General features: G+C 66.2%; 39 protein-coding genes and 1 pseudogene (2 of these 40 running past the window's edge). 20 read left to right on the plus strand and 20 right to left on the minus strand.

Translation table 11 applies throughout. The features are described from left to right. The 3 genes in view from ACZ5BO_RS24355 to ACZ5BO_RS24365 are tightly spaced (at most 12 nt apart) and all read right to left on the minus strand, a layout consistent with a single transcriptional unit that may run on beyond the window. Positions 1-2,039, minus strand: partial view of a non-ribosomal peptide synthase/polyketide synthase gene (locus ACZ5BO_RS24355; RefSeq protein ID WP_464696763.1) — the beginning only. 11,200 nt of this gene lie to the left of the window's left edge; the window shows 2,039 of its 13,239 coding nt (coding positions 1-2,039); it begins with the start codon at positions 2,037-2,039; its stop codon lies beyond the left edge, outside the window. A gap of 12 nt (positions 2,040-2,051) precedes the next feature. Continuing rightward, the gene (locus ACZ5BO_RS24360; protein ID WP_464696764.1) at positions 2,052-8,633 is read right to left on the minus strand and encodes an amino acid adenylation domain-containing protein; all 6,582 of its coding nucleotides are present in this window, start codon (positions 8,631-8,633) and stop codon (positions 2,052-2,054) included. Then, positions 8,633-19,780 carry an amino acid adenylation domain-containing protein gene (locus ACZ5BO_RS24365; protein ID WP_464696765.1) on the minus strand — a complete coding sequence of 3,716 codons (11,148 nt, stop codon included), beginning with the start codon at positions 19,778-19,780 and terminating at the stop codon, positions 8,633-8,635. The genes ACZ5BO_RS24360 and ACZ5BO_RS24365 overlap by 1 nt, the downstream gene beginning before the upstream one ends. A gap of 199 nt (positions 19,781-19,979) precedes the next feature. On the opposite strand from ACZ5BO_RS24365, the gene ACZ5BO_RS24370 reads away from it, so the two are divergent. Beyond that, positions 19,980-20,948, plus strand: coding sequence for a siderophore-interacting protein (locus ACZ5BO_RS24370; protein WP_025126324.1), 969 nt, complete (start codon positions 19,980-19,982; stop codon positions 20,946-20,948). Positions 20,949-21,027: 79 nt separating this feature from the next. Here ACZ5BO_RS24370 and ACZ5BO_RS24375 read toward each other — a convergent pair whose 3' ends face one another. Continuing rightward, positions 21,028-21,768: a thioesterase II family protein gene (locus ACZ5BO_RS24375; RefSeq protein ID WP_464696766.1), complete on the minus strand. Its 741-nt coding sequence runs from the start codon at positions 21,766-21,768 to the stop codon at positions 21,028-21,030. A 54-nt stretch (positions 21,769-21,822) separates the two neighbouring features. Continuing rightward, positions 21,823-23,028, minus strand: a complete 1,206-nt coding sequence (locus ACZ5BO_RS24380; RefSeq protein WP_464696767.1) for an MFS transporter — start codon at positions 23,026-23,028, stop codon at positions 21,823-21,825. 133 nt (positions 23,029-23,161) lie between these two features. On the opposite strand from ACZ5BO_RS24380, the gene ACZ5BO_RS24385 reads away from it, so the two are divergent. Continuing rightward, positions 23,162-23,788, plus strand: coding sequence for a TetR/AcrR family transcriptional regulator (locus tag ACZ5BO_RS24385; protein WP_464696768.1), 627 nt, complete (start codon positions 23,162-23,164; stop codon positions 23,786-23,788). Positions 23,789-23,820: 32 nt separating this feature from the next. Here ACZ5BO_RS24385 and ACZ5BO_RS24390 read toward each other — a convergent pair whose 3' ends face one another. After that, positions 23,821-24,126, minus strand: coding sequence for a hypothetical protein (locus ACZ5BO_RS24390; RefSeq protein ID WP_464696769.1), 306 nt, complete (start codon positions 24,124-24,126; stop codon positions 23,821-23,823). A 163-nt stretch (positions 24,127-24,289) separates the two neighbouring features. Here ACZ5BO_RS24390 and ACZ5BO_RS24395 point away from each other — a divergent pair, with 163 nt between their 5' ends. The 10 genes from ACZ5BO_RS24395 to ACZ5BO_RS24440 all read left to right on the plus strand — a co-directional run bounded on the left by ACZ5BO_RS24395 (position 24,290) and on the right by ACZ5BO_RS24440 (position 34,613). After that, positions 24,290-25,090 carry a glucose 1-dehydrogenase gene (locus ACZ5BO_RS24395; RefSeq protein ID WP_464696770.1) on the plus strand — a complete coding sequence of 267 codons (801 nt, stop codon included), beginning with the start codon at positions 24,290-24,292 and terminating at the stop codon, positions 25,088-25,090. Further along, a complete protein-coding gene (locus ACZ5BO_RS24400) occupies positions 25,083-26,906 on the plus strand; it encodes a glycoside hydrolase family 15 protein (RefSeq protein ID WP_464696771.1) in 1,824 nt (607 codons plus the stop codon). The genes ACZ5BO_RS24395 and ACZ5BO_RS24400 overlap by 8 nt, the downstream gene beginning before the upstream one ends. A gap of 42 nt (positions 26,907-26,948) precedes the next feature. Continuing rightward, positions 26,949-27,317, plus strand: a complete 369-nt coding sequence (locus ACZ5BO_RS24405; protein ID WP_464696772.1) for a VOC family protein — start codon at positions 26,949-26,951, stop codon at positions 27,315-27,317. A gap of 72 nt (positions 27,318-27,389) precedes the next feature. Continuing rightward, positions 27,390-27,851 (plus strand): cysteine hydrolase family protein, encoded by a 462-nt coding sequence (locus tag ACZ5BO_RS24410; protein WP_025126316.1) that lies wholly within the window; start codon positions 27,390-27,392, stop codon positions 27,849-27,851. A gap of 448 nt (positions 27,852-28,299) precedes the next feature. Then, a complete protein-coding gene (locus ACZ5BO_RS24415; protein ID WP_464696773.1) occupies positions 28,300-28,686 on the plus strand; it encodes a hypothetical protein in 387 nt (128 codons plus the stop codon). 33 nt (positions 28,687-28,719) lie between these two features. Beyond that, entirely contained in the window at positions 28,720-29,172 is a 453-nt protein-coding gene (locus ACZ5BO_RS24420; RefSeq protein WP_464696774.1) for a hypothetical protein, read from the plus strand. 60 nt (positions 29,173-29,232) lie between these two features. Next, positions 29,233-30,138 (plus strand): alpha/beta fold hydrolase, encoded by a 906-nt coding sequence (locus ACZ5BO_RS24425; protein ID WP_025126313.1) that lies wholly within the window; start codon positions 29,233-29,235, stop codon positions 30,136-30,138. Positions 30,139-30,226: 88 nt separating this feature from the next. Next, positions 30,227-30,700 (plus strand): hypothetical protein, encoded by a 474-nt coding sequence (locus tag ACZ5BO_RS24430; RefSeq protein ID WP_025126312.1) that lies wholly within the window; start codon positions 30,227-30,229, stop codon positions 30,698-30,700. A gap of 22 nt (positions 30,701-30,722) precedes the next feature. Beyond that, positions 30,723-32,165: a TIGR01777 family oxidoreductase gene (locus ACZ5BO_RS24435; protein WP_025126311.1), complete on the plus strand. Its 1,443-nt coding sequence runs from the start codon at positions 30,723-30,725 to the stop codon at positions 32,163-32,165. A 9-nt stretch (positions 32,166-32,174) separates the two neighbouring features. Beyond that, positions 32,175-34,613: an alpha/beta fold hydrolase gene (locus ACZ5BO_RS24440; RefSeq protein WP_464696776.1), complete on the plus strand. Its 2,439-nt coding sequence runs from the start codon at positions 32,175-32,177 to the stop codon at positions 34,611-34,613. A 93-nt stretch (positions 34,614-34,706) separates the two neighbouring features. Here ACZ5BO_RS24440 and ACZ5BO_RS24445 read toward each other — a convergent pair whose 3' ends face one another. Further along, positions 34,707-35,690, minus strand: a complete 984-nt coding sequence (locus ACZ5BO_RS24445) for a GlxA family transcriptional regulator (protein ID WP_464696777.1) — start codon at positions 35,688-35,690, stop codon at positions 34,707-34,709. A 92-nt stretch (positions 35,691-35,782) separates the two neighbouring features. Here ACZ5BO_RS24445 and inhA point away from each other — a divergent pair, with 92 nt between their 5' ends. Beyond that, complete coding sequence (inhA, locus tag ACZ5BO_RS24450) at positions 35,783-36,469, plus strand: isonitrile hydratase (protein ID WP_464696778.1); 687 nt, start codon at positions 35,783-35,785, stop codon at positions 36,467-36,469. Here inhA and ACZ5BO_RS24455 read toward each other — a convergent pair. After that, entirely contained in the window at positions 36,458-36,817 is a 360-nt protein-coding gene (locus ACZ5BO_RS24455; protein WP_025126307.1) for an antibiotic biosynthesis monooxygenase family protein, read from the minus strand. The genes inhA and ACZ5BO_RS24455 overlap by 12 nt on opposite strands. Before the next feature lie 24 nt (positions 36,818-36,841). After that, a complete protein-coding gene (locus tag ACZ5BO_RS24460) occupies positions 36,842-37,474 on the minus strand; it encodes a LysE family translocator (protein ID WP_464696779.1) in 633 nt (210 codons plus the stop codon). 87 nt (positions 37,475-37,561) lie between these two features. Here ACZ5BO_RS24460 and ACZ5BO_RS24465 point away from each other — a divergent pair, with 87 nt between their 5' ends. Beyond that, positions 37,562-38,887, plus strand: a complete 1,326-nt coding sequence (locus tag ACZ5BO_RS24465) for an aminotransferase-like domain-containing protein (RefSeq protein WP_464696780.1) — start codon at positions 37,562-37,564, stop codon at positions 38,885-38,887. Between the two features lie 148 nt (positions 38,888-39,035). Here the strand turns inward: ACZ5BO_RS24465 and ACZ5BO_RS24470 are convergent, their stop codons facing one another. The 3 genes from ACZ5BO_RS24470 to ACZ5BO_RS24480 form a co-directional block, all read right to left on the minus strand. Then, positions 39,036-39,356, minus strand: coding sequence for a hypothetical protein (locus ACZ5BO_RS24470; protein WP_464696781.1), 321 nt, complete (start codon positions 39,354-39,356; stop codon positions 39,036-39,038). Positions 39,357-39,531: 175 nt separating this feature from the next. Beyond that, positions 39,532-40,335, minus strand: a complete 804-nt coding sequence (locus tag ACZ5BO_RS24475; RefSeq protein ID WP_464696782.1) for an aminoglycoside phosphotransferase family protein — start codon at positions 40,333-40,335, stop codon at positions 39,532-39,534. 121 nt (positions 40,336-40,456) lie between these two features. Continuing rightward, entirely contained in the window at positions 40,457-40,915 is a 459-nt protein-coding gene (locus ACZ5BO_RS24480; RefSeq protein ID WP_025126303.1) for an SRPBCC family protein, read from the minus strand. Between the two features lie 155 nt (positions 40,916-41,070). On the opposite strand from ACZ5BO_RS24480, the pseudogene ACZ5BO_RS24485 reads away from it, so the two are divergent. The 3 genes and pseudogenes from ACZ5BO_RS24485 to ACZ5BO_RS24495 form a co-directional block, all read left to right on the plus strand. Continuing rightward, a pseudogene (locus ACZ5BO_RS24485) lies at positions 41,071-41,985 on the plus strand (ADP-ribosylglycohydrolase family protein); the annotation flags it as partial. Beyond that, complete coding sequence (locus tag ACZ5BO_RS24490) at positions 41,986-42,393, plus strand: GFA family protein (RefSeq protein ID WP_464701363.1); 408 nt, start codon at positions 41,986-41,988, stop codon at positions 42,391-42,393. It begins immediately after the preceding pseudogene. Between the two features lie 39 nt (positions 42,394-42,432). After that, positions 42,433-42,831, plus strand: a complete 399-nt coding sequence (locus ACZ5BO_RS24495; protein ID WP_464696783.1) for a lysozyme inhibitor LprI family protein — start codon at positions 42,433-42,435, stop codon at positions 42,829-42,831. A 635-nt stretch (positions 42,832-43,466) separates the two neighbouring features. Here ACZ5BO_RS24495 and peaD read toward each other — a convergent pair. The 4 genes from peaD to peaA all read right to left on the minus strand — a co-directional run bounded on the left by peaD (position 43,467) and on the right by peaA (position 48,027). Then, complete coding sequence (gene peaD / locus ACZ5BO_RS24500; RefSeq protein WP_464696784.1) at positions 43,467-44,585, minus strand: quinohemoprotein amine dehydrogenase subunit beta; 1,119 nt, start codon at positions 44,583-44,585, stop codon at positions 43,467-43,469. Between the two features lie 23 nt (positions 44,586-44,608). Next, positions 44,609-44,932 carry a quinohemoprotein amine dehydrogenase subunit gamma gene (qhpC, locus tag ACZ5BO_RS24505; RefSeq protein ID WP_025126299.1) on the minus strand — a complete coding sequence of 108 codons (324 nt, stop codon included), beginning with the start codon at positions 44,930-44,932 and terminating at the stop codon, positions 44,609-44,611. A gap of 1 nt (position 44,933) precedes the next feature. Next, positions 44,934-46,367: a quinohemoprotein amine dehydrogenase maturation protein gene (gene peaB / locus ACZ5BO_RS24510; RefSeq protein WP_464696785.1), complete on the minus strand. Its 1,434-nt coding sequence runs from the start codon at positions 46,365-46,367 to the stop codon at positions 44,934-44,936. A 79-nt stretch (positions 46,368-46,446) separates the two neighbouring features. Further along, complete coding sequence (gene peaA, locus ACZ5BO_RS24515; RefSeq protein WP_464696787.1) at positions 46,447-48,027, minus strand: quinohemoprotein amine dehydrogenase subunit alpha; 1,581 nt, start codon at positions 48,025-48,027, stop codon at positions 46,447-46,449. Between the two features lie 414 nt (positions 48,028-48,441). On the opposite strand from peaA, the gene ACZ5BO_RS24520 reads away from it, so the two are divergent. Together ACZ5BO_RS24520 and ACZ5BO_RS24525 are read left to right on the plus strand one after the other, a co-directional pair. After that, positions 48,442-50,112 (plus strand): WG repeat-containing protein, encoded by a 1,671-nt coding sequence (locus ACZ5BO_RS24520; RefSeq protein WP_464696788.1) that lies wholly within the window; start codon positions 48,442-48,444, stop codon positions 50,110-50,112. 132 nt (positions 50,113-50,244) lie between these two features. After that, positions 50,245-50,910, plus strand: coding sequence for an HAD family hydrolase (locus ACZ5BO_RS24525; RefSeq protein WP_025126295.1), 666 nt, complete (start codon positions 50,245-50,247; stop codon positions 50,908-50,910). Between the two features lie 528 nt (positions 50,911-51,438). On the opposite strand, the gene ACZ5BO_RS24530 is transcribed toward ACZ5BO_RS24525, so the two are convergent. Then, positions 51,439-53,154, minus strand: coding sequence for a 2-isopropylmalate synthase (locus tag ACZ5BO_RS24530; RefSeq protein ID WP_464696789.1), 1,716 nt, complete (start codon positions 53,152-53,154; stop codon positions 51,439-51,441). Positions 53,155-53,493: 339 nt separating this feature from the next. On the opposite strand from ACZ5BO_RS24530, the gene ACZ5BO_RS24535 reads away from it, so the two are divergent. After that, on the plus strand, positions 53,494-54,261 hold the full coding sequence (locus ACZ5BO_RS24535) for an AraC family transcriptional regulator (protein WP_029978011.1): 768 nt from the start codon (positions 53,494-53,496) through the stop codon (positions 54,259-54,261). A gap of 4 nt (positions 54,262-54,265) precedes the next feature. On the opposite strand, the gene ACZ5BO_RS24540 is transcribed toward ACZ5BO_RS24535, so the two are convergent. The 3 genes in view from ACZ5BO_RS24540 to ACZ5BO_RS24550 are tightly spaced (each overlapping or abutting the next) and all read right to left on the minus strand, a layout consistent with a single transcriptional unit that may run on beyond the window. Then, entirely contained in the window at positions 54,266-55,855 is a 1,590-nt protein-coding gene (locus tag ACZ5BO_RS24540) for a DHA2 family efflux MFS transporter permease subunit (RefSeq protein ID WP_025126292.1), read from the minus strand. Further along, positions 55,848-56,957: an HlyD family secretion protein gene (locus ACZ5BO_RS24545; protein ID WP_464696790.1), complete on the minus strand. Its 1,110-nt coding sequence runs from the start codon at positions 56,955-56,957 to the stop codon at positions 55,848-55,850. Before ACZ5BO_RS24545 ends, ACZ5BO_RS24540 begins: the two co-directional genes overlap by 8 nt. Next, a protein-coding gene (locus ACZ5BO_RS24550) for an efflux transporter outer membrane subunit (protein ID WP_464696791.1) crosses the window boundary here: on the minus strand, positions 56,954-57,671 show its final stretch. It continues 761 nt past the right edge of the window; 718 of the gene's 1,479 nt are visible here — the last part of the coding sequence; its start codon lies off the right edge, out of view; its stop codon occupies positions 56,954-56,956. Before ACZ5BO_RS24550 ends, ACZ5BO_RS24545 begins: the two co-directional genes overlap by 4 nt.

A 57,671-nucleotide genomic window follows, 5' to 3' on the forward strand; every position in this document is an offset into this window, starting at 1 on the left:
CAGTCGATCAGCGCCAGCACGTTGCGATGGGCAATCGCCACGCCCTTGGGCAGGCCGGTGGAACCGGAGGTGTAGATCACATAGGCCAGATTGTCCGGAGTCGCGCGTGGCGCCGGGTCGTCTGTCGAGTAGCCATCCAGCCAGCCCGGCTGGGCATCCAGTTGCAGGGTCTGCAGGGATTCCACGGACGGCAGCAGCGACAGCAAGGCGCTTTCGGTCAGCAGGATCTGCGCCTGACTGTCGCGCAGCATGTGCTCCAGGCGATCCTGTGGATAGTCCGGGTCCAGGGGCACATAGGCGCCACCGGCCTTGAGCACCGCCAGCAGCGCCACGACCATTTCCGGGGTGCGCTGCAAGGCCACGCCGACCCGCACTTCAGGCCCCACGCCCAGCTCGATCAGCTTGTGCGCCAGGCGGTTGGCCCGGGCATTGAGTTCCCGGTAGCTCAGGCGTTGGCCGGCGAACAGCAGGGCTTCGGCCTCCGGGGTTTTCAGTGCTTGTGCTTCCACCAACTGCTGCACGCAACCATCGCTGGGGAACTCACCGGTGGCCGGGGTCCACTCGTGCAGCAACTGGTGCTGCTCGGCAGCGCCCAGCAGCGGCAGGTCTCCCAGACGCTGGCGCGGCTGCTGGACGATGCCCTGCAGCAACTGCACCCAGGACTGGGCCAGACGCTCGATGGTGGAGGCCTCGAACAGGTCGGTGGCGTAGGTCAGGGAGGCCCAGAGACCATCCTCGGATTCGAAGGTATCCAGGGTCAGGTCGAACTGCGCGGCACGCCCCTGCCAACTCAGGGTCTCGATGCTGAGGTCGTCCAGACGCTGGCTCTGCCCACCTTTCTTGACCGCGGTCTGGTGGTTGAACATCGCCTGGAACAGCGGGCTGTGGCTCAGGCTGCGCTCGGGGCGCAGGGCTTCCACCAACTGTTCGAAAGGCAAGTCCTGGTGGGACTGAGCCATCAGCGCGGTCTGCTTGACCTGCTGCAGGAAATCATTGAAGCCCAGCTGCCCGTCGACCTCGGCCTTGAACACCTGGGTATTGACGAAGAAGCCGATCAGGCGCTCGGTCTCCACCCGGTTGCGGTTGGCGGTCGGCACGCCGACGCGGATGTCCGCCTGGCCGCTGTAACGGTGCAACAGCACCTGGAACGAGGCCAGCAGCAACATGAACAGGGTTGCCCCTTCACGCTGGGCCAATTGCTTGAGGCCCAGGCGCAGCTCTTCCGGCAAGGGAATATCCAACAGCGCCCCCCGATAGCTCTGGATCGCCGGGCGCGAGTGGTCCAGCGGCAGCATCAGCAAGGGTTGCTCCCCGGCCAGTTGCTCCAGCCAGTAGCCCAGTTGCCGCTCACGCTCGCCGGCATCCATCCACTGGCGCTGCCAGTTGGCATAGTCGGCGTATTGAATCGGCAAGTCCGGCAGGTTGACGGTGCGTCCCAGGCGGTAGCCGGCATAGAGCTGGATCAGCTCGTCGACCATCACCCCCATCGACCAGCCATCGGAAACGATGTGGTGCTGGGTCAGGACCAGCACATGCTCGTCTGCTGCCACCCGCAGCAATTTGGCCCGCAGCAGCGGGCCATTGCGCAGATCGAAGGGCGGCTGGCTCTTGCTGTCGGTCAGGGCATGGACCTGGGCCTCATAGGACAGGCCGCCGGCGTGCAGTTCGATGACCTCGATGTCCAGCGGCGCCGGTGGATGGACCACCTGCACCGCCGTGCCATCTTCTTCGGAAAAGGTAGTGCGCAGGGTTTCATGCCGGGCAATCAGGGTATCGAATGCATGGCGCAGCGCGTCGAGGGCCAGTTCTCCGGTCAAGCGCAGCGCCGTGGTGATGTGGTAGGCGGTGCTGTCGGGTTCCAGTTGCCAAAGGAACCACTGGCTTTCCTGGGTATAGGAGAGAACCGGCGCCTCGTCGGCGCCGCGGCTGCAGATAGGAGCGATACCAAAGAGGTTGATGCCCTTTTCTTTAAGCAAAATCGCCAGGGCTCTTCTTTCCTTGGAAGAAAGCGTGCCTACCGAGTCGATTAAAGCTTGCATGTACTACCTCGCCTAAGAAATTATTTTTTCAAGATCATCGGGAGATAAACGTTTGAGGGCCTCCAAAGATTTAGCCAATTCGTCCTGCAGCGAAGAAGTTGTCTGCCGCAGGGCCTGAACCTTCTCGACAAAGGCCGCGAGGCTCTCCGCGCCGAATAACGACTTGATGGGAATATCCACGCCGAACTGCTGCTTGACCCGGGTCACCACCTGAGCCACCAGCAGGGAGTGGCCGCCCAGCTCGAAGAAGTTGTCGCTCATGCCCACCCGATCCAGCTTCAGCACATCGGCCCAGATCGCCGCGACCTGCTGCTCCAGCTCGCTCTGCGGCGCCACGTAGACCTGCTGCATCTGCTGGGCGTCGACCTTGGGCAGGGCCTTGCGATCGAGCTTGCCGTTGGGGGTCAGCGGCAACGCTTCGAGGAACAGCAGGTAGGCCGGCACCATGTAGTCCGGCAGGTGTTCCTTGAGTGCAGTCTTGAGACTGTCACGCAGGGCGGCCTGGGCCTCGACGGTCGGGGTGGCCTCGCTCGGCACGATATAGGCCACCAGCTGCTGGCCATTCTCGCCGTCATGGGCCAGGACGAAGGCTTCACGCACCGCCGCCTGCTGCACCAGCCGCGCTTCGATTTCCCCCAGTTCGATACGGAAGCCGCGGACCTTCACCTGATGGTCGATACGGCCGATGTACTCGATCACCCCATCGGCGCGGTAACGGGTCAGGTCGCCGCTGCGATACACCCGGCCACCGTCGCTGGAGAACGGATTGGGCACGAACTTCTCGGCGGTCAACGCCGGGCGTGCCAGGTAGCCACGGGTGACCCCGGCACCGGCCAGGTACAGCTCGCCGGCACTGCCCACCGGCACCGGTTGCAGGTCCGGGCTGAGGATGTAGCTCTGGGTGTTGCTGATGGCCCGGCCGATATTCGCCTGCCCTCCCGCCTCGCGCCGGGTGTAGGTCGAGTAGGTGGTGTCTTCCGAAGGGCCATACAGGTCGTAGACATGCACCAGCCCGGGCTGCTGATACAGGCTATCCACCAGGGCCTGTTTCAGCGGCTCACCCGCCAGGTTGATGATCCGTACGCTGGGCGGAATCTGCCCGCTGCGCTGCAGCGCCGCAATCGCCGAGGGCACGGTGTTGATCAAGCGCACCCGGTCGCGGTCTGCCAGCTCCGGCAGCTCAAGGGCGTTGCGGGCCAGGACGATGGAGCCGCCGCTGGACAGGGTGACAAACAGCTCCCACACCGACAGGTCGAAGCAGATCGAAGTCGAGGCCAGCACCCCTTGCAGGTCTTCAGTGCTGTACACCCGATTCGACCAGTCGATCAGCGCCAGCACGTTGCGATGGGCAATCGCCACGCCCTTGGGCAGGCCGGTGGAACCGGAGGTGTAGATCACATAGGCCAGATTGTCCGGAGTCGCGCGTGGCGCCGGGTCGTCTGTCGAGTAGCCATCCAGCCAGCCCGGCTGGGCATCCAGTTGCAGGGTCTGCAGGGATTCCACGGACGGCAGCAGCGACAGCAAGGCGCTTTCGGTCAGCAGGATCTGCGCCTGACTGTCGCGCAGCATGTGCTCCAGGCGATCCTGTGGATAGTCCGGGTCCAGGGGCACATAGGCGCCACCGGCCTTGAGCACCGCCAGCAGCGCCACGACCATTTCCGGGGTGCGCTGCAAGGCCACGCCGACCCGCACTTCAGGCCCCACGCCCAGCTCGATCAGCTTGTGCGCCAGACGGTTGGCCCGGGCATTGAGTTCCCGGTAGCTCAGGCTCTGGCCGGCAAACAGCAGGGCTTCGGCGTCGGGAGTTTTCTGTACCTGGGCTTGCACCCACTGGTGTACAGAGTGCTCGCCGACACACTCGCCGGTGGCCGGGGTCCACTCGTGCAGCAGCCGGTTCTGCTCGGCAGCCCCTAGCAGCGGCAGGTCCCCCAGGCGCTGGTGCGGTTGCTGGACAATGCCCTGCAGCAGTTGCACCCAGGACTGGGCCAGGCGCTCGATGGTGGACGCCTCGAACAGGTCGGTGGCGTAAGTCAGGGAGGCCCAGAGGCGCTCCTCGGATTCGAAGGTGTCCAGGGTCAGGTCGAACTGGGTGCTGCTTTCCTCGCCACTGAGCATCTGCACCTGCAGCCCGGGAATCTCCAGGGCACCGGCGCCTTGGCGGGCGGCGGCCTGGTGGTTGAACATCACCTGGAACAACGGGCTGTAGCTCAGGCTGCGCTCGGGCTTGAGGGCTTCCACCAGTTGTTCGAAGGGCAGGTCCTGATGCTCCTGGGCATCCAGGGCGCAGCCTTTGACCTGACGCAGAAAGTCGCTAAAGCTCAGTTGCCCGTCGACCTCGGCCTTGAGCACCTGAGTATTGACGAAAAAGCCGATCAGACGCTCGGTCTCGACCCGGTTGCGGTTGGCAGTCGGCACCCCGACGCGGATGTCCGCCTGGCCACTGTAGCGATGCAGCAGTGCCTGGAACGAGGCCAGCAACAGCATGAACAGCGTGACCCCTTCGCGCTGGGCCAGCTGTTTCAGGGCTCCCGGCAAGGCGCCCTCCAGGCTGATGCCATGGCGCGCGCCTTTGTGGCTTTGCTGCAACGGCCGCGGATGATCCAGGGGCAGGTCCAGGACCTGGGCGCCGCCTTCCAGTTGCTGCAACCAGTAATCCAGCTGCCGCTCGCGCTCACCGGCCTCCATCCATTGCCGTTGCCAGGCCGCGTAGTCCGCGTACTGCACCGCCAGCGCCGGCAACTCGGCCTGCTGCCCCTGGCTATGGGCGCCGTAGAGCCGGATCAGTTCCTCCACCATCAACTGCATCGACCAGCCATCGGAAACGATGTGGTGCTGGACCAGCACCAGTACATGCTCGTCCGCTGCCAGGCGCACCAGGGTGGCCCGCAGCAACGGTCCCTGGCGCAGGTCGAACGGCTGACGTACCTGGGTGTCGATGACCTGCTTGATCAAGTCATCGGTGTTGCCGGCCTCCACTAGCAGGGACAAGTCCTGCTGGCTGATGGGCAAGCGGGCCTGGGCCGCGATCACCTGGGTCAGGCCCTGGGCGCTCTCGACAAAGTGCGTGCGCAAGCTTTCATGGCGGGCGATCAAGGCATCGAAACTGCTTTGCAGGGCCTGGCTATCCAGCGCGCCACGCAGGCGCAGGACCATGGGGATGTGATAGGCGCTGCTGTCGGAATCCAGCTGCCAGAGGAACCACTGGCGTTCCTGGGCATAGGACACCGCCAGCGGCTGTTGCCGGTCTACCAGGGGAATCGGCTGCAGTGACTGGGTGGTTTCCGGCCCCAGCAGGCGGACGAAATCTTCCAGCGACTCGCCTTCGAACAACAGCTTGAGGGGGGCATCGATGCCCAGCTCCTGACGGATGCGCGACATCACCTGGGTGGCCAGCAGCGAATGGCCACCAAGCTCGAAGAAGTTATCGGTCAAGCCGACCTTTTCCAGTTTCAATACCTGGGCCCAGATCCCGGCCACTTGCTGTTCGCGCTCGCTGCGCGGGGCCACATGGGCCTGCTGCAACAGGCTGCCGTCGATGGCCGGCAAGGCCGCGCGATTGAGCTTGCCGTTGGCGGTCAGGGGTAGCGCCTGGAGGAACAGCACATGGGCCGGAACCATGTAGCCCGGCAGGTGCTCGCGCAGCCCGGCCTTGATGCCGTCGCGCAGTGGCAGTTGCTCGGCAACCGGGTCCTGGCTGTTCCAGTCCAGGCCGTCGGGCACCACATAGGCCACCAGCTGCGGGCCGTCGGGGCCCTCCGGGGCCAGCACCACCGCCTCGCGCACCGCAGGCAACTCCAGCAGCCGAGTCTCGATCTCGCCCAGCTCGATGCGGAAACCGCGGATCTTCACCTGGTGGTCGATACGGCCGATGTAGCCAATTGAACCGTCGGCCTGATAACGCGCCAGATCGCCGGTGCGGTACAGACGCCCACCGGCCTCGCCAAACGGGTCCGGGACAAACCGCGCCGCGCTCAAGTCACCGCGGTTCAGGTAGCCCCAGGCCAGCCCGGCACGCCCGACATACAGCTCACCGATGCAGCCCTTGGGCACCGGTTGCAGGTTGCCGTCCAGCAAATACCAGGACATGTCGGGAATCAGCTCGCCAATCGGGCTGGCCCCCGTCAGGCTCAGATCCGCCACGGACAAGGGACGATAGGTCACGTGCACCGTGGTTTCGGTGATGCCGTACATGTTCACCAGCCGCGGCCGCTGATCGCCGAAACGCTGGAACCAGGGTTGCAGGGTATTGACCTCCAGGGCCTCGCCACCGAACACGATGTAGCGCAGCCGATGCGCAGGCTCGGCGCTGCAGGCCACGTGCATCAACTGGCGGAACGCCGAGGGCGTCTGGTTGAGTACCGTCACGCCCTCGCTGCACAGCAGCGGGTAGAAGTCCTGGGCCGAGCGCGCCACCTCCTGGGGCACGATCAGCAGCCGCCCGCCATACAGCAGGGCACCGAAGATTTCCCACACCGAGAAGTCGAACGCATAGGAGTGGAACAAGCTCCAGACATCCTCGGCGCCGAACTGGAACCACTGCTGGGTGGCTGCGAACAGACGCAGGACGTTGTGGTGCGGCTGCAAGGTGCCCTTGGACTTGCCGGTGGAGCCGGAGGTGTAGATCACGTAGGCCAGGTCTTCGGGCGTCACCCCGACCTCCGGGTTGTCGACCCGGTAGCCGTCCAGGGACTGCTCCAGCAACCAGGTGCTGCCGGCAAACGCCGGCAAGCCCTGCTGCAGATGACCCTGGGTCAGCAGCAGCGCGATGGCGCTGTCCTGCATCATGTGCTGCAGGCGGTCCTGGGGATAGGCCGGGTCCAGCGGCACATAGGCACCGCCGGCCTTGAGGATCGCCAGCAGGCCGATGACCATCTCCAGGCTGCGCTCCACCGCCAGCCCCACCAGGACATTGGGCCCCACGCCCTGTTCGATGAGCTTGTGCGCCAGGCGGTTGGCCCGCTGGTTGAGCTGCTGGTAGTCCAGGTTCTGTCCGCCGAAGGTCAGGGCAATGGCCTGAGGCGTCTTGGCGGCCTGGGCCTCGATGAGCTGATGAACGCAGGCCCGGGAAGGGAATGCCTGCTGCAGCCGGTTCCACTGACCAAAGATCTGCGCCTGCTCATCGGCCTCAAGCAAGGGCAACAGGCCGATGCGCTGCTGTGGCTGGCTGGCCACGCTTTGCAGCAACTGGCGCCAATGGGCGGCCAGGCGCTCGATGGTGGCGGCGTCGAACACATCGGTGGCATAGACCAGGGACGCGGCGATCCGGCCCTGGGTTTCCACGGTGTCCAGGGTCAGGTCGAACTGCGCCGACTGCCCTTGGGAGTCCAGGGCCTCGATGCTCAGGCCCGGCAGGTTCAGGGGTTTGCCTGTGCCTGCCGCCTCCACCTGGTGGTTGAACATCACCTGGAACAGCGGGTTGTGGCTCAGGCTGCGCTCCGGTTGCAAGGCCTCCACCAACTGCTCGAACGGCAGGTCCTGGTGCGCCTGCGCCGCCAGGGCGGTCTGGCGTACCTGCTGCAGCAACTGGCTGAAGGACATCTGCCCGTCGATCTCGGCCTTGAGCACCTGGGTGTTGACGAAGAAGCCGATCAGGCGCTCGGTCTCGACCCGGTTGCGGTTGGCAATGGGCACACCGACGCGGATGTCGGCCTGGCCGCTGTAGCGGTGCAGCAGGGTCTGAAAAGAGGCCAGCAACAGCATGAACAGGGTCACCCCTTCCCGCTGGGCCAGGCTGCCCAGAGCTGCACTCAAGGGCTGCTCCAGGGTCAGCTCCAGGCGCCCGCCCCTATGGCTCTGCACCGCAGGGCGCGGGCGATCCAGAGGCAGTTCGAGCAAGGGTTGCTCGCCGCCCAGTTGCGCCGTCCAGTAGGCCAGTTGCCGGTCCTTTTCACCGGCTTCCATCCAGTGGCGCTGCCAGAGGGCGTAGTCGGCATACTGGATCGGCAGCGCCGGCAACGACGCCGTCTGCCCTTGGCAGAAACCGATGTAGAGCGCGATCAGTTCATCCACCATGACCTGCATCGACCAGCCATCGGAGACGATGTGGTGCTGGGTCAGGACCAGCACATGGTCATCCTCGGCCACCTGCAACAGGCCAACCCTGAGCAGTGGCCCGGCCAGCAAATCGAACAGTTGCCGGGTCTGGGCCTGGACGAAGTCCTGCACGGCCGCCTGGATCTGCTGTTCGCTCGCCTGGGCCGGCAGTGCCTGGCGCAGCAGTTCCAGGCGCGCCTCGGGGGCGACCACCTGCAGCGCCGTGTCGGCCTCCTCGACAAAATGCGTGCGCAGGCTTTCATGGCGGGCGATCAGGCTGTCGAAGCTGCGCTGCAAGGCCTCGACGTTCAGCTTCCCGCGCAGACGCAGGGCCTTGGGAATGTGATAGGCGGTGCTCTCGGGCGCCAGTTGCCAGAGGAACCACTGGCGTTGCTGGGCATAGGACAGCGGCAGGCGCTCCTGGCTCAGGCGCACCTCGGGAATCGGCAGGTTGGCCGGGGAGATGCCCTGTTCGAGCATCTTCTGCAGGTAGACCTTGCGCTTCTCCAGGGGCAGCAGGATGAAGCCTTTGACAATTTTCAGCGCGGTGGTGTTGTCCATTACACAGCCTCCATTTCGTCGAGCAACAGTTCCAGCGCACTCAGGTCGGCGCCTTGCACCTGCCCGGGCGTCTGTTGCAACTGGCTGACGAACAGCCCCAGGGTGGGAAATTCAAACGCCATCTGCACACTGACCTGGCGCCCAAGCTTGAGCTGGACTCGAGAGACCATCGCGGTTACCAACAAGGAATGCCCACCTAGTTCAAAGAAGTTATCGTTCATGCCCACTTGCTCGACCTCCAGCACCTGGGCCCAGATCGCCGCGACCTGCTGTTCCAGTTCGCTCTGTGGGGCGATGTAGGCCTGCTGCAACAGGCTGGCGTCGGCCTTGGGCAGGGCCTTGCGGTCCAGCTTGCCGTTGGGGCTCAGCGGCAGGGCCTCAAGGAACAGCAGGTGCGCCGGCAGCATGTAGTCCGGCAACACCTCCTTGAGGGCCGCTTTGAGTTGCTCGCGCACCTGTGCCTGCTGTTCCGGGCTCTCTGCCGCCACGCCCGCGGCCGCCACCACGTAGGCCACCAGCTGTGGACCACCGGCCGCCTCCTGGGCCAGCACCACGGCTTCGCGCACCAGTGGCAGCTCCAGCAGCCGCGCCTCGATCTCGCCCATTTCGATGCGGAAACCGCGGATCTTCACCTGGTGGTCGATGCGCCCGGCGTACTCGATCACGCCCTCGGCGTCATAGCGGGCCAGATCGCCGGAGCGATACAAGCGACCGCCATCACTGCTGAACGGATCGGGAATGAAACGCTCGGCAGTCAGGCCTGGGCGGTCGTGGTAACCCCGGGCCAGCAGCTCGCCGCCGATCATCAGCTCGCCGGTGGCGCCGCTGAGGGTCAGGTGGCCGCTGTTGTCCAGCAAGTAGATGGAACGGCCCGGCAAGCCCTTGCCCAGCGGCATCTGGCTCGGCAGGGTTTCACCGTCCTGCAGGTAGGGGCTGCAGTCATGGGCGGTCACGCTCACCGTGGCTTCGGTCGGCCCGTAGGTGTTGAGCAGGCAGGCGTGTTTCAGGCCGGCCTTCTTCCACGCCGCCACGCCTTCTGCCGGCATGGCTTCGCCCCCCAGGTTGAGTTGGCGCAGGCGGCCGAAGTCGCGGGGTTCGCGGCTGGCAAAATCCTTGCCCAGCATGAACCAGTAGGCGGTGCTCAAGTCGACGATGCTGATGCCCTGCTCGATCAGCTCGCGGTAGAAGGTTTCGCTGTCCCACAGCGCCTTGCCGCGAATCACCACCGAGGCGCCACAGATCAACGCCGGGTACAGCTGTTCGACAAAGGCATCGAAGTTGAAGGTGGAGAACTGCAGGCCACGGTCTGCAGCCGTCATGTTGAAATAATCCCGGGAAATCTGCGCATGCTGGGTCAAGGCGCGGTGACTGATATCCACACCCTTGGGCCGGCCGGTGGAACCGGAGGTGTACATCACATAGGCCAGGTTGTCGGCCTGGGCCCGCGGCGCTGGATTGTTCAGGGAGTAGCCGTCCAGGCCCTGCTGATCCAGGCACAGGTGGGGCACAGCCACTCCGTCGCGCAGGCGCTCCAGCAGCGGCGACTGGGTCAGCAGCAGCTGGATGCCGCTGTCCTGCATCATGTAGTGCAGGCGGTCCTGGGGGTACTCGGGGTCCAGCGGCACGTAGGCGCCACCGGCCTTGAGCACCGCCAGCAGGCCGACAATCATGTCTAGCCCGCGCTCCACGGCAATGCCCACCCGCACATCCGGGCCCACGCCCTGCTCGATCAACTTGTGGGCCAATTGGTTGGCCCGCTGGTTGAACTGGCCATAGCTCAGTTGCTCACCGGCGCACAGCAGCGCCACGGCATCCGGAGTGCGCGCGGCCTGGGCCTCGATCAACTGCTGGACGCAGAGCGGCGACAGGTCTCGCACCGAAGTACGGCTGCGTTGCTCCTCGATCAAGCGGCGCTCGGTAGCGCCAGTCAACGCCAACTCGCCGATGCTCGACTGCGCCTGCTCCACCAGCGCCATGAGCACCTGCTCCAGGTAGCCCGCCAGTTGCCGGATGTTCGCCTCGGCGAAATGCTCCAGGGCATAGCTGTAGTCGAACGCCAAGGTCTGCCCCAGGTACACCGACAGGGTCAGCGGGTAGTTGGTCTGCTCATGGTTGGCCGCCATGCCGAAGCTCAACTGCGCCGGGGCGCCTTGGGCCAGGGCCTCGGACACCGGATAGTTCTCGAACACCAGGATGTTGTCGAACAGTGCCTCGCCCCCCAGGCCGGCCCAGCGCTGCACGTCGTACAGCGGCGTGTGTTCGAAATCGCGCAGGGCCAGGTTGCGTTCCTGCACCAGCTGCAGCCAGTCACTGACCGGCATGTCCGGACGCGGCGCAGCCACGACCGGCAGCGTGTTGATGAACAGGCCGATCTGTTGCTCCACGCCCTTGAGCTCCGCCGGACGGCCGGAGACCGTGGCGCCGAACACCACGCTGTCCTGCCCGGTATAACGCTGCAGCAACAGCAGCCAGGCAGCCTGCACCAGGGTGTTGACCGTGACCTTCTGCTGCCGGGCGAACTCGCTCAAGCGTTGCGTCTGTTGCAGGTCCAGGTGCTGTTGATGGGCGGCGTAGCCCTTGCCGGCCGGAGCCTGGCTGCCGCGGCTGATGGCCTGGGCCAGACGGGTTGGCTCATCCAAAGTCGCCAGCTGCTGTTTCCAGAAGGTCTCGCTGAGCTGGGCGTCCTGGCGTTGCAGCCAGGCGATGTAGTCGCGGTAGCGCCCGGGTGCCTGGCTGGCGAACTGCCCCGCATAGCGCTGCAGCACTTCACCCAGCAGCCGCGAGTTGCTCCAGCCGTCCATCAGGATGTGATGGTTGGTGTAGATCAGGTGGTAACGCTGCTCGCCGGTGCGCACCAGGGTCAGGCGTAGCAGTGGCGCGGCCAGTAGGTCGAAACCACGCAGGCGCTCCTCCTCGGCCAAACCATCCAGGGCGCTCGGCACGGCCTCGTTCGCCCGCCAGTCATGCTCGACAAAGTCCAGGCGGATACGCTTGTGCACCACCTGAATCGGCGCCGGCAGCTCACCCTGCCAGAGGAAACCGCTGCGCAGGATGTCATGGCTGTCGATGGCCGCCTGCCAGGCCTGGCGGAAGCGCTCGGGATCAAGCCCGTCCACATCCACCCGCAGTTGGTTGATGTAGTCGCCCGCGCCTTGCTCGTAGAGGGTGTGGAACAGCATGCCCTGTTGCATCGGCGACAGCGGATAGAGGTCCTCGACCTCGGCCAGGGCCAGTGGCAACTGATCCAGTTGCTGTTGGTTCAGGCCGGCCAGCGGGAAGTCCGACGGCGTCGCGCCACGGTGCTCGGGCTGGCTGCAATGCTCGATCAGCGCCTTGAGTTCCCGGGCGTAGTCATCCGCCAGGTGCTGGATGGTGGCGGTATCGAACATCGCCTGGCTGAAGGTCCAGCCCAGCTTCAATTGGCCGCCATAGACCTGGCCATTGATGCTCAACCAGTTGCCCAGCGGAGCCTGGGCGCCTTGATCGGCACCCTTGGCTTCGGCGCTGGGGGCAAACCAGGCATCCGGCTCATCGAAGCTGCCATCGAACTGGCCCAGGTAGTTGAAGGTAATGCGCGGTACGGCCAAGGCCGCCAGAGCCTCCTGCGCATCGGCATCCCCCAGGTAGCGCAGGGCCCCGAAGCCGATACCCTTGTTGGGCACGGCACGCAGCTGCTCCTTGATGAGCTTGATCGAGTCGGCCAGGGCCGGCTGCGGCGTCAGCTTCACCGGGAACACGCTGGTGAACCAGCCCACGGTGCGGCTCAGGTCGATGCTGTCGAACAGCTCTTCGCGGCCGTGGCCCTCCAGTTGCACCAGGGCGCTGCTGTCGCCGGTCCAGCGGGTGATGACCCGGGCCAGGGCGGTGAGCAGCAGATCGTTGATCTGGGTGCGATAGGCTGCCGGCGCATCCTGCAACAGGCGCTGGGTATAGCTAGGGTCCAGCTCGGTGCTGACACTCAGGGCATCCTTGATCACCACCTGATCCGTTACCCGGTCGCAGGGCAGGCCCGAATCGACACCCTGCAGCTGCGCCTGCCAGTAACCCAGCTCCTGCTGCAGCGCTGTGCTGCTGGCATAGGCTTGCAGCTGCCCGGCCCAGGCCTGGGAAGAGCTGGTCTTGGCCGGCAGCTTGATGGCTTGCCCGGCGGCCTGCTGTACCAGGGCCTGATGCAGGTCCTCCAGCAGCACCCGCCAGGACACCCCGTCCACCACCAGGTGATGGATGGCCAGCAGCAGGCGCTGGGTGCCATCACGCAACGTGAAGAGCACGGCACGCAGCAAAGGCCCCTGTTGCAGATCGAGGCTGCGTTGCGCGGTATCGCACAGGGCTTGCAACGAATCTTCAGTAGCGTCGTCCGCCAGCCACAGCAGTGCATCGGCCTGCGTCGCCGCCAACGGTGCCGCAGTCACCTGCCCCTGCGGGGCATAAGTCGCGACCCAGGCTGCGTCTTCTTCGGCAAACTTCAGGCGCAGGCCGTCGTGGTGTTCGAGCAAGGCTTGCAAGCCCTGCTGCAGTGCCTCGGCACTCAGAGGCTTCAGCGGCTTGAGCAGCACCGACTGGTTCCAGTGATGCCGTTCCGGCACCGGGGTGTCGAAGAACCACTGCTGGATCGGCAGCAGCGGCATCTGCCCACGCACTGGGCCCTGGTCGATCTGCAAGCCGCCCTCGCCCTGCTCCGCCACCGTGGCCAGCCCCTGCACCGTCTGGTGCTGGAACAGGTCCTTGGGGGTGAAGCGGATACCGGCCTGCCGCGCCCGGCTGACCACCTGGATCGAGATGATCGAGTCGCCGCCCAGCTCGAAGAAGTTGTCGGTGACGCCCACCTGCTCAAGCTTCAGCACATCGGCCCAGATCGCCGCGATCTGTTGCTCCAGTTCGTTCTGCGGCGCCACATAAGTCTGCTGCATCAGCTGCGCATCGACTTTCGGCAGCGACTTGCGGTCCAGCTTGCCGTTCGGCGTCAGCGGCAGCGCTTCGAGGAACAGCAGGTAGGTCGGCACCATGTAGTCCGGCAGGTTTTCCCGCAGGCGCGCCTTGATGCTCTCGCGCAACTGCGCCTGGCGCTCGTTGCTCGACGCCACCTCGTCGTCCACCGGCACGATGTAGCCCACCAGTTGCTGGCCGCTGGGCCCGGGCTGGGCGATCACCGCCACTTCCAGTACCGGGTCCTGCTCCAGCAGCCGCGCTTCGATTTCGCCCAGCTCGATACGGAAGCCCCGCACCTTCACCTGATGGTCAACACGGCCTACGTACTCCACCAAGCCATCGGTGCGGTAGCGGGTCAGGTCGCCGCTGCGGTACAACCGGGCGCCGGTGGTGCTGTAAGGATCGGGGATAAAACGCTCGGCCGTCATCCCAGGTCGATCCAGGTAACCCCGAGCTACGCCCAGCCCCCCCAGATACAACTCGCCCGCCACGCCAACCGGCAACAGGTTGAGGTTGGCATCGGCCACGTAGGCGCTGCGGTTGCCAACGATATTGCCGATAGGCGCGTAGGCCGCATCGCACAGATCGCCCGCCTTGGCCTTCCAGATCAACGGCGTGACCACGGTTTCAGTCGGGCCGTAACCGTTGAAGATGTACTTCGGCCGTAGCACCCGCCACGCCAAGTCGTAACTGGCCTGAGGCACGGCATCGCCACCGAAGCAGTAGACCCGCACCGCCGGCGGATTGCCGTCGCGCTCGGCGTGTACCGCCAGTTGTTGCAGGTACACCGGTGGGAATACCCCGACGGTGACGCCATAACGGTGCATCTGTTCGTAGGTGAACTCCGGCGACCACACACTATCGTCGCGGATCAGCACGCTGGCGCCGTAGATCAGCGGGTGCATCCAGCCTTCATGAGAACCGTCGAAGGCGAAGGACATGAAGTGCAGCTCGCAATCCGCCGGGCTCATTTCATAACGCTCGCCGGTGGCCAGGCTGTGCATGGCCAGCGGGCCATGGGACACCGCCACGCCCTTGGGCAAGCCGGTGGAACCGGAGGTGTAGATCACGTAGGCGAGGTTTTCCTCGGCCAAGTCCACTTGGGGGGCGCTGGCCGGGTAGCCGGCAAAATCTGCGGCCCGTTCCACCGACAAGGTCGGCAGGCCATCGGGGATCGGCAAGCGATCCAGCAGATGACTCTGAGTCAGCAACAACCATGCACCACTGTCCTGCATCATGTAGCGCAAGCGGTCCTGGGGATATTCGATATCCAGCGGCACATAGACCCCACCGGCCTTGAGCACGGCCAGGAAGGCCACCATGATTTCCGCGCAGCGCGGCATGGCGATGGCCACCCGCACTTCCGGGCCGACCCCCAGCTCGATCAGCTTGTGCGCCAGTTGGTTGGCTTGCGTATCCAGCTCGCGGTAGCTCAGGCGCTGCTCGGCGAAGAACACTGCCGGCGCCTCCGGGGCCTTGGCCGCCTGATCGGCAAACAGCTGGTGGACAAAACGGTGGGTCGGGTAGACCACATCGGTGTGGTCCCAATCCTGGCGAATGCGCCGCTGCTCGTCCTGGCCCAGCATCGCCAGCTCGCCCAGGGCCTGCTGCGGTTCAAGCATGCCTTGCAGCAGGTTGCGCCAGTGCTCGGCAAGGCTCTGGACGGTGGAGACCTCGAACAGTTCGCCGGCATAGATGAACGAAGCGTTGATCCCGGCGTCGGTCTCCAGGGTTTCCAGGGTCAGGTCAAATTGCGCAGTACCGCCCTGCAGGACCATTTCTTCGGCTTGCAGGCCCGGCAGGCTGGCGCCGTCGGTGCTTTCCCCGGCAATGCTCAGGTGGTTGTACATCACCTGGAACAACGGGTTCTGGTCCAGCGCACGCTGGGGCTTGAGAGCATCCACCAGACGATCGAACGGCAGGTCCTGATGCGCCTGGGCGGCCAGGGCCGTGGCCTTGACCTGACGCAGCAACTGCCCCACCGGCAGGCTCGGCGCCAGCTCGACGCGCATCACCAGGGTGTTGACGAAGAAGCCCATCACCCCTTCCATTTCCTGGTGGCGACGATTGCTCACCGGCACCCCGATGCGGATATCCGGCTGATCGGAATAACGGTGCAGGAGCAACGCGAACGACCCCAGGAACAGCTGGAACAGGGTCATGTCATGTTCCCGTGCCACGCGCCGCAGCCCTTGCTCCAGGTCCGCCGGCAGGCGTAGGCCGAGGCGTTCCTGGCGATGGCTCACCAGCGCCTGGCGCGGGTGATCCAGAGGCAACTCCAGCACCGGATGCTCCAGCCCCAGTTGCTGGCGCCAGTAATCCAGCTGGCGCTGTTGCTCGCCCTGCTCCAACCAGCTGCGATGCCAGTTGGCGTAGTCGGCGTACTGCACACTCAACGGCTCGAACTGCGGTGCCTGCCCCTGGATCAAGCCGCGGTACAGCGCGACGAATTCCCGGGCCAGCACACTCATGGAGGCGCCATCGGAAATGATGTGGTGCAAGGTCACCACCAGCAAGCAATCCTGCTCGGCGACCTGCAGCACCCGGGCCCGGCACAGCGGGCCGCGCTCCAGGTCGAACAGTTGCTGGGTCTCCTCCAGGGCGCGGGCCTGGACGGCTTCGCGGGGCAAGCCCGGCGTCAAGCGCTCCCAGGCCACGCTGATCGCGCCCTGTGCATGCACCACCTGGCACAGGCGCTCCTGATGCTGGGTGAAGGTGGTGCGGAACGCCTCATGGCGCTGGGCCAGGGCGTCAAAGGTCTGCTGCAAGGCAGCCTGGTCCAGCCGCCCCTGCAACCGGACCACGATCGGCGTGTGGTAGGCGGTGCTCTGCGGGTGCATCTGCCAGAACAGCCATTGCCGCTGCTGGGCATGGGAAGCCGGCAAGGGCCCGTCACGCTCCAGCGCCTCGATCTGTGGCAGCGCTGCGGCGCCGGCGCAGGCCTGTACCTGTTCGACGAACTCGTCCAGGCGCGCGGTTTCGAACAGCACCCGCAGCGGCACGTCCGCCCCCAGCAGGCGACGCACCCGGGAGATGATCTGGGTCGCCAGCAGTGAATGGCCGCCCAGGGCGAAGAAGTTGTCGCCCAGGCCCACCCGCTCGACCTTGAGCACCGCCTGCCAGATGGCTGCGATGCCCTGCTGCAGCTCGCTGACCGGCGCCACAAAGGCCTCCACCAGCGCCTGCGGCTGCAACGGCGGCAAGGCCCGCAGATCGAGCTTGCCGTTGGGGGTCAAAGGCATGCCGTCCAACGCCAGGAAATGCATCGGCAGCATGTAGTCGGGCAACGCCACCGCCAGTTGCCGGCGAATCTCCTGCCACGCCGCCTCCGGCTCCTGAGCCTTGGCCAGTACCACATAAGCCGCCACTTGCGACTCGCCTGCCACACTGACCACTTGCGCCACGGCGTCCTCGACCTGAGGCAACTGCTTGAGGGCCGCGGTGATTTCCCCCAGCTCGATACGGTAGCCGCGGATCTTCACCTGATGGTCGATGCGACCCAGGTAGTCGATAGCCCCGCCGTCCAGATAGCGCGCCAGGTCACCGGTGCGGTACAGACGCTGCCCATCGCCGCTGAAGGGGTCCGGCACGAAGCGCTCCGCGGTCAAGGCCGCGCGCTGGTGGTAACCCCGAGCCAGGCCGGCGCCCCCCAGGTACAGCTCGGCCGGGGTGCCGGGCGCCACCGGTTGCAAGGATGCATCCAGCACCCGCGCACGGACGTTGGCCAGGGGCTGGCCCAGGGGCACCACCGCCAGCTCGTCCGCCAGTGCAGCCGCGGCCATGGTCAAGGCGCCGACCGTGGTTTCCGTGGGGCCGTAGTGGTTGAATACCGCGCACTCCGGCGCCAGGGTCGCGATCCTGCGGACCAGCGCCGCCGGGCAGGCCTCGCCGCCCAGCACCAGGCACTGGCGCGGCAGGCAACGGGCTGGCTCTTCGCCGCTCATCAGCGCCTGCAAATGCGAGGGGACTATCTTCAATACATCAATCTGGTGGCTGTGCAGGTAGGCGCCGAAAGCGTCGGCGTCCAGCCCGGTATCCAGGTCGATCACGTGCAGGCAGCTGCCGGAGCACAAGGCGCCGAACAGCGTGGTGTGGCCAAGATCCGCGGCAATGGTCGAGACCACGGCCATGCTGCGTGCGCCCCCCAGCGGCAGGCGCTGGATGATCGCCTGCACATAGTTGGCCAGGGCCCCGTGGGTGATGCCCACGCCTTTGGCGGCACCGGTGGAACCGGAGGTGTAGATCGAATAGGCCAAGTTCCCGGCAGCAATCCCGGGCAAGGGTGCCAGCGGGTCACTGGTCGGCTCCCAGGCCTCTGCCTGATCCAGCAACAACACCTCGACCCGGGCCGCCAGCGGCAGCCGCGGCTGCACCGCCGCCTCGCTCAGCAACAGGCGCACGCCACTGTCTTCAAGCATGTAGCTCAAGCGCTGTTCGGGGTATTGCGGATCCAGCGGCACGTAGGCGCCGCCGGCCTTGAGCACTGCCAACAGGCCCACCACCATCTCCAGGGAACGCTCCACGGCGATACCCACCGGCACCTCCGGGCCCACGCCACGCGCCACCAGCGCCGCGGCCAGACGGCTGGCACGCTGGTCCAGCTCGCGGTAGCTCAGGCCTTGCCCGGCGAATACCAGGGCCGGCGCCTCAGGCTGCGCGGCGACCTGGCGGGCAAAGAGCTCAAGGACCGATTCGGCACTGAACACCTCCGAGGCGCCAACCCCCTGGGCCAGGATGCCCTGGTGTTGCTGGGCACTGAGCAGCGGCAGTTCGGCAAGCGCCGACTGCGGCTCGCGCACCATTGCCCACAGCAGGTTCTGCCAGTGGCCGGCCATGCGCTCGATGGTCTGCGCTTCGAACAGCTGGCAGTCGTAGGTGAACGCGGCCTGCAACTGGCCGCCACGCTCGAAGGTGTCCAGGGTCAAATCGAACTGCACCGTGCGCTCGTTGCGCGGCAAGGCCTGCACTTCCAGGCCGGAGCGGCTGCGCAGGGTGGTCAGTTCGGTGACCTGGGGCTGGTGGTTGTACAGCACCTGGAACAGCGGGCTGTGGTTCAGGCTGCGCTCCAGGTGCAGGGCTTCCACCAGGCGCTCGAAGGGCAGGTCCTGATGGGCCTGGGCGCCCAGGGTGGTCTCGCGGATATCGGCCAGCAGTTGCTGCACCGTCAATTGCGGGCTCAGCTCGGTGCGCAGCACCTGAGTGTTGACGAAGAAGCCGATCAGCCCCTCGGCTTCCTGGCGCGTGCGGTTGGCGATGGGCACGCCGACCCGGATGTCCTGCTGGCCGCTGTAGCGCGATAGCAGCAGCTTGAAGCCGGCCAACAGCACGGCAAACAGGGTCACCCCTTGCTGGCGCGCCAGGCCGCCCAGTTGCTGGGCCAGGGGCTGCTCCAGTGCGAAATCCAGGCGCCGTCCCTGGCGGCTGGAATGGGCCGGCCGCGGATGATCGGTGGGCAGTTTCAGCGGCGGATGCTCGTCCCCCAGCTTGGCCCGCCAGTAGTCCAGTTGCCGCTCCTGCTCACCCGCCTCCAGCCAGCTGCGCTGCCACAGGGCGTAGTCGCGGTACTGGATCGGCAACGCCGGGACATTCGGCGCCTCACCCTGAAGCAGGCTGTCGTAAGCGTGCAGGAACTCCTCGATCAAGACTCCCATCGACCAACCGTCCGCGACGATATGGTGCAGGGTCAGCAGCATCACATGCTCCTGCTCGCCCAGGTCCAGCACGCAGACCCGCAGCAGCGGCCCCTGCTGCAGATCGAAGGGCCGGCGCGCCTCGGCGTCGGCCTGCTGTTGCACCCGGGCTTCACGCTGCTCCGGATCGAGGTCGCAGAGATCCCGATAATCGATGTCGACCCGCGCGTCCCGGATCACCTGCCGAGGTTCATCGTCCTCCAGGGCAAAGACCGTGCGCAGGCTCTCATGCCGCTCCAGCAGCCAGTTGAACGCCTGCGCCAGCAACACCTTGTCCAACGGCCCACTCAGACGGACCGCGTTGGGCAGGTTGTAGGCCGCGCTCTGCGGGTCCAGTTGCCAGAGAAACCACATGCGCTGCTGCGCGTAGGACAGGGCCTGGCGATCAGGCACCGTAACCCCCGCAGGAATCGGCAGCAGAGAGAAGTCGACGCCTTCCTTGTCCAGAGCCTTCAAGAACAGCCGGCGCTTTTCCAGCGGCAGTTCAATGAATCTGCGGGCGAGCTTCAAGGAGTCTTCTGCATTCATCGGGGTTCATCCGTACTGACTTGTTGGGTATCGAGCATTGGCTCGGTCATCCCTACGGAACGGATGAAGGCTTCGAAAAATTAACCCCTCGCACCACTGGAGCAACCAACCCCAGGGCAGTCGGCAAGCGGCTCTCGCGGTAAATCAAGCATTCGATACTTCGTTACTTCCTTATCCCTTCTTGCAGCAGGTAACGCCCATGTCCTCCGCACAATCGCTGACCGACATCCTCACTCAAGGCTTGCGCAAACTGACCGGCATCGACAGACCCAAGCCCAAGGGCTACCGGGTGATCAACGTCGAACTCAAGCAACGCATCGACCTCAGCCCCTCCCTGGTCCGCCTGGTGTTCGGCGGCGACGACATTGCCCAGGCCCGCTGCCTGGCCCCGGACCAGCGTATCAAGCTGCTGTTCCCCGGTGCCGACGGCACGCCCTCGCAATTGCCGGTCGAAGGCGATTGGCACGCCGCCCGGCGCAAACTGCCGGCCGCCCAGCAGCCGCCGATGCGCACCTACACCATCCGCGCCCTGCGCATGCAGCCGGCGGAGCTGGACGTGGACTTCGTGCTGCACGGGGTCAACGGCCCCGCCTCGGCCTGGGCCACCCAGGCGCAACCCGGCGACCGGCTGCAGATGGTGGTGCCGAACAAGGCCTTCAGCGGCGACCCGGGCGGCTATGAATGGCAGCCGCCGGCGGGTATCCGCAAGGTGCTGCTGATCGGCGACGAAACCGCCTTGCCGGCCATCGCCGGGATTCTCGAAGAGCTGATGGAGTACCCGGCCTACCCCGACGTCCAGGTGTTTATCGAGGTGCCCTACGAAAGCGACTGCGTGACCTTGCGCTGCCACCCCCACACTCGCCTCAACTGGCTGCCCCGGGACGTACTCGGCGCCCAGCATGGCGAGACCCTGATCCACGCGGCGCAGGAGCTGGCCGAACTGCCACCGCCCGACAGCGAGCGGCGCCCGATCAAGGTCTCCCAGCGAGGCGAGGAACTGCGCCCCTGGGACTCGGCCCAGCCGGCCGACAACAGTTTTTATGCCTGGGTGGCCGGGGAGTCGGGCACGGTGATGAAGATCCGCCGCTTCCTGATCAACGAGCGCGGCCAGGAGCGCCGCAACCTCACGCTGATGGGCTACTGGCGCCAAGGCACGTCCCTGGGCTGAGGGGGATTGCAGCCGAAAGCGCCCCAGGAGGGGCACCGCACTTTCAAGCCCGGCGATTGATCCCGGGCCGACCCCCCTCTCAGGAAACCGCTGCCACCGGTTGCTGCTGGCGACGCCGATGAACCTCCAGGTGCCCCTTCATCAGGCTCAGCACCTTGGCCTCGTGCTCATGGATGAAGAAATGCCCGCCAGCCAGCATGTCCACGGAGAAACTGCCCTGGGTCTCGCGGCTCCAGCCGATCAACTGCTCGGCGGTGGCGCGATCGTCCTTGCCGCCGAACACGTGCACCGGGCAATTCAGCAAGGGCCGCTGCACTGGGGTGAAGCGCCCGCACAACAGGAAGTCGGCACGCAGCACCGGCAGGGTCAGGCTCATCAGTTCGCGGTTGGCCAGCACTTCTTCACTGGTGCCGTTGAGGGTGCGCAACTGCTCGATCAGTTGACCGTCGGTCTTGGGCTCGGCGAATCCCCGGTCGTATTCGGCGCGCAAGGTTGGCGCCGCGGTCCCCGAGGCAAACAGTGCCACCGGCTCGGGACACCCCAGGGAACGCAGGGCATGGGCCATCTCGCAGGCCAGCAAGGCGCCCAGGCTATGGCCGAACAATACATAGGGCGCACGCAGGGTGGGCAGCGCCTCGCGGGCCAGTTGCAGGGCCAGGGTGCGCATGTCGGTGTGCAGCGGCTCGCCAAAACGCGCACCGCGCCCGGGCAACTCCACCGGCTGCAACTGCAGCCATTCCGGCAGCTTGCGCCGCCAGCGGCTGTAGACCATGGCACTGGCCCCCGAATACGGCAGGCACAGCAATGTCAGCTTGGTCACGGCACTCCCCTCAACAAATGAACTGTTAAGAGAACGCATGAGCGGCCACGGAAATTAGCCGGCCAGGGAACCCGGTGACGAGCGCCCCGGTGTCAGTTGCCGGTAGCTCTGCAACGCCGCAGCCAACACCACCGCGCCACCGGCCAGGGCCAGCCAGAAACCGCTGCGGGCACCGAAGTGGTCCACCAGGAAGCCCGAGCCGGCGGCCCCCAGCGCCACACCGATGCTCAGGCCGGTGACCAGCCAGGTCAGGCCTTCGGTGAGCTTGGCCGGCGGCACGATGCTTTCCACCAGGGCCATGGCGACGATCAGGGTCGGGGCGAAGAACAGCCCGGCGACGAACACCGCCAGGGACAGGCCGAGGATGTTGCTCGCCAGCAACAGCGGCAACGTGGTGACCGCGGTGGCGATGCCGCCGTACATGAACAGGCGCGGCAAGGGCATGGAGAATTTCAGCGCGCCAAACGCGATGCCCGCCAGGCAGGAACCGCCGGCATACACCGACAGCACGATGCTCGCCGCCGCCGGCTGCCCCTGCTGCTGGGCGAAGGCCACACTGACCACATCGACCACCCCGACAATGGTGCCCATGGCTATCATCAACAGCACCAGCAGGCGGATCTCCAGCGAACGGATGATCGAGCCGCCCTGCCCTTCTGCATGAGGGTGCACCGGCGGCTCGGTGGCTTTCTGCAGGACCAACAGACTGACCCCAAGCACCAGCGCCAGCAACGCCATCAAGGGCCCGGCTTCGGGAAACAGTGCCACGCTGAGCCCCACCGACAACGGCGGGCCGACAATGAAGCACACCTCGTCGAGCACCGACTCCAGGGCATAGGCGGTCTGCAGTTGCGGCTGGCCGCGGTACAGCTCGGTCCAGCGGGCACGGACCATGGCCGACATGCTGGGCATGCAGCCGGCCAGGGCGGCAAACACGAACAGCGTCCACTGCGGCGCCTGCAACCGTGTGCACAGCAGCAGGGCCAGGAGTGCGCCGCCACCCAGCCCCGCCGCCAGTGGCAGCACCCGCCCCTGGCCGTATCGGTCCACCAGCCGCGAGACCTGGGGCGCACAAAAGGCCGTGGCCAGGGCAAAGGTCGCCGCCACGCCACCGGCCAGGGCATAACCGCCGTGCAGTTGCGCGAGCATGGTGATCAGGCCGATGCCGGTCATGGAGATCGGCATGCGCGCGATCATCCCGGCCAGGACAAACGCCCGGCTGCCCGGGGCGGTGAACAATTCACGGTAGGGGTTTGCCATTTACAACGACTCCTTGGGGGGCTGCAACTTGCCACAAAATGCTCCGGCAGTAGAAATACATACGCCGCGTATGTTAAAAATCATGTAAACATACGCTCCGTATGTCAACCCATCATTTGCTGGAGAGCGCCCCATGAGCAGCCGCCCACGAGCCGAGATGATCGAAGCCACCCGCGCCAAGCTGATTGCCAGCGGCCGCCAGGCCTTTGCCCGCCTGGGCTACGCCAAGACCTCCATGGACGACCTGACCGCCGAAGCCGGCCTGACCCGGGGTGCGCTGTATCACCACTTCGGAGACAAACAGGGCCTGCTGGCGGCCGTGGTGGCACAGATCGATGGCGAGATGGATCAGCGCCTGGCACTGATCTCCCGCCAAGTGGCAGACCCCTGGCAGGCCTTCTGCGAACGTTGCCGGGCCTACCTGCAGATGGCCCTGGAACCGGAGATCCAGCGCATCCTGCTGCAGGATGCCCGGGCCGTGCTGAGCGATGCCGCCCAGGCCAGCGAGGAGCAATGCGTCGCGTCCCTGTGCGCCCTGCTGGAGCAACTGATAGAGGCCCGGGTGATTGTGCCGGGAGCGCCCCAGGCCCTGGCCCGGTTGATCAACGGCGCCCTGGTGGAAGCGGCCCTGTGGATAGCCAACGCCGCGCAACCGGCAGACAAGCTCGAAGAGAGCCTGGTCGCCCTGCAACTGCTGCTGCGGGGACTGCGCCTCGACAGCGCCGCGCCCTGCGCTGAAATGCTCCCTGGCACAAGGTAAGCCGCCATGGACAGCTAGACCCGACAGCCACCTCAGCCGGCATCACCTGCTTTCTGTTCGATGTCTCGACACTCCAGGTAGGCGACATTCTGCCGAGCCGCAGCGCTGCCCTGCAGAGCAGCCTGATCCAGTCCGCCACCGATTCCGGCTTCAGCCACGCGGCGCTGTTCGTGCATGCCGGCGCAGTGCTGATCGAGGCGATCAACAGTGGGGGCAAACTGAGCTCGGTACTCGGCCGGGCCGCCCGCGCCCGGGCCAGCATCAAGCTGCTCAGGCTCAAGAACCCCGGCGCACTGGACCAGGCCCAACTGGCCGACGTTGCCAAGTCCCACTTGCACAAGCATTACTCGCCCAAGGGCGCCTGGCTGACCCAGGTCGCCGGCGCCGAGCTGATTCGCCAGCAGTTGAGCAGTGGCTCCGCCCCTGAGCCTAAAAAAACCGCTGAACTCCCGGGCCCTTTTGTCAGTCAGCTGAACACGCTCCCTGATAAAGGAACGCCCCATGCAACTCTCCCTCGATCAACAAGTGGCACTGGTCACCGGCGCCAGTTCCGGCATCGGTGCGGCCACCGCCATCGCCCTGGCGGCGGCCGGCGCCAGCGTGGTGCTCAACTACCATTCCCAGGCCGCCCCCGCCGAGGAACTGGCGGCCAGGATCAACGCCGAAGGCGGCCGGGCCATGGCCCTTGGAGGCGACGTTTCCGATGAGAATCAGGTCGAGGCGCTGTTCGCCAAGACCCTCGAAGCCTTCGGCTTCCTCGATATCCTGGTGGCCAACTCGGGGCTGCAGAAGGACGCCCCGGCGGCCAGCCTGAGCCTGGCGGACTGGAACCGAGTGATCAACGTCAACCTCACCGGCCAATTTCTCTGTGCCCGCGCCGCGTTGCAGATTTTCCAGCGCCAGGGCGTGCGTGCCGGGGTGTCCCGGGCGGCCGGCAAGATCATCCACATGAGTTCGGTGCACCAGCTGATTCCCTGGGCCGGTCACGTCAACTACGCGGCGTCCAAGGGCGGTGTGGAAATGCTCATGCGCACCCTGGCCCAGGAATTCAGCCAGCAGCGCATCCGCATCAACGGCATCGCCCCCGGGGCGATCCGCACCCCGATCAACCGCGCCGCCACCGAAGGCCCGGCGGAGCAGGAACTGCTCAAGCTGATTCCCTACGGCCGGGTCGGCGACCCCGAGGACGTGGCCAACGCAGCGCTGTGGCTGGCCTCGGATGCCTCCGACTACGTGATTGGCAGCACCCTGTTCATCGACGGCGGCATGAGCCTCTATCCGGAGTTTCGCGGCAATGGCTGAACACCACTCGACCCAGCGGCCGATCGATGCCCACGGCATCATCGGCGATCTGCGCAGCGCCGCCCTGGTGGACGACCAGGGCAGCATCGACTTCTTTTGCTGGCCGGAATTCGACAGCCCGTCAATCTTCCTGTCGCTGCTGGATTCCCCCGCCGCCGGGATCTTCCAGCTGGCGCCGGTGCTGGCCAATGCCAGGCGCCAGCAGATCTACCTGCCCGACAGCAACGTCCTGCAGACCCGCTGGCTGGGGGACGAGGCGGTGGTGGAAGTCACCGACCTGCTGGCCATCGACGAGGATCCGCAGCAGCTGCCCCTGCTGGTGCGTCGGGTGCGGGTGGTCAGTGGCCGCGCCACCTTGCACCTGCAATGCGCGCCACGCCATGACTACGGCCGCGCCGCCACCCGGGCCCGCCTCGACGGCGCGGGGGTGTGCTTCGAAGCACCGGGGCAGCCGGGCCTGCGCCTGGTGGCCAGCCAACCGCTGCACATCGAACGGGACGCGGCGTTGGCGCAATTCACCCTGGAACAGGGCCAGGGCGCCGAATTCATCTTTGGCGGCCTGGAAGACCCGCGGGTAACCGGCAACGACAGCGACCTGCACCTGCGCCGTACCCTGAAGTTCTGGCGCGACTGGATCGGCCAGTCCAACTACCGCGGGCGCTGGCGGGAGATGGTCAACCGCTCGGCCCTGGCGCTGAAGCTGTTGACCTCGCGCCGCCACGGCTCGATCCTGGCGGCGGCCACCTTCGGCCTGCCGGAAAGCCCCGGCGGCGAACGCAACTGGGACTACCGCTACACCTGGGTGCGCGATGCCTCGTTCACCGTCTACGCCTTCATGCGCCTGGGCTTCGTCGCTGAAGCCAACGCCTACATGGGCTGGCTGCGCGGACGGGTCAGCGACTGCCACGGGCAACCGATGAAGCTCAATATCCTGTATGGCATCGACGGTCGCCAGGAGTTGCCGGAAAGCCCGCTGCCGCACCTGTCCGGCCACGGCGGCGCGCAGCCGGTGCGGATCGGCAACCAGGCCTATGACCAGGTGCAGCTGGACATCTTCGGCGAGCTGCTGGACGCGGTGTACCTGGTCAACAAGTACGGCGAGGCGATCTCCCACGAAGGCTGGCAGCACACGATCAAGGTGGTGGACCAGGTCTGCGCCACCTGGCAGCAAAAGGACGTGGGGATCTGGGAAATGCGCGGCGAACAGCACCACTTCCTGCATTCGCGGCTGATGTGCTGGGTCGCGCTGGACCGCGCCATCCGCCTGGCCTCCAAGCGTTCGCTGCCAGCCCCCTTCGCCCGCTGGGACCAGACCCGGCAGGCGATCTATGACGACATCTGGAGCCAGTTCTGGGACGAGCAGCGGGGGCACTTCGTACAGCACATCGGCAGTACCGCCCTGGACGGCTCGATGCTGCTGATGCCCCTGGTGCGCTTCGTCAGCGCCAAGGACCCGCGCTGGCTGGCCACCCTCGACGCCATCGAGAACAGCCTGGTGCGCGACGGCATGGTCTACCGCTACCGCAACAACGACAGCGGGATCGACGGCCTGCCCGGCAGCGAAGGGGCCTTTGCCGCCTGCTCCTTCTGGTACGTGGAGTGCCTGGCCCGGGCCGGGCGCGTGGAACAGGCGCACCTGGAGTTCGAGCAACTGCTGCGCTATGCCAACCCCCTGGGGTTATACGCCGAGGAATTCGACAGCCATGGCCGTCACCTGGGCAATACGCCCCAGGCCCTGACCCATCTGGCGCTGATCAGTGCCGCGTGTTTTCTCGACCGGCGCTTGAGCGGTGACAAGAGTGTCTGGCAACCTTGAGCGCCGCCGGCCCCCGTTGCCGCCCGAAATGGAATGTTCGCCATGCCCGACTCGCCGATTATCGCGGTGATGATCCACGCCGCCGACTGGCGCGCCGCCACCGACTGGTACGCCCAAGCGTTCCCCCAGGCGCGGCGCATCGTCCACCAACCCGATGACTTCGGCCACCTGCAGATCGACGGCATCGCCATCGAGATCGTCGCCGCCGACGCCAAGGTGGGCCAGGGTCCGGCCGGCTCGGTGGTGTATTGGCGAGTGGCCGACCTGCCGGCGCGACTGCAGCACCTGACCGCCCTCGGCGGGCGCCTGTACCGTGGGCCGATGGCCATTGGCGACGGTGAATGGATCTGCCAGGTGCAGGATCCCTGGGGCAATTGCATTGGCCTGCGCCAGGGCGCAACGCTCGCCTGAAGGAAGCGTTCCCGGCAGAATGACGGGTCTTTCGCGCCTGGTCCTCAAACACCGGCCCCTGGAGAACGCCCCATGCAGCAGGTCCTGCTGATCATCGATGTGCAACCCTGCTTCAACCCGCCCCAGTGGCTGGTGGACGGCATCAACCGCCTGCTGACGCGCATGCCTTCGGTGGCCACGGTGGAACGCCACGATGAAAGCCAAACGCCCTTTGCCCGCCAGTTGGGCTGGCAACCTTCCGCCGACGACCAGAGCCTGGTGGCGGCCGAACGCATCTTTATCAAGCACGGCTATGGACCGACGCCGGAGATGCTCGACTACCTGAAACGCCTGGCCCCCGAGCGAGTACTGGTGTGCGGCATCCAGACCGACACCTGCGTGCTGGCAGCGGGTTTTGCCCTGTTCGATGCCGGCTTGCAGCCGACCCTGATCACCGACCTGACGCAGGGCTCGTCCCTGGACCGCAGCGGCCAGCTGGGCATCGACCTGTGGCGGCATCATTTCAAGCACCTGATCCACAGTACCGACCTGTAGGAGCCGGCTTGCTGGCGAAGGCGATCTTGCGGGCCCCTTCGCTGGCAAGCCAGCTCCTACAGTTGGCAGGGGTATCGTGGGGGACTCCGTAGGAGCCGGCTTGCCGGCGAAGGCGATCGTGCGGGCCCCTTCGCTGGCAAGCCAGCTCCTACAGCTGGCAGGGGTATCGTGGGGGAGTCCGTAGGAGCCGGCTTGCCGGCGAAGGCGATCTCGCGGGCCTCTTCGCTGGCAAGCCAGCTCCTACAGTTGGCTGGGGTATCGTGTGGGGGCCGTAGGAGCTGGCTTACCGGCGAAGGTGGTCGTGCGGGCCTCTTCGCTGGCAAGCCAGCTCCTACAGCTGGCAGGGGTATCGTGTGGGGGCCGTAGGAGCCGGCTTGCCGGCGAAGGCGATCGTGCGGGCAGCGCAGCGTTAGAATCAGCACCTCGCCCTTCTCCATAAGGAACCCCCATGAGCCTGGATCTGCACCTTGAAGCCGACAAGCACCTGACCACGACGCTGCTCGGCCATCTGTTGCAAGGTTTCCCCGGAGCCAAGCAGGCCCCCGTACCCGGTGGCCTGCAGGCGACCTTCACCTCAGGCCTGAGCCTGTACAGCGAAGAGGCGGGACTGGAACCCGAGATCCGCGCCGAAGACCGTAAAGGCTGCGACTTCGCCGTCGGCCTGCGCTGCTATTTGCGCATCAAGGGCCCCGAACCCGAGGGCCACAGTTGCCTGGAAGACATCCGCCGGCTGCTGGAAACCATCGTCCAGCACTGCGAGACGATGTTCATCCTCTCGTTTCAATACGAATCCACTCTCTACTGGCGCGACGCTGACGGGCTGCATGCAGCCTGAGCACTGAAAACACCCTTGAGTGATGCCAAGCCGATGAGAACACTATTCGCCCTGCTTGCCCTGCTGTTCAGCAACACCGCGCTGTGCGCTGCATTCAGCGATTCACCCGAAGCCCTGGTGCGCCAGTTCATTGCCGACTATCAGCAGTGGAGCGACCAGGCCAACGCCCGCCAGCCGCTCGATGCGCCCCTGCAAGCGCTCGACCTGGCGCAGCAGGAGTACGCCCAGTTGCTGGCCAAGTTCTGCCCGCCGGGTTTTCAGGGCCAGCCGATTGCCTTCAGCGACCCGGCCAACCACGGCACCGGCTATGAGCAGATCCTCTCCAGCAGCCGTACCGCCGATCGCGCCCTGGTGAAAACCCGGGCAATCCAACCCGGGACGGGGTTTGCCGCCGACTACCACTACCACCTGCTGTTCAGCCATCAGCGCTGGTACCTCAGCGAGGTGTTCTATGTCGACCAGGATGGCCAGTACGAGTCGCTGTAAGCTCCCTGGCGACGAACTTTTCAGCTAGGGTTTCCCGGTCCGATCCGCCTTGGAGCCATCATGCCCAGCCAACCGTTCCTGCATCATGTACAGACCCCGAGCCTGAACATCGCCTACGAGCAGCACGGCCCCCTGGGCGGCGAGCCGGTGATCCTGCTCCATGGTTTCCCCTACGACCCGCGGGCCTACGACGAGATCGCCCCGCCCCTGGCCGAACTCGGCTATCGGGTGATCGTGCCCTACCTGCGGGGCTACGGGCCGACGCGCTTTGCCAGTGCCCAGGTGATGCGCTCCGGGCAGCAGGCGGCCCTGGCCCAGGACCTGCTGGACCTGATGGATGCCCTGTACCTGCCCCGGGCCACCCTGGCCGGCTACGACTGGGGCGGGCGCGCCGCGTGCATCGTCGCGGCGCTGTGGCCGCAACGGGTGCGGGCCCTGATGAGCGCCGACGGCTACAACATCCAGGACATTTCCCGGGCCTGTGAACCCCGCGCCCCGGAGACCGAGCACCGGCTGTGGTACCAGTACTATTTCAACACCCAGCGCGGGGTCGACGGGCTGACCGCCAATCGCCGGGAGCTCTGCGAACTGCTGTGGCGCCTGTGGTCGCCCACCTGGGCGTCCGGGCCCGAACTCTATGGCCTGAGTGCGGCGTCCTTCGACAACCCGGATTTCGTTGCGGTGGTGATCCACTCCTACCGCCATCGCTTCGGTTATGTGGCAGGCGACCCGGCCCTGGAGGCCATCGAGCAGGCGCTGCTTGCGCAACCGCCGATCCGGGTGCCGACCATTGCCCTGTGCGGCGCCGACGATGGCGTCGGCCCGGTGCTCGAGCCCGATCCGGATGTCGACCTGTTCAGTGCCGGTTACCAGCGCCGAGTGCTGGCCGGGGTCGGCCACAATGTGCCCCAGGAGGCGCCGCAGGCCACCCTCGATGCCTTGCTGGAATTACTCCAGGAGCACTGAGCGCACACCTGTCGCCGGCAACGGACACACTGCATCCGGGGAAAAATCGGTACACTTCGCGGCCTCGATTCCCCCCACAGGACATGGAATGTTATCTGCCGCTTCCTCTCCCCGGCCCGGCCTGCGCCGGGCCCTGGTGCTCTGGCTGTACGCCGCCGGCGCCGGCCACCTGCTGGCCGGCCTACTGCTGACCTGGGCCGGCCACAGCGCGCTGTTCAACGACTACCTGGGCACCATCGAGCAGGCCTTCTGGGGCAGTTCTGCGCCCAGTGCCGCACGGGCCCAGCAGGTCTGGTGGCTGGGCCTGTTCGGCGCCACCCTGCAAAGCTACTCCCTGTACCTGCTGGCCCTGGTGCACCTGGGCAACCGCCTGCGCAGCCCGGCGGCCTGGGCCTGGCTGATGGCCGGAATCCTGCTCTGGGCGCCCCAGGACATGTGGCTGTCGTGGCAGGTGCAGATGACCTCGCACCTGTGGATCGACAGCTTCGCCCTCCTGGTGCTGCTGCCACCGCTGCTGTGGCTGTACCGGCATGACCGCCGGTTCCGCGCTGCTTCCTTGTAACCCGTAAAAGGACTTCACCATCGTGGCTGACTTGCCAATCCTGCAGTGGGCCATCGCCCTGCTGCTCGCCCAGGGGGTGCTCGGCGCCCTGGACACGATCTACCATCACGAACTCACCGTGGCCCTGCCGCAACGCCATGGTGCCCGCAAGGAACTGGCGATCCACGCCCTGCGCTCGTGCTTCTACGGGGTGCTGTTCATGGGCATCGCCCACCTGGCGTTCCAGGGCATCTGGGCCCTGGTGATCGCGCTGCTGTTCGCCCTGGAGATCGGCCTGACCCTGTGGGACTTCGTGGTCGAGGACCGCAGCCGCAAGCTGCCGGCCATCGAGCGCATCATGCACACCGTGCTGGCGATCAATGCCGGGGCCTTCTTCGCCCTGTACGGCCTGCAACTGCTGGAATGGTCGCGCCTGCCCAGTGCCCTGGCGCCCCTGGACCTGGGCTGGCAAGGCTGGGCCCTGAGCCTGTTCGCCATCGGCGTGAGCGCCTCGGGCATCCGCGATGGCCTGGCGGCCCTGCGCCTGCAACGCCAGGGCCCGGGCAGCAACCCGTTCACCGGCGGCCCCGGCAAGCGGGTGCTGGTCACCGGTGGCACCGGTTTCATCGGCGAGACCCTGGTCAATCAACTGCTGGATGCCGGGCACACCGTCAGTGTGCTGGCCCGTGATCCGCTGCGCGCCGCCTACCTGTTCGACGGCCGTGCGCGCTGCTTGCGCAGCCTCGGCAAGCTCGGCCACAACGAAGCCTTCGACGTGATCATCAACCTGGCCGGGGCTCCGGTCGCCGGCCCGCGCTGGTCGGCCAAGCGCCAGGCGCAACTGCTGGCCAGCCGGGTGGGCACCACCGAGGCCCTGCTCAACTGGCTGCAGCATGCCCAGCACAAGCCGCAACTGTGGATCCAGGCCTCGGCCATCGGTTTCTACGGGGTGCGCGATGCCAGCCAGACCCTGGATGAAAACGCCGAGCGCGGCGAAGGCTTCATGGCCGACCTGTGCGCCCGCTGGGAGTCCTCGGCCGAACCGGCGACCCGTTTCGGAGTGCGCCAGGTGGTGCTGCGCCTAGGCATCGTATTCGGCCCCGGCGGCGCCCTGAAACCCTTGCTGATTCCGTTCCATTTCGGCTTTGGCGGACGCATGGGCGACGGTCGCCAGATCATCAGCTGGGTGCACCGCGACGACGTCCTGCAGGTGATCGCCAAAGCCATGGCGGACAACTCCCTGGCCGGCACCTACAACCTGGTGGCACCGGAACCGGTGAGCCAGGGTACGTTCGCCGCCACCGTTGGCAAGCTGCTCAAACGCCCGGTATGGCTGCATGTGCCGGCGGCGCCGGTACGGGCCCTGGCCGGGGAAATGGCCGAGCTGTTCTTCGACGGCCAGAAGGTGGTGCCCGCGCGCCTGCTGCAGGCCGGCTACCGCTTCCGCTACCCGACCCTGGACGCCGCCCTGCGCGACCTGACCTGAGGATTGTCCATGAGCAAGCCCCTGTTGTACCTGCTGGCGGGCAATGGCAGCGCCGCCGACTGGTGGGACGATGCCCTGCCGCACTTCCAGCGTTATCAGGTGCAGGCCCTGGAGCTGCCGGGGTTTGGCGGCAACCGGCAAGCGCCCTGCAACGACCTGGGCGAATACGCCGAAGCGCTGCTGGCCATGACCCTTCCGGGCAACGCGATTGTCGCGGTGGGGGTCAGCGCGCTGATCGTGCTGCATGCCTTGCAGCGCCGTCCGGGGCATTTTTCCCGCAGCGTGCTGCTGTCGCCGGTGGGGGCCTTTCTCTGGCAACGCCGCCTGCCGGCGCTGATGTCGCCGTTACCGGCGCGCTGGCTGATTCATGGCTTGCTCAGCCACAAGCCCGAGTGGTTCGCCGGCAAGTTTTCCCGCCAGCCGTGGACGCCGCAACAGTACCGGCGCATGGGCGCAGGCTATGCCCGTTGCCGGGCCTTTGTCCCCCTGTGGGAACAGCTGCGGGCCGACACCGCATTACCGTTGCTGGAGTGGATCAAGGACCCGGTGGAACTGGTCTGGGGGGATCAGGACCGGCTGCTGGGGATTGCCCAGGCCGCGGCCTGGTCGGCGATCCTGGCCCGGGCCGACCTGCGGGTCAGCCTCAAGCCGGGCTGGGGCCATTACCCGTGGATCGACGCCCCGGGTGACTTCGTCGCTTGGCTGGAGTCCGGCGAGCCGGGGTTCGTCGCCCACACCAAGGGCGGTCGCCTGCGCCTGGCGCAGCTGGCCGGCCAGCCGGTGCCCAGCGCCCTGTCCCTGGACCGGGCCGACGACCCGCGCCTGCCGGCCCTGCTCGCCAGCCAGCCGCAGGCCCTGTGGGCGGTGCGCTCTTCGAGCTATGGCGAGGACCAGGCCGACTCGGCCAATGCCGGGCTGAGCACCACTTACCTGCGGGTCGCGACCGCGGAAGTGGCGCCGCGGATCAATCAGCTGCGCAACGCCGGCGTCGAGGAAGTGGTGGTGCAACGCTTTATCCAGCCGGCCCTGTCGGGGATCGCCTTCGTGCGCCACCTGGCGGTGGAACTGGAGTGGGTCGAAGGCCATCTGGAAAGCCTCGCCGACGGTCAGGCCAGCCCGCAGCGGGCGGTGCTCTCACGCCTTGGCGGGGCCTGGGCCAGCGGCGCGTTCGCCACGCTCCAGGGCTTGAGCGAAAGCGCCTTGTGGGATTTCCTGCAAGGGGTGCTGAAAGCCTTCCACTACGTGCCCGGCGATGTCGAATGGGCCTGGGACGGCAGCCAACTGTGGCTGCTGCAGTACCGGCCCATCAGCGATTACGGCTGGCGCCGACACCTGACCGCAGCAAATATCGCCGAGATCCTGCCGCCCCAACCCAGCCGCTTCGTCGAGTACGGCCAGCGCCGGGCGGCGGCGAGCATTCCGGCGATCATGGCCCGCTGGGACGCCCGGGTGCTGGAGGACAACGAACCCTTCACCGCAGTATTCGGCGGCGCCTCCTACATCAATAACGACCTGTTTCTGGCGCGCCTGGCGGATTGGGGCCTGCCGTCTACCGGCTACGCCGGCGAAGTCGGTGGCGCGGCCCCGGCCCTGCCCTTGCGGCCAATGCGGGTCCTGCGCGCGCTGCCACGCTTGCTGCGCATGCAGCAGATCGCCCGGGGCCAGCTGCTGACCCTGGAGCGCGGGCTGCGGCGCTTCGATGATGAACTGACGCGCCTGCACCAGGCCGGAGCCGATGGCCAGCAACTGGCGGACTGGTTCAGCCGCTTCTATGTGTTCGTGGTCCAGGGCAACCTGTGCATCGCCACCGCCCTGGCCAGCAGCGGCGGCGCCTGGCTGGGCCGGCCGCCCACCGCTTACGACAACCTGGAGCACAGCCCCCACAGGCTGCCCTGGGAAACCGATCCCGGCACCCCGCGACCGCCCTGCAGCGACCTGCCATTGCAAGCCTTTCCCCAGTGGCGCCCGGCCATCGCCCTGGCCCATCGCCTGGGCCTGCCGGGGCTGCGTGGCTATTACCTGCAAGTGCGCGAATGGTATCGAGACAACCTGATGCGGATCTTTTTCCGCCTGCACCATGCGGTGCCCGAAGCCGACCGCGCCCATTGGTTTGCCCCCCACGAACAGGTTCGCAGCCGCAACGGCAGCTTCTGGCAGGACGGCCGCGAAGGCCGCGAACAGGCCAGCGGCTTCATGATCTACCCGGGGCAGGTGCAGGGCGTGCTGGGGGTCGACATTCTTCTGGAAGACACCCTGGACCCCGGGCGCCACGCCCATTACCAGCAAGCCCGGGCAGTGATCGCCCGGATGGGCGGCCGGCTGTCCCACGGCTCGACCCTGCTGCGGGAACTGCGCAAGCCCTCGGCAGTGCTGCCCCAGGTGGACCCGGCCTGGATCGGCCGCGAGGTGCGCTACGAGGACGGGCAACTGAGCCTGGTCCAGGACTGAGGCCGGCGTGGGAGCCCGCCTTGCCTTGCCCCTGGCCCGGCGCAACAGCGAGCTGCGCCGTCAATCGCCTTGGTCAGGCAGTGACCAGCGGAATCAGGATTCCGGGCTTGCCGCGAAACGCTCGCGGTAGGCTTGCGGGGTCACCCCCAGGGCCCGCAGCACGCTGCGACGCAGGGTTTCTTCACTGCCGAACCCGCATTGGGCGGCAATGCGCTTGATCGGCAGGCCGCTGTCGGCCAACAGCCGCCGGGCGGTCTCCACCCGGATCAGCTCGATGGCCCGGGCCGGCGTCTGGCCGGTGTCGGCACGGTAGTGGCGGACGAAGCTGCGCTCGCTCATGGCGGCCTGCTGGGCCAGGACTGGCAGTGTCAGTTCGCGATTGAGGTTTTCAGCGATCCAGGCATGCAAGCCATCGAAACGCCCGCCTCCATTCTGCAACGCCAGGGTCACGCTGAACTGCGACTGGCCGCCCGGGCGCTTGAGAAACACCACCAATTGCCGCGCCACGTCCAGCGCCGCCTCGCGCCCCAGGTCGGCTTCCACCAGGGCCAGGGCCAGGTCGATGCCGGCGGTGACCCCGGCCGAGGTCCACACCGGACCGTCATTGATAAAGATCGGATTGGCCTCCACCCGCAGTTGCGGGTACTCCTGGGCCAGTTGATCGCAACGGGTCCAGTGGGTCACTACCCGGCGCCCATCCAGCCAGCCACTGGCCGCCAGCAGAAAGGCCCCGGTGCACACCGAGGCCACCCGCCGCGCCGTCGTGGCACGGGCCGCGACCCAGGCCACCAGCGCCGGGTCCCGGGCCGCTTCATAGACGCCCCAGCCCCCGGAAACGACCAAGGTATCGCAGGCCACTTCCGGCGCCGGCAGCGGCTCGGCCAGCAATGCCAGCCCCGCTGAGCTCAGGGTCGGCCCTCCCGGGCTGGCGATCACCCGGGGCTGGTAGGGCAAGGGCAGGCCCAGGCCACGGGCCCGGTCATTGGCCGAGGCGAACACCTGCAACGGGCCGGTGACATCCAGCAACTGGGCATTGGCAAAGGCCAGGACAAACACGTTTTTCGGGGAACTGGGCATGATTGGCGTAATTCGAGGGTAGGTTGGCGTACCCGCCAAATCCTAGAAGGCTAGAGTCACGCCGTCCACCTCATCGACACAAGGAACAGGCAATGACAGTGCAGATTGGTTTTCTGTTGTTCCCCGAGGTCCAGCAACTGGACCTGACCGGCCCCCACGACGTGCTGGCTTCGCTACCGGATGTGCAGGTGCACCTGATCTGGAAGGCGCCGGGGCCGGTGGTGGCCAGCTCCGGGCTGGTGCTGCAGGCCACCACAAGCTTCGCCGACTGCCCGCCGCTGGATGTGATCTGCATTCCTGGCGGTGCCGGGGTCGGAGCGCTGATGGAAGACCCGCAGACCCTGGCGTTCATCCGCCAGCAGGCGGCGCAGGCGCGGTATGTGACCTCGGTGTGCACCGGCTCCCTGGTGCTCGGCGCCGCCGGCCTGCTCCAGGGCAAGCGCGCCACCACCCACTGGGCCTACCACGAACTGCTGGCGCCGCTGGGGGCGATCCCGGTGCACGAGCGGGTGGTGCGCGACGGCAACCTGCTGACCGGCGGCGGCATCACCGCCGGCATCGACTTCGCCCTGACCCTGGCCGCCGAACTGTTCGACGCCGCCACCGCGCAGCGGGTACAGCTGCAACTGGAATATGCCCCGGCACCGCCGTTCGAGGCCGGCAGCCCGGACACCGCCCCCGCCAGCGTGGTGCAGCAAGCCCGTCAGCGCGCCGCAGAGTCGCTGCACCAGCGCCGGGAGATCACCCTGCGCGCAGCCGCGCGGCTGTCAGCCGGCTGAATCCTCGGCGCGGCGCACCGGGCCCTGGCGGGCATTGCCCAGCAACTGGGTAATGGCGCCATCGCCATAGGTGCGCTCGACCCTGGAAATCACCACCTGATAACCGGCGTACCAGCGCCGGTACTGGCGCTTGGCCTCAATGTGCCTGGGGTGGCTGGCAAAGGCCTGGATCGAGGCTTCGTCCTCCCAGTAATAGCTGGCGTTGATCAGCCCCTGATCGGCACTGGTCCAGGATTGGGCGCCGACGAAGCCCGGCAGGCTGATGGCAATTTCGTCGATCAGCGCGCTGAGGCGGTGGAACTCCTCGTCGCGCTGGCCTGGCTGGTAGATAAAGGCGGCAATGTACATCGGCAAACTCCATTGGGTGATGAATCAGAGCGGACGCGCCAGCAGCGCCAGGCGCAGGGCCAGGGCCAGCAGCACCGCCGCCAGCAGCCAGGATTGCCAGCGGGCCAGCCGCGAATCGCCGCCGGGCCAGCCACGGCGCAGGGCCGCGCCGAAGACCCCCAGGCTGGTATGGAAGACCCCGCTGACCAGGGTCAGCAGCAAGCCCAGGACCAGCAGTTGCACAGCGATGCTGCCGTGCTCGGGGCGCACGAACTGCGGCAGGAACACCATGAAGAACAGCAGCGCCTTGGGGTTCAGCAGGCTGTTGCACAAGGCCCGGACAAACACCGTGGACAGCGGCACCCGCGGCGTCTCGGCAAGGTTGGGGGTGCCACGCTCGCCCAGGGCCTTGCAGGCCAGCCACAGCAGGTAGGCGACCCCGGCATAGCGGATCAGGTCGAACGCCGGCGGCCAGCTGGCTACCACGGCGGTCACGCCCGTGGCCGTGAGCAGGGTCAGGCCGATGTCCGCCGCACCTATCCCCAGCCCCGACGCCACCCCACCGCGCCAGCCATAGGCTGCGCCGTGGCTGATGACAAAGGCCATGTTGGGGCCCGGCGACAACAGCAACAGCAGCACGGCGCCGAGGAAGATCGACAGGGTGGAAAGGTCCGGCATGTGAGCGCTCCTGCGCAAAAGCCGCTAGATTAGGGCGCCTACCTGATACAAACAAAAAAGTGTTCTAGATACATAAGGTGGCCGAGCATGCGCCGTACCCGCTACAAAACCATCGTCGATCACTTCGCCCAGCGCATCCGCGCCGGCCAGCTGTGCCCGGGCACTCAGCTACCGACGGTACGCGCGCTGATGGCCAGCGAGCAGGTGGCCCTGGCCACGGCGCTGCGGGTCTACCACGAGCTGGAGGCCATCGGCCTGGTGGTGGGCGAGCCCGGGCGCGGCACCTTCGTGCGCGACACCAGCCTGCCCCGGGGCATGGGCCTGGAACAGCACCCGGCCAGCGCCGCCTCGGTGGACCTGGCGTTCAACTACCCGTCCCTGCCCGGCCAGGCGGAAAGCCTGCGCGAGGGGCTGCGGGCGATAGCCGCCTCCGGCGACCTGGATGCCCTGCTGCATTCCGCGCCCCAGGGCGGCCGCCCCCATGAGCGCCAGACCGCGGCGCGGCACCTGCGCAACCGCGAGATCCGCGTCGCCGCCGAGCAGGTGCTGATCGTCAACGGCGCCCAGCAGGGGCTGGCGGTGAGCCTGCTGGCACTGCTCCAGCCCGGGGACATCCTGGCGGTGGATGCCCTGACCTATCCCGGCCTGAAGACCCTGGCCCAGGTCCATCGCCTGGACCTGGAGCCCTTGCCCCAGCACAACGGCCAGATGGACCTGGACGCCCTCCAGGCCTTGTGCCGGCGGCGCCCGGTGCGGGCGCTGTACTGCATGCCGACCCTGCACAATCCCCTGGGCACGGTGATGCCCCTGGCCGAACGCCAGCGCCTGGCGCAATTGGCTCGCGAGCATGACCTGCTGCTGATCGAGGACGGCGCCTACGCCTTCCTCGCCGAACCGGCACCGCCGCCGCTGCAGACCCTGGCCCCGGAGCGCACGCTGTATATTTCCGGGCTGTCGAAAAGCGTCGCCTCGGGGTTGCGCCTGGGGTTCATCGTCGCGCCCCTGGAGATGATCCCGGCCCTGGAGCGGGCGATCCGCGTGTCCACCTGGAGCACCCCGTCATTGACCGTGACCCTGGGCTGCCGCTGGATCGAATCGGGGCTGGTGGACCGCCTGGAAGAACAGAAGCGCAACGATGCCCGCAACCGCCAGCAACTGGCCCGGCGGGTACTCAAGGGCTGCGAGTACCAGGCCTATGGCTCGTCGTATTTTCTCTGGCTGAAACTGCCGGAAGGACGGCGGGCCGATGCCGTGGTGACGGCCCTGGAACATCAGGGGGTCACGGTGACCTCGGCCGAGCCTTTCGCCACCACCGCCCACGTGCCCCAGGCGTTGCGCCTGGCCCTGGGCTCCATCGGCCTGCCACTGCTGGAACAGGCTTTGGAAAAGGTCCGCAACGAGATCACCCGCTAAGCACACCTGTAGGAGCCGGCTTGCCGGCGAAGAGCGCCCGCTCACCAGCGTCAATGGCCGCAGGCATCGTCCGTGGCGGGCGGCTCGCACGCCTCACGGCCATTCGGAGCACGCCAGCGCCGCCAGAGCAACTTGATCTTCCGACCGATCATCCACAGCGCACCAAGGATATTGGCCAGGACAAAGGCCCCAGGAAAAATGCCAGCATCGTCAGCATGCCGGGGCAATCCGGCCCTTGGCATGACATTCCCGCCCAGCCCAAGGTGGTCAACAGCGCCGCCCCCAGTCCAACGATCTGCCGCAACCACGGCCAGTTGCCCAGAAGCCCGCACTTAGGGTCAGGCTGAAAAAAACCTGCCAGGTTGATGTTCCACTGCGTGAAGTAGCAAAGCGGCCACCGCACCCAGGCAGCAAACACGAAATGCCGGACGAAAAAAAACCCGCCGAAGCGGGTTTTTTCCAAGACCATTATGACTTCCTGTCTGCAGCATCCGTGCTAATGGTCGACCTTCCTTGATCCTGAGCGCTTCCTGCGCTGCAGTTGTGGGAAAGAAGATTAAACACAAAGTCATTTGGTAAAAAGACGCATTAAATAACAGCGCGTGTAAGACATTCGCCATGCGCTGCTTCCGAAAACCCTTATTTCAACGCGCCAGGACCTGCATCGCCAACGCCGCGACCTTGAGCTGGTGGCGCACACCGGCTTGATCAGCGTCCTGAACAAACCAGGCGGCCGACAAGCCACTGAACGCCAGGACCCACTGCACCAGGCGACGCGGCTCGAGCCCGGCGCATTGTCCGATCACCTGCACCTGGCGGCTGAAGCGTGCAGGGTCGGTGGCACTGGGCAGGTCGGGATTGGCAATCAGGTTGGCGAAATCGAAACCGCGCTCGCCGTACACTCGCTTGGGGTCGATGACCTGCCAGCCACGGGCACCGAAATCGAGAACATTGTCGTGGTGCACATCGCCGTGCAGCACCACCACATCCTCGGGCGCCGCGAGCAACTGCTCGGCCATGGCCAGGCACTCCAGAAGAATGCCGCCCTCAACCCGCGCCACCTGGCGCAGGTCCTCGAACCAGGGATCGAGCCCTAGCAGCTGCGGCAGAGGCTGCGCACGCGGCGCATGCAGCCGCGCCAGCGTGGCACAGACAATCTGGCTGACTTCATCGTGCCGGCCTTCGAGCGCCATGCCCATCAACGACCCCGAGCCCATGGCCCGCTCCATCAGCAAGGCCTGGTCCGCCTGGGCATAGACCCGCGCAGCGCCCTGCCCGGCCCACCAGGCCATCAGCCGATTGCCGGCCTGCTCATTTTCATCCAGGGCGATCTTCAACATGGCCGGCGCTTGATCCGCCAGCCGCACCGGCAGCAGACGGCTGCCAGGAGTGACAATAGGCTCACCGTCAGGCAGCAAGCGCCAGCGATCGATATAAGTCTCAAACATCGATGAATCCAAGGGCAGCAAAAGCGAGCTGCAAGTTTCCAGCGACCAGTTGCAGGCAGCAAGCCCTTATGCTCCGCTTACAGCTCCTGGCGTGCCGCTTGTGACTTGCAGCTGCCCCTCTTCAACCCTGCTGCAGATAGTTCTCGATATTGCTCATCTGTTCGTCCCAGCCCCGGCTGTTCATGCGAAAGGCCTTGAGCCGGCGCTCAGCGGGAATGCCGTCGAAACCCGACTCGGTGACCCGCAGCAAGGTGCCGTCATCGCGCTCCTCCAGTTCGAATTGCACCAGGGTCGTGGGCTCGGCCGAGTAGTCCTGCTGAGGGTCCACGGCATAGGGATGCCAACTGAAGGAAAACAGTTCGTCCACCAGCAGTTGCTCGACCCTGACGTCCCAGGTCAGGTGCTCGTACCCCGGGTAGGTAATGGCCCCGCGCACCTGCTGGCCCGGGGTGAAGCGCTGACCCTGCAGGGCCACGCCGAACCATTGGCCAAAGGCCTCGGCCTGGCTCAGGGCAGCCCAGACCTGGGCCCGGCCGGCCTTGAGCAGGATCTTTCTTTCAATACGGTCTGATGAGTTCATAGGACACCTCCAGTGATCAACACTAGACCGCCTGGGCGCTAGCGCAACCGGCAAGTTGCACGATCGGCACGTGCTCCAGGCCCGGCCTGAATGACACTTGGGCCTGGGTAAAAAAATGCTAATGTCGGCGGCCAATCCCTCCTCAAGGACGAGCCATGCCGCTGACCCTTTCCGATCGCTACCGCGGCTGCCTGCTGGGCCTGGCCTGTGGCGATGCCGTGGGCACCACGGTGGAATTCAAGCCGCGGGGCTCGTTCCCCGACGTGACCGACATGCTGGGCGGCGGGCCTTTCAAGCTCCAGCCGGGGCAATGGACCGACGACACCTCGATGGCCCTGTGCCTGGGCGAAAGCCTGTTGCGCAAGGACGGTTTCGACCCCGCCGACCAGATGGGCCGCTACCTCAACTGGTGGCAATGGGGCTACCTCAGTGCCACCGGTGAATGCTTCGACATCGGCAGCACCGTGCGCCAGGCCTTGAGCGAGTACCAGGAGCACGGCCAGCCATTCGCCGGGGCGACCGATCCCCAGACCGCCGGCAACGGCTCGCTGATGCGCCTGGCGCCGGTGGTGCTGTTTCACTACCCGGACCTGGCTCAGGTCCGCGAGTTTGCCGGCGCCAGTTCGCGCACCACCCATGGCGCCGCTGAAGCCATCGAATGCTGTCAGCTGTTGGCCGGGTTGCTGGCCAAGGCCTTGGCCGGCGCCTCCAGGGCCGAGCTGCAAACGCTGGATGATCCACACCTTGGGCAACCCAAGGTGATGGCCCTGGCCCGGGGGCATTACCTGGACAAGCGCCGCGACCAGATTCGCGGCAACGGCTACTGCGTCGACGCCCTGGAGGCCGCGCTCTGGTGCTTCCAGCACAGCGACAGCTATGCCCAAGCGGTGCTCGCCGCCGCCAACCTGGGGGACGATGCCGACACCACCGCCGCCATCGTCGGGCAGTTGGCCGGGGCCTTCTACGGAGTCCAGGGCATACCGCCACAGTGGCTGGCCAAGCTGCACATGGGTGAGGAGATCCGGGCCATGGCCGACGACCTGCTGGCCGCCGCCCAGCGCCGCACGCCTGTGCGACCGCTGCTCGGCAGTTGCCTGTGCAAGGCGGTGCAGTACCGGGTCGAGCGCCTGGACATGCCCATCGGCCATTGCCATTGCCAGACCTGCCGCAAGGCCCATGCCGCAGCGTATGCCTCCACCGCCGGGGTGAGGCGCGAACACTTCCAGTGGACCCAGGGCCAGGAGCGTTTGAGTAGCTATGAGTCGTCCCCGGGCAAGCTGCGGCACTTCTGCTCGGTCTGCGGTTCTCACCTGCTGGCGGAGCGCCCGGCACAGCCCCACGTGATCCTGCGGGTGGCGACCCTGGACGATGACCCGGGGCAGACGCCCCAGGTGCATATCTGGACCTCCCACGATGTGCCCTGGCTGGCCGACGAGGGGGCGCAACGCTGGCCCGAGTGGCAACCCAGCCGCGACTAGACTGCCTTTCTACCTCATTCACCGATTGCGAGACTTTCCATGCGTGCGATCCTGTTCCTGGCCCTTGCGCCACTGCTGCTTGCTCCATTGGCCCAGGCCGACGAGTGCGACAGCAGCACCCAGACCGACATGAACCTGTGCGCCGGCGTGCAGAGCAAGACCGCGGACAAGGAGCTGAATGCCCTTTACCAACAGATCAACCAGCGCCTGAAAGACCAGCCACACACTAAAAAGCTGCTGCTCAGCGCTCAGCGCGCCTGGGTAGCGTTCCGCGATGCCGAGTGCAGTTTTTCCACTTCCGGCGTGGAAGGTGGCAGCCTTTATCCGGTGGGCTACAGCAACTGCATCACGGCCTTGACCCAGGCTCGGGTGGAGAGCTTCAAGAATTACCTGAAGTGCATGGAAGGCGACTTGAACTGCCCGGTACCCGCCCGGTAGGAGCGGGCTTGCCCGCGAAGGCGTCGGTGAGGGCGCTGCATGGCTTGCCGGCCTCTTCGCCGGCAAGCCGGCTCCTACAGCGAAATCTCGGCGCACCGCCCGGTAGGAGCGGGCTTGCCCGCGAAGGCGTCGGTAAGGGCGCTGCATGGCTTGCCGGCCTCTTCGCCGGCAAGCCGGCTCCTACAGCGAAATCTCGGCGCACCGCCCCGTAGGAGCGGGCTTGCCCGCGAAGGCGTCGGTGAGGGTGCTGCATGGCTTGCCGGCCTCTTCGCCGGCAAGCCGGCTCCTACAGCGAAATCTCGGCGCACCGCCCGGTAGGAGCGGGCTCGCCCGCGAAGGCGTCGGTGAGGGCGCTGCATGGCTTGCCGGCCTCTTCGCCGGCAAGCCAGCTCCTACAGCGAAATCTCGACGCACCGCCCGGTAGGAGCGGGCTTGCCCGCGAAGGCGTCGGTGAGGGCGCTGCACGGTTTGCCGGCCTCTTCGCCGGCAAGCCGGCTCCTACAGCGAAATCTCGGCGCACCGCCCGGTAGGAGCGGGCTCGCCCGCGAAGGCGTCGGTAAGGGCGCTACACGGCTTGCCGGCCTCTTCGCCGGCAAGCCGGCTCCTACAACAGGAGCCGGTAGCTGCAGACAAGCTCAGCGCACGAAGATCTGCGCCGTGGTAATCGCCATGTCGCCGCCGGGCAAGGTGATCTTGCCGACCTGCTGCATGCTGTCGACATCGAAGATCGCCACGTCGTTGAAGGTCCCCGCCAGGTAGATCTTGGTCCCCGCCTCGTTGAACGAAATGCAGTAGTAGGAGTGCTCCAGGGTGGCGGCCTGGATCAGCTTCTTCTGCTTGATGTCGTACTTGGCCAGGCGGTTGAGCACGCCGAACATCAGGTTCGGGTCCTTGGGCGAGCGCATGCCGCTGAAGTAGATCTCGGTCAGCGGGCCGAAGTCGGTGGTCTCGGTCTTGCCGGTTTTCAGGTCGACGCTGAACAACCCGTAGAGCGCTTCGGCGGTGGCCGGGTCCTGCTTCTGGTCCTTGAACTTCGCCGTGGTGTAGAGCAGCGAGAAGTCATGACGGAAGGTCTGCTGGTTCCACACGTAGAGCACGTCCGGGGCGCTGTAGTTGGGGCGTTTCCAGTGGCGGCTGGGGATCAGCACCTCGAACTTTCCGCTCTTGACGTCGACCTTGTACAGGTCCGGCCCGGCCACATACAGGGTGCCGTCGTCGCCACTCTGCATGATGGTCAGCTGGCGCGGCGCGGGGAAGCTGCGCAGCGGCTTGGCATCCAGCCCGGCGTCGGTGGCGTAGACATCCAGCCGCGGCTCCTTGACCTCGTAGCGGTCATTGCGCAGCAGGGTCGGGTTGGCCACGGTGTACAGCTCCTTGCCGTCGTGGCTGACGGTGAAGGCGAACATCGAACGGGCCTTCTCCCCCGGGTGCTGGGTGATGCTGGCGTGGAACACCTGCTTGCAGCTGTCGAGCTCGACGCCATAGACATCCGCATAGTGGTTGTTCAACACGTAGGCAATCTTGCGGTCCGGGGACAGTTGCACGGTGCCGGGGCCAAAGGCGTCGGGCATCTTGCAGGTCTTGTACAGGCTGTCGGTGGCCAGGTCGAGAATGTGCAGGTTGTTCGGGTAGTTGGTGGTCACCATGTATTCGTGACCCGGGTTGAGGGCCGGGTTTTCATCGCCCAGGGCACTCAGTGAAACGAGGCCGAGGACCGCGCTGGCGGCCAGGCCGCAGACGTTGATAGCTCGCATGCTGGAATCCTTGTGCTGTCCGGTTACTTGTCTTTGGGGAAGACGGTGCCGAGGTTGCGCCAGTTGTCGTTGGAGGCCTGGGCGTCCTTGTTCCAGTCGGGGTAGGTGCTCATCATGTCCGGCACCTGGGCCGGCCACCAGCAAGGGTCGGAACAGCCGTAGAGGTCGGCCTCCATGGGCTGGCAGAGGGACGAGACGCCGCCAAAGGCGTCGATTTCCCAGCCCGGGTCGGTGGTCGAGGCGCAACCGGCCACGGAGTTCATCGCCAGCACTTCTTCGATACGGTCCTCGGCGGCAGCCTCGGCCAGTTTCTGGGCTTTGTTATTGATCGGCTTGAGATGTTTCATGTCAGTGGGCCTTGCGCGGAGTGATGTAACTGCTGATGAACGCAGGGTTGTGAGCCATGATCCGGCTGTAGACTTCGATGCCGAAATCCACCCAGTCACGCATCAGTTCGCAATAGTGATAGGTCGGGTGCGCCGGGTCGCCATAGCGGGCGTAGCTCTCGTGGTAGCAGCCGCCGGAACACAGGTTGCGGATCCGGCAGCTGTCGCAACCGGTGTCGGTGCGGTCCAGGCGCTGGGACAGGAAGTCGTTGAGTTCCACCTGCTTGACCCCACCACCGTGCACGTTGCCGAAGGTTGGCAATGAGGAGCCTGTGAAGCGGTGGCACAGGTTCAGCTCGCCCTTGTGATCCACCGCCAGCATCTTCAGCCCGGCGCCACAGGGCAGCGCCTTCTTGTGACCTTCGTGGATGTCGGTGATCAACTGGTGCAGGTTGGAGAAACCGATGTTGCGGTGCTCCAGGGCCGCCTCCAGGTAGCGTCCGCCCAGGCGCTTCATGCTGGCGAAGACTTCGATCAGTTCCTCGCTGCTGAGGTTGAAGCTGCTGATGTCCCCCGAGGTCACCGGGGCGAAGCCGACTTCGGCAAACCCCAGCTCGTTGAACAGGTGATCCCAGATGGTCTCGACATCGGTGACCCCGGTGGTCAGGGTGACCCGGGCCCCCACCGGCCGGCTGTTGTAGCGCCCCAGGAGCATCTGCGCCTTGCGCCGCACCACGTCATAGGTGCCCTGCCCGCCCACGGTGATGCGGTTGCGGTCGTGCACGGTCTTGGGCCCGTCGATGCTCACTGACAAACCGAAGCGGTGGGCGTTGAGGTAGTCCACCACCTCTTCGGTGAGCAGGGTGGCGTTGGTGGTCATGACGAACTCGACGAACTTGCCCGCCTCGCCGAAGCGTCGCTCGCAGTACTCCACCATGGCCTCGATCAGCGGCCGGTTGCTCAGGGGTTCGCCGCCGAAGAACACCACGGTGTAGCGCTCCTCGTCCGGGGATTCCTGGAGCAGCATCTCCACCGAGGCGATGGCGGTGTCCAGGCCCATCTTCTTGCCCGCCGAGGGCTTGTCCAGGTCTTCCTTGTAGCAGTAGGTGCAACTCAGGTTGCAGCCAGTGTTGACGTTGAGCACCACGGTATTGATTGCCGTGCGCTCGACCCGTTTGACCCCGATCTCGGGGGTCAGCGGTGAACCGTCACTGACCAGTTCCAGGGCGATCAGCTCACGCAGGGTGTCGCTGACATCGGCGCCGTCATAGGTGCCCGCCAGGCGCTGGATCAAATCTTCCGGGGTACAGCCGGGCCCGCGCAGGGCATCGATGATGCTGCCGGTCAGGGCATCGCTGGCAAACAGCGAACTGCTGGGGATATGGAACAGCATGCGGTCGGCGTCCACCTGCACTTCGTGCAGGTTGCGCTCTACCAGGTTCAGAATTGCGCCCATCACAACCTCCTGTGCAAACCCCGGATGCGGGGCCTGCGGTCATTGCCTGAAAATGTCTGTGGCTACGGCTCGACAGCACTCAGGGAATGGGTGGATTGTTCCAGCGTTGCACGGTGACGATCAGGTGCCCTTCGCCGGTCAACGCCTTACCGGCGTCATCCACGGCGGCGATCACCTTAAGGTTGCCGGCGTTGTTGGTGGACATCTTGCGCTGCGGGTTGGGCCCGGCGTCGCCGGGGATGAACACCCCGCTGTCGGCTTGCATGGTGCCGGCGAACCGGACGTCCTGATCCTTGGCCGCCTGCTCGTCGAAGGCCTCGACCTTCCACTGCGCCGGCACCACCCCGATGCGGTACGGCTTGCCATCGGCGCCCTTGCCCCAGGCTTCGGCATCGAAGCGCCCCTGGACCTTGGGCGTCGAACCGCCGCCCTCGCCGACTCGTGCCACCGAGAACGCCGGCACCACCTTGACCTCGGCGATGCTGCTGTAGACCGCCAGGGTCAGCCCCTTGAGGCTGCCGACACTGACTTGGCGCAGGCCCGGCTGGGCATTGGCGGCAGCCTTGAGCTTGAGGCGCACGCGTTGCGGGCTCTGCTCCAGGACCTGCACCACCTCGACGCCCTGGCCAAAATTGGGCGTGCCTGCGAGGCCGGCCCCCACCAGGGTCACTTCGCGCTCTTCACCGGCCTTCAGGTAACCCGGTTGCACCGCCAGCAGACGGCTGCTGCCCTGCTTGGCGGCGACGAAGTCCAGGCCGCGCTCATCGTGCTCGGCCTCGAACATCCGCCCTTGCAGCGCATTGCCCTGGGCCGCCAGCACCTGGCGCATGACCACGCCGTCGACGGTGACATTGGCGCGCCATTCATAGCCGCTGTAGAGGATCGCGCTGCCCTCGCCGTTGAACGGGCTGCCATCGGCGTACTGGCCCTTGACGCTGACCTTGAACTGATCGCCGTCGCCGGCGCTGACGCTCATCACCCCGGCCAACTCGCCCTTGCCCGGCAGGTGGCCGCTGAAACTCCAGTCGCCGGCCAGCGCCGCCGCCTGCGGACGCGCCTGCTGCCAGGCCTTCCAGGCCGGGTTGTCGAGGGGATAACGCTTGGCCAGCAAGGGCACCATTTCCTTGAGGGCCGTCGGGAACCACTCGCGGTCTCGGGACAGGGCCTGGTACTCCAGGGACGGCCACTGGCCGAGGTGGAAATTCACCAGGTGCTCCCATTCCTGTGCCGGACGCCGCTGCAGGGCGATGCGCGCGCCAGAGTGACAACGGGCGCACATCTGGGAGGTCTGTTCGTCGAAATGCTCGACGGTGTTCAGGCGCCGCTCCAGGGCGTAGCGCACGCCGTCGGTCTCGCTGGGTGCCAGGCCCTGGGTATCGGCCAGGTACTTGACCAGGGCACGCCGGTCATCGTCGCTGATCTGCAGGCCATGCATGGTCTGCATGCGGGCAATGCTCATCAGCCAGCCTTCCGGGGTCTTGCGCTGGTGGCTGATACGACTCAGGGCTTCCCCGGCCTCGGGGTTGTGGCAGCCCTGGCAGGTCTGTTTGAGGATGCTCTGCGCATCCCGCGCGGCGAAACTCGATGGGGCATGCAAGGCGGTACAGGTGGCAACGGCCAGCAGGCTGGCACTGAGCCTCAGGCGGAGTTTTCTCTTCATCAGGGTCGAACCTCCCACGGTGCTTTCTTATTTTTAGCGCGTCGTTTTTATGGTTTCTGCCATGCCTGGCAGTGCCGGGCATGGAGGCAAGAGAAACGTCTGCAGGTAAGCAATACACGGAGCGTGCCAGCTTGGAAATGAACGCAGGATCAATGATTTGGCTGCAGGCAGCGGGCGCTGCGGGACCTGGCGGTGTTACCCGACGTTCAATTTCGCGACACCGGTCTCAGTCTGAGACAGCCCTTGCCAGGCCCAAAGGGCTCGCCGAGCGCACCGGCCGGCGTGCTGTACCTGTGATTTTCTTTTTGATTGGATCTTGCATTTATCCACCGCCACCGCAAAATCACGCGGTTTTGTTCGCCCTGCTGTCCAGGGCGTTCTGCTCGTCCCCCCATTAAAAGGAACCACACGTTCATGGATAGAAGCGCCAGTGCCCGTCTCGGCTCGCTGATCCTCTCGTTGTCTGCTCTGACCCTGGTCGGATGCAAGGAAGAATCCAGTCCCAAGAGCGCAGCCGTCGCCCCGGCTCCTGCTCCGGCCGCCATGGTGATGCCGATCTGCGCCAATGGCGAATGCGCGGTTCTCGACCAGAACGGTGCAGTGCTGGTCAGCGCCGACAACGACTACGATGCCGTGGTCGCCCTGCCCCTGGACAAGAGCTTCCTGTTCGCCAAGGACGGTACCTGGAACCTGGCCAGCGCCGACGGCAAGCAGCTCCTGCAGACCGCCTTCACTGACGACCTGCGCCTGTTGACGCCCGGCTACTTCGGCTTCGGCCAGGACGGCAAGCTGGGCATCATCGACCAGAATGGCAAGCAGGTTCAGCCCCCACGCTTCGACGACCTGTACGTGGGCGGCAAGGATGACTTCATCGTCTACGAAGTGGGCGGCAAGCGCGGCATTCTCAGTGCCAGCGGCCAAGTGGTCACCGAAGCGCTGTATGACAGCAGCGTGGTGCGCGACGACTTCGCCAAGCGCGGCTGGTGGATGACCGCCGAGCGCGGCAATGAAAAATGGGCGCTGAACCTCAAGACCGGCGAGCAGAAAAAAGTCGACTTCGACAGCATCGACAGCGCCGCCAACCAGCACCTGGTGGTCAACACCGAACAGGGTAAGGCCCTGGCCGACGCCCAGGCGCAACTGGTCAGCGCTGCCACCTACAACTGGATCGGCGTACCCGGTGACGGCCTGGTGGCCTTCCGGGAAAAATACGACAGCCCCTGCGGCTACATGGATTTCCAGGGCAAGACGGTGATCCAGGCCCAGTTCGGCAAATGTGAAGTGTTCGGCAAACAGGGCGCCCTGGTCAGTGCCAAGGACGCCGACGGCTCATCCGGCAAGGCCGGGCTGATCGACCGCCAGGGCCAGTGGACGCTTCAACCGACCTACGACTCGGCAGACCCCGCAGGCTTCAGCCCCCTGGGCATGTTCAGGCCGGTGACCGGGCTGAATCAGGTGGCCGTGCTGCAGAACGCCTTCAGCGCCACCTTCGGCATCTTCGATGTGGACAAGGGCGTCGAGCTGTTCAAGCCGACCTACCGGCAGATCGGCGCGCTCAATGCCGACCTGTTCATTTTCAGCAACGCCGACAGCCCGACCAAGCAGGCGACCCTGTTCGGCCAGGCCACCCAGGTGCCGACCGTGGGCCTGATGGACGCCAGTGGCAAGGTACTGCTGGAGCCGGGCGAGTACGTCGACATCCGCCTGGATGCCAGCGGTCACTACCTGCTGGCCAGCGATGACACCTCGAACCTGGCCACCTCGGCGCTGTACGACCTCAAGGGCAAGCGCCTGATCGCCGGCAAGTGGCAGGAACTGGTGGTGGACGAAACCCGCGGCGCGATCTTCGGTTTTGCCGTGGAAGGCCTGGGCGACGACCAGACCCGCAGCCTCAAGGCCCTGTACCGCCTGGATGGCACGCCTAGCTTCCAGGTCAGCCAGACGCAGTGCGGTGCCGAGCAGGTACGTGACGGCCAGGACAAGGTGCTGTGGCCGACCAACCCCCAGGACTATTGCCCACAGGACGACGAGGATGTGGATAACGGCGCCCAGGCCGAAGACCAGGACGACAATCAGCCTGGCTGATCGCCGTCGGTAACGGGGCGGATGGCTGGATCAAGCCTGCCAGGGTTTGTCGCCCTGTGGTGACAAGCTCTAGAATGCGAGCTTGATCGATTCAGCCATACGGCCCGGATGGGGCCCGCAAGGAACTGTCCCATGCTCAAAGCTCTGCTCTTCGACCTCGACGGCACCCTCACCGATACCGATGCCCTGCACCTGCTGGCCCTGCAACAGCTGCTGCAGGAAGAAGACGGCCGGGTGTTCACCCAGGAAGCCTTCCAGGCCCATGTCAGTGGCCAGGCCAACGCCAGCATGTGCCGCTACCTGTTCCCCGACCGCAGCGTGGCCGAACATGAGGCCTTCGCCGAGCGCAAGGAAGAGCGCTTTCGCCAACTGTCCCCGCAACTCAAGCCATTGCCCGGTCTGCTGCGCCTGCTGGACTTTGCTGCCGAGCACAAGATTGGCGTGTGCGTGGTGACCAATGCACCTCGGGCCAACGCCGAGCACATGCTCAAGGTGCTGGGCCTGCAGGAGCGTTTTCAGACGGTCCTGGTGGCCGAGGAACTGCCCCGGGCCAAGCCCGACCCCCTGCCCTACCTCAGCGGCCTGGAATCCCTGCAAGCCACGGCCGCTCAGGCCCTGGCCTTCGAGGACTCGGTCCCCGGGCTGACCGCCGCGGTCAAGGCCGGCATCTGTACCTTCGGCCTGGCCACCAGCCAGCAACCTCAAACCCTGCTGAGTGCCGGAGCCCATCGGGTGATCCAGGACTTTGACGACCCGCAGCTGTGGGCCGAGATTCACCGCCGCCTCAATCTGGGGTGAATGGCCGGGCGCCACGAAGCCGGGCGCCCATAAAGGCACGGAGCATGGATCCATTGTTGAACGGCATATCGCTGGAGCGTGCAGCGCAACGATTGGCGCGGGCCAAGCAGAGCGGAAGCTACAGCTAGGAAATACAGTTGGGCACTGCAGCAGATGGGAACTGCGGCCAGGAAATGATCGGTCGGAAATGAGAAGCAGGAAAAAGCAGGAAGGAAAAAGTGCTCGCCCATCACTTCGGCCGTGGTACTGAGGCCGAAGTACCCCCTTTGGCTGGGCGAGCAGGGGGGAATATACGCGGGCGCTGGGGACGGTCCTATCGGACAGATCCTAAAACTCGGTGCGATCTGGACAAATGACTTTAGGCTTTTTCCTCAGCACGAGCTTTTTTTCACAGGCCTTTCACCTTGCCTCCCTTAGATTGATTGCCACTCCTGAACACATCCCATTTGGCCCGCCCACCGCGGGCTTTTTTTGCCCGGGCATCCGGCGGCCGGCACTACAGGGTGTAGTGCCGGCCGCCCGAGTCACTCAGCGAGTCGCGGGCTCCAGGACGGATTCCGGAGCGGGAGTGAATGTCAGCACTCGCTCCGGATAAAACCGCGCCGCGGCATTGATCACCGCCTGCACCGAAGCGGTGACGATGTTGGCGTGACACCCGGCGCCAAAACGTGAGCCGGCAACCCCGGGCCACGCCGCTTCAACAATGGCCAGCGCCTGGGCGTCGGCTCCCGCTCCCAGGTTGCGCTCTTCAAAACTGTCGATGCGCAGCGGCAAGCCCAGGGCGGCCAAGGTCGCGGCGATAGGTCCGTTGCCCACCCCCCGCAAGCACAGGTCCTGGCTCCCGGGCGTGGCGATGCGCAATTCGATGCCTTGCCCCTCGGCGGCATCGAACAATCGGTGACCCAGATACACCAGGCTCGCCGTCCCCTCTCCAACCGTCAGGTAAGTGCGCTGGAACAACCCCCATAACGCCTCACTGCTCAACTCGGCATCACTGGCATCGGCCAGCTTCTGCACAATGGCGCTGAACTCGATCTGCATGCGCCGGGGCATGACGATGCCGTGGTCGCGCTGCAGCAGGAAAGCGATCCCGCCTTTGCCGGACTGGCTGTTGACTCGCACGATGCTGTCGTAGGTCCGCCCCAGGTCCTGCGGATCGATGGGCAGGTAGGGCACCTCCCAGAAACCGTCGGCCGCCTGGGCGGCAAAGCCCTTGGCGATGGCGTCCTGGTGCGAGCCGGAAAAGGCGGTGAACACCAGATCGCCGACATAGGGGTGGCGCGGATGGATCGGCAGCGCCGTGCACTCCTCGGCGACTCGGGCCACCGCTGCGATATCGGAGAAGTCCAGCCCGGGGCTGATGCCCTGGGTATAGAGATTCAGGGCCAGGGTCACCAGGTCCAGGTTGCCACTGCGCTCACCGTTGCCGAACAGGCAACCCTCCACCCGCTGGGCCCCCGCCAGCAGCGCCTGTTCGGCACAGGCCACGCCGGTGCCCCGGTCGTTGTGCGGGTGCACTGACAGCGTCACCTGATCGCGGCGCTCCAGGCGCTTGTGCATCCATTCGATCTGGTCGGCAAAGACGTTGGCCGTGGCCACTTCGACGGTGGTCGGCAGGTTGATGATGATCGGGCGCCCCGGGCCGGCGTCCCAGGTGCGGATCGCGGTGTTGCACATGCGCAGAGACACCTCGAGCTCCGCCATGCAGAACGTTTCGGGGGAGTACTGCAGCACCCACTCGGTTTCCGGGTGCTGCTCGGTCAAGTCGCGCAACAGCCTTACATGACGCTCGACCAGGGCCTCGACCTCCGCCACCGAAAGCCCGAACACCACGCGCCGCCAGACCGGGGCGATGGCGTTGTACAGATGGACGATGACCCGGCGCGCGCCCTGCACACTGCGTACGGTTTCGCGGATCAGGTCCTCGCGCAGTTGGGTCATCACCATCGGTGTGACGTCGGCGGGAATCCGCTGCTGTTCCACAAGCTCGCGGACCACCTCGAAATCGGTACGCGAGGCGGCGGGGAATCCCACTTCGATTTCCTTGAAGCCCAGGCGCACCAGTTCCTCGAACAGGCGCAGCTTGCGCTCGCGATTCATCGGCTCGAACAACGCCTGGTTGCCATCGCGCAGGTCGGTGGACAGCCAGATCGGAGCCTGGGTGAGGGTGCGTGACGGCCACTGGCGCGAGTCCAGGTCCACGGGGGCAAAGGCACGATATTTGGTATGGGGATGGGTGAGCATACTGACCTCGAAAGCACAATGGAGAACGCGACGGATCTCCCCTGCTTTCATCGTGGAAAGCGCTTCGAGGCCGGAGTCTGGGGGAGATCAGCCTGGGTGCCCGCTTCCTCGCAGCACCGGCAGACCCCGGCCGTAAGGCAGGGGTAGCGCTAGTAGCAGGGTCAGGAACCGGGGATTCATGGGCTGTGGCAACCGTCTGGGAAAGAGGAGTGGCTTGCAGTCTAGGCGGCGGCCGTCTGAATGTAATGCGCTAAACACCCTTTGATTATCGTGAAATGGACATTTGCACTTATGATGGGCCCCCCAATGATCCCTTCCGGTCCGGAGGCGCTGCGCCGCATGTCCGATCTGCTTGTTGTCTCGTCCATCGACTGCCTGTCCATGCCGGTCACCAGCATCGCCGTGGATTACCCCAACGGCCATGAAATACCGGCCCACAGTCATCCCCGCTCACAGTTGGCCTACGCCATCGAAGGCGTGCTGGTGATCGACACCGAGTCCGGACGCTGGGTGGTGCCGCCCAGTCGCGGGGTGTGGTTGCAGGCGGGCGTCGAGCATCGGGTGCGCATGCGCGGCGCGGTGCGCATGCGCAGCCTGTTCATCAACGTCGATGCCATAGCCGGCCTGCCCGAGCATGACTGCGTGATCGAGGTCTCGCCGTTGCTGCGCGAGCTGATCCTGGCCGCCGCCCAGGTCGGCACGCAGTATGCGCCGGACAGCCGCGACGGCCGCCTGATGCGCTTGATCCTTGATGAGATGCGCTCGCTGCCGGTGCTGCCGTTCAGCCTGCCCTGGCCCCATGAACCGCGCATGCTGCGGGTGTGCCAGGCGCTGGCGGACGACCCGGCGGACAACCGCACCGCCGAGCAATGGAGCGACTGCCTGGCCATGAGCGCCAAGACCTTCCATCGCCAGTTCCAGCGCCACACCGGCATCACCTTCGGGCGCTGGCGCCAGCAGGCGCGGTTGCTGATGTCCCTGGAGTGCCTGGCCGAGGGCATGCCGGTGGTGCAAGTGGCGCTGCAGCACGGCTACGACAGCCAGAGCGCCTTCGCCGCGGCCTTCAAGCGCCAGTTCGGCACGCCACCTTCGGAGTTCTACCGCTGAAGGCTCAGGTCCGGCGCAGCAGCAACCCGGCCACCACGCACAACAGCATGGCCAGCCCCGCCAGCAGGAAGGCATCGCTGTAGGCCAGCAGCAGGGCGTCGCGGTGCAGCACCTTGTCCACCATGCCCAGGGCCTGCTGGCGCAGGGGCGCCAGCGCCGCCGAATGCAGGGCCGTGGCGTACTCCAGCGGTGCCTGGGCCAGCAGGCGCACCAGTTCCACCAAGCGCTCCTGGGTGGCCTGGGCGAACAGGTTGATGGATTCACCGATGCGCTGGGCATGGAGTTTCTCGCGCTCCACCACGATCTGGCTGGAGAGCGCGATACCGATCGCCCCGCCCACGTTGCGCACCATGGAGAACAGCCCGGAAGCCGAACCCACCTGGTCCTTTTCCAGCCCCTGGATCGCCATCACCCCCAGTGCCACCACGACCAGCGACTGGCCGATACCGCGCACCACCAACGACGGCACGATGACATTCACCGAGGCATCGGGGTTGAGGTGGATATTCATCAGGCAGCCGATACCGGTGATGGCGAACCCGGCAATGATGATGGTGCGGGCGCTGCTCCAGCGCATCAGGCGCGGGGTGGCGAAGGACATGACGAACTGGATCAGGCCGTAGGGGATCATCATCAAACCGATCTGCCGGGCGTTGTAGCCGTGGATCTGGGCAAAGTAGTTGGGCACCAGGAACACCACGCCGAACACCACCGCACCGAAGGTGAATTGCATCAGGCTGGCGATGCCGAAGTTGTAGCGGCCCAAGAGGCGCAGGTTGATCAGCGGCTGCTCGCGGCGCAGTTCGATGGCCACGAAGGCCAGCAGGCCGAACGTCGCCAGGATCGCGCAATTGATGATGAAGCTTGAGGCGAACCAGTCATGGCGGCCGCCCTCCTCCAGCATGATCTGCAACGCCGAGAGGCCCACGGCCATGCTGGCGATGCCACCCCAGTCACCCTGGCGCAACTTTGCCAGGACCATGGGCTGGGGTCGCACCGACCAGCCGATCGCCGCCAGCAGCAACAGCCCCGGCGGCACTTGCAGGTAGAAGATCCAGCGCCACGAATAGGCATCGGTGAGCCAGCCGCCCAGGGACGGCCCCGCGGCCTGGGCGACATTGTTGGCCACGGCGAACAGGGCCATGCCCATGGGATGCCGGACCGCCGGCAGTTCGGTGACGATCAGCTGGAACGACAAGGGAATCAGCACCCCGCCAAAGGCCCCTTGCAGCACCCGGGCGAAGATCAGGCTGTGGATAGTCGGCGCCAGGGAGCAGGCAATGGAAAAGAGCACGAAACCGGCGGTGCCGACCATCAGCACCCGGCGCATGGAGAACACCGAAACCAGCCAGCCGGTCATGGGAATGATGATGATCTCCGCCACCAGGTAGGCGGTGGTGATCCACGAGCCCTCCTCGAAGGTGGCACCCAGGGAGCCGCGCACGTCCGGCAGGGAAGCGTTGGTCACGTGCACGTTCATCCCGGCCATGAAGCAGCCCACCACACTGCCCAGTACCGCCACCCAGGTGCGCAGGGAAATCCCCGGCGCGGCGGCCTCGCCGGTGGTTTCCGGTAGGGCCTGGGCACTAGTCATGACGGGTATCCACAGTCACCACCACCGACATCCCGGGGCGCAGCTGCGCCTGTCGCGGCTGCCCCGGATCGAGACGGATGCGCACCGGCATGCGCTGCACGATCTTGGTGAAGTTGCCGGTGGCGTTGTCCGCCGGCAGCAGGGCAAATTCCGCGCCGGAGGCCGGGGCGAAACTCTCCACCCGGCCCTGCAGCACATGGCCGCCCAGGGCGTCGACCTCGACCCGCGCCAGCTGCCCGGGGCGCATGCCGTCGACCTGGGTTTCCTTGTAGTTGGCCACCACATAGGCGTCCTCCGGCACCACCGCCAGCAGTGGCGCGCCGACTTCGACGTACTGCCCCAGGCGCAGGCGGCGCTGGCCGGCAATCCCGTCCACCGGGCTGCGGATCAGGGTCCGCGCCAGATCGATGCGGGCCAGTTGCCGCTGGGCCGTGACCCGGGCCACGCCCGCTTCGAGCTTGTCCAGTTGCGCCCGGGCGCTTTGCTGCTCGGTATCGAGCACCTGCACTTCCTGGCGCCGCGCTGCCAGGGTGGCGCGGGCCGCACCCAGCGCGGCATCGGCCTGACGCGCCAGGGCCGCGGCATTTTCCAGTTGCTGCACGCTGCTGACCTGCTGGCTGGCCAGATGTTGCTGTCGCCGTCCTTCCTGGCCGGCCCGTTGCGCCTCGGCCTCGGCGGCGCCGACCCGGGCCTGAGCCTCGGCGATCAGGCTCTGCTGCTGTTGCTGGCGGGCCGCCAGATTGGCCAGCCGCGCCAGCCCGGCACGCTGTTCGGCCTGGGCTTCTCGCAGCGCCGCCTCGGCCTGTTCGACCCGGGCCCGGTAGTCGCTGTCGTCGATTCGCGCCAACAGGTCGCCAGCCTTGAGCGGCTGGTTGTCCTGGACCTCGACCGCCGCCAGGTAGCCGGCGACCCGTGGCGCGATGGTGACGATGTCCGAACGCAGGTAGGCGTCGTCAGTCTCCACCAGGAAACGCCCGCTGAACCACCAGTGCAGGCACCAGGCCAGGATCAGCAACAACACCAACGCCAGCCCGGCATAACCGAGGAAGCGACGGCGGGTGACGGCTTGCGCCGGGGAAGGGGGAACAGGGGGCTGGGTCATTGCAGAGGCTCGTTGGAAGTTCGCAGGAAAGGGTGGGCCGCCGCCCGACTCGGCGACGGCAGGACAATCGGCGGTGCGCTGCGCCAACCACCGCCCAGGGCCTTGAACACCAGCACCTGGGTATCGATGACGGCGGCATCGGCCTGTGCCGCAGCGGCCCGGGTGCGCACGTCGGTGCGCTGGGCATCGAGGTAATCCAGGGCCGTGGAGGCTCCGGCCGCCCTGGCCAGCCCGGCCAGGCGCAGGGCCTGGTGGTCGCGCTCGGCCGCCAGGTGCAGGGCGCCCTGGCGCCGCAACGCGGCCTGATAGTCGCTCAAGGCTTGCTGCTGTTCCTTCAAGGCCGCCAGGATGCTGCGATCGAAATCCGCCAGCGCCGCGCTTTCCCCGGCGTCGGCCTGGGCGATGCGCGCACGCGCGGCATTGAGGTTGGGGAAGCTCCAGGACAGCAGCGGCCCCAGTTGCCACACCGAAGCGTCACGGTCATCGAAACCCGAGGGGTGGTGCGCCGAGGTGTAGACCCCGGCCCCCAGGCTGACCCGCGGATAGAGGTCGGCCCGGGCCACGCCGATGCGCGCCGTGGCCGCCGCCAACCGGCGCTCGGCCTGGCTCACATCGGGGCGTCGGCGCAGCATGGCCAGGGCATCGCTCTGGGGCATGGGCGAACCCAGGGTCGGGGCCTGGCGACAGGCCTGGGCCGCCGCCGGCGCATCGCCC

This window comes from Pseudomonas sp. FFPRI_1, assembly GCF_055384485.1.

Bases quoted from the DNA above. Each gene is read 5' to 3' on its own strand.
- ACZ5BO_RS24360 (WP_464696764.1), bottom strand. From the start codon at position 8,633: ATGGACAACACCACCGCGCTGAAAATTGTCAAAGGCTTCATCCTGCTG.
- ACZ5BO_RS24365 (WP_464696765.1), bottom strand. From the start codon at position 19,780: ATGAATGCAGAAGACTCCTTGAAGCTCGCCCGCAGATTCATTGAACTG.
- ACZ5BO_RS24370 (WP_025126324.1), top strand. From the start codon at position 19,980: ATGTCCTCCGCACAATCGCTGACCGACATCCTCACTCAAGGCTTGCGC.
- ACZ5BO_RS24380 (WP_464696767.1), bottom strand. From the start codon at position 23,028: ATGGCAAACCCCTACCGTGAATTGTTCACCGCCCCGGGCAGCCGGGCG.
- ACZ5BO_RS24385 (WP_464696768.1), top strand. From the start codon at position 23,162: ATGAGCAGCCGCCCACGAGCCGAGATGATCGAAGCCACCCGCGCCAAG.
- ACZ5BO_RS24395 (WP_464696770.1), top strand. From the start codon at position 24,290: ATGCAACTCTCCCTCGATCAACAAGTGGCACTGGTCACCGGCGCCAGT.
- ACZ5BO_RS24400 (WP_464696771.1), top strand. From the start codon at position 25,083: ATGGCTGAACACCACTCGACCCAGCGGCCGATCGATGCCCACGGCATC.
- ACZ5BO_RS24405 (WP_464696772.1), top strand. From the start codon at position 26,949: ATGCCCGACTCGCCGATTATCGCGGTGATGATCCACGCCGCCGACTGG.
- ACZ5BO_RS24410 (WP_025126316.1), top strand. From the start codon at position 27,390: ATGCAGCAGGTCCTGCTGATCATCGATGTGCAACCCTGCTTCAACCCG.
- ACZ5BO_RS24415 (WP_464696773.1), top strand. From the start codon at position 28,300: ATGAGCCTGGATCTGCACCTTGAAGCCGACAAGCACCTGACCACGACG.
- ACZ5BO_RS24420 (WP_464696774.1), top strand. From the start codon at position 28,720: ATGAGAACACTATTCGCCCTGCTTGCCCTGCTGTTCAGCAACACCGCG.
- ACZ5BO_RS24425 (WP_025126313.1), top strand. From the start codon at position 29,233: ATGCCCAGCCAACCGTTCCTGCATCATGTACAGACCCCGAGCCTGAAC.
- ACZ5BO_RS24430 (WP_025126312.1), top strand. From the start codon at position 30,227: ATGTTATCTGCCGCTTCCTCTCCCCGGCCCGGCCTGCGCCGGGCCCTG.
- ACZ5BO_RS24440 (WP_464696776.1), top strand. From the start codon at position 32,175: ATGAGCAAGCCCCTGTTGTACCTGCTGGCGGGCAATGGCAGCGCCGCC.
- ACZ5BO_RS24445 (WP_464696777.1), bottom strand. From the start codon at position 35,690: ATGCCCAGTTCCCCGAAAAACGTGTTTGTCCTGGCCTTTGCCAATGCC.
- inhA (WP_464696778.1), top strand. From the start codon at position 35,783: ATGACAGTGCAGATTGGTTTTCTGTTGTTCCCCGAGGTCCAGCAACTG.
- ACZ5BO_RS24455 (WP_025126307.1), bottom strand. From the start codon at position 36,817: ATGTACATTGCCGCCTTTATCTACCAGCCAGGCCAGCGCGACGAGGAG.
- ACZ5BO_RS24460 (WP_464696779.1), bottom strand. From the start codon at position 37,474: ATGCCGGACCTTTCCACCCTGTCGATCTTCCTCGGCGCCGTGCTGCTG.
- ACZ5BO_RS24465 (WP_464696780.1), top strand. From the start codon at position 37,562: ATGCGCCGTACCCGCTACAAAACCATCGTCGATCACTTCGCCCAGCGC.
- ACZ5BO_RS24470 (WP_464696781.1), bottom strand. From the start codon at position 39,356: ATGGTCTTGGAAAAAACCCGCTTCGGCGGGTTTTTTTTCGTCCGGCAT.
- ACZ5BO_RS24475 (WP_464696782.1), bottom strand. From the start codon at position 40,335: ATGTTTGAGACTTATATCGATCGCTGGCGCTTGCTGCCTGACGGTGAG.
- ACZ5BO_RS24480 (WP_025126303.1), bottom strand. From the start codon at position 40,915: ATGAACTCATCAGACCGTATTGAAAGAAAGATCCTGCTCAAGGCCGGC.
- ACZ5BO_RS24495 (WP_464696783.1), top strand. From the start codon at position 42,433: ATGCGTGCGATCCTGTTCCTGGCCCTTGCGCCACTGCTGCTTGCTCCA.
- peaD (WP_464696784.1), bottom strand. From the start codon at position 44,585: ATGCGAGCTATCAACGTCTGCGGCCTGGCCGCCAGCGCGGTCCTCGGC.
- qhpC (WP_025126299.1), bottom strand. From the start codon at position 44,932: ATGAAACATCTCAAGCCGATCAATAACAAAGCCCAGAAACTGGCCGAG.
- peaB (WP_464696785.1), bottom strand. From the start codon at position 46,367: ATGGGCGCAATTCTGAACCTGGTAGAGCGCAACCTGCACGAAGTGCAG.
- peaA (WP_464696787.1), bottom strand. From the start codon at position 48,027: ATGAAGAGAAAACTCCGCCTGAGGCTCAGTGCCAGCCTGCTGGCCGTT.
- ACZ5BO_RS24520 (WP_464696788.1), top strand. From the start codon at position 48,442: ATGGATAGAAGCGCCAGTGCCCGTCTCGGCTCGCTGATCCTCTCGTTG.
- ACZ5BO_RS24525 (WP_025126295.1), top strand. From the start codon at position 50,245: ATGCTCAAAGCTCTGCTCTTCGACCTCGACGGCACCCTCACCGATACC.
- ACZ5BO_RS24530 (WP_464696789.1), bottom strand. From the start codon at position 53,154: ATGCTCACCCATCCCCATACCAAATATCGTGCCTTTGCCCCCGTGGAC.
- ACZ5BO_RS24535 (WP_029978011.1), top strand. From the start codon at position 53,494: ATGTCCGATCTGCTTGTTGTCTCGTCCATCGACTGCCTGTCCATGCCG.
- ACZ5BO_RS24540 (WP_025126292.1), bottom strand. From the start codon at position 55,855: ATGACTAGTGCCCAGGCCCTACCGGAAACCACCGGCGAGGCCGCCGCG.
- ACZ5BO_RS24545 (WP_464696790.1), bottom strand. From the start codon at position 56,957: ATGACCCAGCCCCCTGTTCCCCCTTCCCCGGCGCAAGCCGTCACCCGC.